Annotated in this window: 38 protein-coding genes, 2 pseudogenes and 1 riboswitch; of the genes and pseudogenes, 8 read left to right on the top strand and 32 right to left on the bottom strand. The window is 72.4% G+C overall.

Features of this window, described 5'->3' with window-relative positions; translation table 11 throughout:
• The 7 genes and pseudogenes from B0E54_RS24305 to B0E54_RS24275 all read right to left on the bottom strand — a co-directional run.
• Nucleotides 1-247: pseudogene (locus tag B0E54_RS24305) on the bottom strand (hypothetical protein); the annotation flags it as partial.
• Nucleotides 248-266: 19 nt separating this feature from the next.
• Nucleotides 267-1,139, bottom strand: a complete 873-nt coding sequence (locus tag B0E54_RS24300) for a PspA/IM30 family protein (protein WP_234588301.1) — start codon at nucleotides 1,137-1,139, stop codon at nucleotides 267-269.
• Nucleotides 1,140-1,340: 201 nt separating this feature from the next.
• Complete coding sequence (locus tag B0E54_RS24295; RefSeq protein ID WP_234588300.1) at nucleotides 1,341-1,802, bottom strand: helix-turn-helix domain-containing protein; 462 nt, start codon at nucleotides 1,800-1,802, stop codon at nucleotides 1,341-1,343.
• Between the two features lie 220 nt (nucleotides 1,803-2,022).
• Nucleotides 2,023-2,538 (bottom strand): annotated as a pseudogene (locus tag B0E54_RS24290) (CinA family protein); the annotation flags it as partial.
• 127 nt (nucleotides 2,539-2,665) lie between these two features.
• The gene (gene pgsA / locus B0E54_RS24285) at nucleotides 2,666-3,262 is read right to left on the bottom strand and encodes a CDP-diacylglycerol--glycerol-3-phosphate 3-phosphatidyltransferase (RefSeq protein ID WP_234588299.1); all 597 of its coding nucleotides are present in this window, start codon (nucleotides 3,260-3,262) and stop codon (nucleotides 2,666-2,668) included.
• 77 nt (nucleotides 3,263-3,339) lie between these two features.
• Nucleotides 3,340-4,848 carry a 30S ribosomal protein S12 methylthiotransferase RimO gene (rimO, locus tag B0E54_RS24280; RefSeq protein WP_234588298.1) on the bottom strand — a complete coding sequence of 503 codons (1,509 nt, stop codon included), beginning with the start codon at nucleotides 4,846-4,848 and terminating at the stop codon, nucleotides 3,340-3,342.
• Nucleotides 4,849-4,942: 94 nt separating this feature from the next.
• Complete coding sequence (locus B0E54_RS24275; RefSeq protein WP_234588297.1) at nucleotides 4,943-5,866, bottom strand: ornithine cyclodeaminase family protein; 924 nt, start codon at nucleotides 5,864-5,866, stop codon at nucleotides 4,943-4,945.
• Between the two features lie 93 nt (nucleotides 5,867-5,959).
• Nucleotides 5,960-6,030: riboswitch (guanidine-III (ykkC-III) riboswitch) on the top strand.
• Nucleotides 6,031-6,085: 55 nt separating this feature from the next.
• Here B0E54_RS24275 and B0E54_RS24270 point away from each other — a divergent pair.
• Nucleotides 6,086-6,400 carry a multidrug efflux SMR transporter gene (locus B0E54_RS24270; protein WP_234588296.1) on the top strand — a complete coding sequence of 105 codons (315 nt, stop codon included), beginning with the start codon at nucleotides 6,086-6,088 and terminating at the stop codon, nucleotides 6,398-6,400.
• A 76-nt stretch (nucleotides 6,401-6,476) separates the two neighbouring features.
• Nucleotides 6,477-6,722: a hypothetical protein gene (locus B0E54_RS24265; RefSeq protein WP_234588295.1), complete on the top strand. Its 246-nt coding sequence runs from the start codon at nucleotides 6,477-6,479 to the stop codon at nucleotides 6,720-6,722.
• Between the two features lie 65 nt (nucleotides 6,723-6,787).
• Here B0E54_RS24265 and B0E54_RS24260 read toward each other — a convergent pair whose 3' ends face one another.
• Nucleotides 6,788-9,247 (bottom strand): DNA translocase FtsK, encoded by a 2,460-nt coding sequence (locus B0E54_RS24260; RefSeq protein WP_234588293.1) that lies wholly within the window; start codon nucleotides 9,245-9,247, stop codon nucleotides 6,788-6,790.
• A gap of 113 nt (nucleotides 9,248-9,360) precedes the next feature.
• On the opposite strand from B0E54_RS24260, the gene B0E54_RS24255 reads away from it, so the two are divergent.
• From B0E54_RS24255 to B0E54_RS24245, 3 genes are all read left to right on the top strand, one after another.
• Complete coding sequence (locus tag B0E54_RS24255; RefSeq protein ID WP_234588291.1) at nucleotides 9,361-9,831, top strand: YbjN domain-containing protein; 471 nt, start codon at nucleotides 9,361-9,363, stop codon at nucleotides 9,829-9,831.
• Nucleotides 9,828-11,402 carry a YbjN domain-containing protein gene (locus tag B0E54_RS24250; RefSeq protein ID WP_234588288.1) on the top strand — a complete coding sequence of 525 codons (1,575 nt, stop codon included), beginning with the start codon at nucleotides 9,828-9,830 and terminating at the stop codon, nucleotides 11,400-11,402. The genes B0E54_RS24255 and B0E54_RS24250 overlap by 4 nt, the downstream gene beginning before the upstream one ends.
• An 81-nt stretch (nucleotides 11,403-11,483) precedes the next feature.
• Nucleotides 11,484-11,702 (top strand): LPXTG cell wall anchor domain-containing protein, encoded by a 219-nt coding sequence (locus B0E54_RS24245; protein WP_234588287.1) that lies wholly within the window; start codon nucleotides 11,484-11,486, stop codon nucleotides 11,700-11,702.
• Between the two features lie 80 nt (nucleotides 11,703-11,782).
• Here the strand turns inward: B0E54_RS24245 and B0E54_RS24240 are convergent, their stop codons facing one another.
• From B0E54_RS24240 to B0E54_RS24220, 5 genes are all read right to left on the bottom strand, one after another.
• The gene (locus B0E54_RS24240; RefSeq protein WP_124854118.1) at nucleotides 11,783-13,471 is read right to left on the bottom strand and encodes a ribonuclease J; all 1,689 of its coding nucleotides are present in this window, start codon (nucleotides 13,469-13,471) and stop codon (nucleotides 11,783-11,785) included.
• Between the two features lie 52 nt (nucleotides 13,472-13,523).
• Nucleotides 13,524-14,450 (bottom strand): 4-hydroxy-tetrahydrodipicolinate synthase, encoded by a 927-nt coding sequence (gene dapA / locus B0E54_RS24235; RefSeq protein ID WP_234588286.1) that lies wholly within the window; start codon nucleotides 14,448-14,450, stop codon nucleotides 13,524-13,526.
• Between the two features lie 47 nt (nucleotides 14,451-14,497).
• Nucleotides 14,498-15,238 carry an FAD-dependent thymidylate synthase gene (gene thyX, locus B0E54_RS24230; RefSeq protein WP_234588306.1) on the bottom strand — a complete coding sequence of 247 codons (741 nt, stop codon included), beginning with the start codon at nucleotides 15,236-15,238 and terminating at the stop codon, nucleotides 14,498-14,500.
• 387 nt (nucleotides 15,239-15,625) lie between these two features.
• Complete coding sequence (locus B0E54_RS24225; RefSeq protein ID WP_374109311.1) at nucleotides 15,626-16,171, bottom strand: DUF2752 domain-containing protein; 546 nt, start codon at nucleotides 16,169-16,171, stop codon at nucleotides 15,626-15,628.
• A 4-nt stretch (nucleotides 16,172-16,175) separates the two neighbouring features.
• On the bottom strand, nucleotides 16,176-17,405 hold the full coding sequence (locus tag B0E54_RS24220) for a winged helix-turn-helix domain-containing protein (RefSeq protein ID WP_234588285.1): 1,230 nt from the start codon (nucleotides 17,403-17,405) through the stop codon (nucleotides 16,176-16,178).
• 80 nt (nucleotides 17,406-17,485) lie between these two features.
• Here B0E54_RS24220 and B0E54_RS24215 point away from each other — a divergent pair, with 80 nt between their 5' ends.
• Nucleotides 17,486-18,037, top strand: a complete 552-nt coding sequence (locus tag B0E54_RS24215; protein WP_234588284.1) for a GNAT family N-acetyltransferase — start codon at nucleotides 17,486-17,488, stop codon at nucleotides 18,035-18,037.
• On the opposite strand, the gene B0E54_RS24210 is transcribed toward B0E54_RS24215, so the two are convergent.
• Nucleotides 17,936-19,210 (bottom strand): glycosyltransferase family 87 protein, encoded by a 1,275-nt coding sequence (locus tag B0E54_RS24210; RefSeq protein WP_234588282.1) that lies wholly within the window; start codon nucleotides 19,208-19,210, stop codon nucleotides 17,936-17,938. The genes B0E54_RS24215 and B0E54_RS24210 overlap by 102 nt on opposite strands.
• A 36-nt stretch (nucleotides 19,211-19,246) precedes the next feature.
• On the opposite strand from B0E54_RS24210, the gene B0E54_RS24205 reads away from it, so the two are divergent.
• Nucleotides 19,247-19,822, top strand: a complete 576-nt coding sequence (locus B0E54_RS24205; RefSeq protein WP_234588280.1) for a GNAT family N-acetyltransferase — start codon at nucleotides 19,247-19,249, stop codon at nucleotides 19,820-19,822.
• Between the two features lie 46 nt (nucleotides 19,823-19,868).
• Here the strand turns inward: B0E54_RS24205 and B0E54_RS24200 are convergent, their stop codons facing one another.
• From B0E54_RS24200 to B0E54_RS24185, 4 genes are all read right to left on the bottom strand, one after another.
• Nucleotides 19,869-20,756 (bottom strand): carbohydrate ABC transporter permease, encoded by an 888-nt coding sequence (locus B0E54_RS24200; protein WP_234588278.1) that lies wholly within the window; start codon nucleotides 20,754-20,756, stop codon nucleotides 19,869-19,871.
• A gap of 1 nt (nucleotide 20,757) precedes the next feature.
• Nucleotides 20,758-21,879, bottom strand: coding sequence for a carbohydrate ABC transporter permease (locus B0E54_RS24195; RefSeq protein WP_234588276.1), 1,122 nt, complete (start codon nucleotides 21,877-21,879; stop codon nucleotides 20,758-20,760).
• 74 nt (nucleotides 21,880-21,953) lie between these two features.
• Entirely contained in the window at nucleotides 21,954-23,204 is a 1,251-nt protein-coding gene (locus tag B0E54_RS24190) for an extracellular solute-binding protein (protein WP_234588274.1), read from the bottom strand.
• Between the two features lie 24 nt (nucleotides 23,205-23,228).
• A complete protein-coding gene (locus tag B0E54_RS24185) occupies nucleotides 23,229-24,218 on the bottom strand; it encodes a LacI family DNA-binding transcriptional regulator (RefSeq protein WP_234588272.1) in 990 nt (329 codons plus the stop codon).
• Between the two features lie 109 nt (nucleotides 24,219-24,327).
• On the opposite strand from B0E54_RS24185, the gene B0E54_RS24180 reads away from it, so the two are divergent.
• A complete protein-coding gene (locus B0E54_RS24180) occupies nucleotides 24,328-26,472 on the top strand; it encodes a glycogen debranching N-terminal domain-containing protein (protein WP_234588270.1) in 2,145 nt (714 codons plus the stop codon).
• A 178-nt stretch (nucleotides 26,473-26,650) separates the two neighbouring features.
• Here the strand turns inward: B0E54_RS24180 and B0E54_RS24175 are convergent, their stop codons facing one another.
• The 14 genes from B0E54_RS24175 to infB form a co-directional block, all read right to left on the bottom strand.
• Nucleotides 26,651-27,121, bottom strand: coding sequence for a GNAT family N-acetyltransferase (locus B0E54_RS24175; protein WP_234588268.1), 471 nt, complete (start codon nucleotides 27,119-27,121; stop codon nucleotides 26,651-26,653).
• 113 nt (nucleotides 27,122-27,234) lie between these two features.
• Nucleotides 27,235-27,987 (bottom strand): 4-hydroxy-tetrahydrodipicolinate reductase, encoded by a 753-nt coding sequence (gene dapB, locus B0E54_RS24170; RefSeq protein WP_234588266.1) that lies wholly within the window; start codon nucleotides 27,985-27,987, stop codon nucleotides 27,235-27,237.
• A gap of 199 nt (nucleotides 27,988-28,186) precedes the next feature.
• Nucleotides 28,187-29,584 (bottom strand): pitrilysin family protein, encoded by a 1,398-nt coding sequence (locus B0E54_RS24165; RefSeq protein WP_234588264.1) that lies wholly within the window; start codon nucleotides 29,582-29,584, stop codon nucleotides 28,187-28,189.
• Between the two features lie 47 nt (nucleotides 29,585-29,631).
• Nucleotides 29,632-32,025: a polyribonucleotide nucleotidyltransferase gene (locus B0E54_RS24160; RefSeq protein ID WP_234588262.1), complete on the bottom strand. Its 2,394-nt coding sequence runs from the start codon at nucleotides 32,023-32,025 to the stop codon at nucleotides 29,632-29,634.
• A gap of 225 nt (nucleotides 32,026-32,250) precedes the next feature.
• On the bottom strand, nucleotides 32,251-32,520 hold the full coding sequence (gene rpsO / locus B0E54_RS24155; RefSeq protein ID WP_007456699.1) for a 30S ribosomal protein S15: 270 nt from the start codon (nucleotides 32,518-32,520) through the stop codon (nucleotides 32,251-32,253).
• 190 nt (nucleotides 32,521-32,710) lie between these two features.
• Nucleotides 32,711-33,640, bottom strand: a complete 930-nt coding sequence (locus tag B0E54_RS24150; RefSeq protein WP_234588260.1) for a bifunctional riboflavin kinase/FAD synthetase — start codon at nucleotides 33,638-33,640, stop codon at nucleotides 32,711-32,713.
• Nucleotides 33,641-33,717: 77 nt separating this feature from the next.
• Nucleotides 33,718-34,623: a tRNA pseudouridine(55) synthase TruB gene (truB, locus tag B0E54_RS24145; RefSeq protein ID WP_255787578.1), complete on the bottom strand. Its 906-nt coding sequence runs from the start codon at nucleotides 34,621-34,623 to the stop codon at nucleotides 33,718-33,720.
• A gap of 110 nt (nucleotides 34,624-34,733) precedes the next feature.
• Nucleotides 34,734-36,056 carry an MATE family efflux transporter gene (locus tag B0E54_RS24140; protein WP_234588259.1) on the bottom strand — a complete coding sequence of 441 codons (1,323 nt, stop codon included), beginning with the start codon at nucleotides 36,054-36,056 and terminating at the stop codon, nucleotides 34,734-34,736.
• A gap of 450 nt (nucleotides 36,057-36,506) precedes the next feature.
• A complete protein-coding gene (locus B0E54_RS24135; protein WP_234588302.1) occupies nucleotides 36,507-36,716 on the bottom strand; it encodes a DUF6186 family protein in 210 nt (69 codons plus the stop codon).
• Complete coding sequence (locus B0E54_RS24130; RefSeq protein ID WP_234588258.1) at nucleotides 36,716-37,123, bottom strand: hypothetical protein; 408 nt, start codon at nucleotides 37,121-37,123, stop codon at nucleotides 36,716-36,718. The genes B0E54_RS24135 and B0E54_RS24130 overlap by 1 nt, the downstream gene beginning before the upstream one ends.
• A 113-nt stretch (nucleotides 37,124-37,236) precedes the next feature.
• Entirely contained in the window at nucleotides 37,237-38,295 is a 1,059-nt protein-coding gene (locus tag B0E54_RS24125; protein WP_234588257.1) for a bifunctional oligoribonuclease/PAP phosphatase NrnA, read from the bottom strand.
• Nucleotides 38,292-38,789, bottom strand: a complete 498-nt coding sequence (rbfA, locus tag B0E54_RS24120; protein WP_234588256.1) for a 30S ribosome-binding factor RbfA — start codon at nucleotides 38,787-38,789, stop codon at nucleotides 38,292-38,294. The genes B0E54_RS24125 and rbfA overlap by 4 nt, the downstream gene beginning before the upstream one ends.
• A gap of 126 nt (nucleotides 38,790-38,915) precedes the next feature.
• Nucleotides 38,916-39,212, bottom strand: a complete 297-nt coding sequence (locus tag B0E54_RS24115) for a DUF503 domain-containing protein (protein ID WP_234588255.1) — start codon at nucleotides 39,210-39,212, stop codon at nucleotides 38,916-38,918.
• Between the two features lie 90 nt (nucleotides 39,213-39,302).
• On the bottom strand, nucleotides 39,303-41,352 hold a 2,050-nt coding region (gene infB / locus B0E54_RS24110; RefSeq protein WP_234588254.1), incomplete at its 5' end, for a translation initiation factor IF-2.

The raw sequence follows: 41,352 nt of genomic DNA, 5'->3' as shown, positions 1-41,352 counted from the left end.
CGGCCGGATCCAGCGCCGGGGGCGCCGGGCGGGCGGCCAGTGCCCGCAGATCGATCCAGCGCCAGGCGGCCAACGCCACCGCGCTGCCCGCGGCGCCGGCCCAGGCCGCGTCCGGCAGACCGAGGCCGGCGTACGGAGTCAGCACCGCCGCGGCACCGCCGAGCCCACCGGCCAGTACGCTCCACCGCCGGGCGGACCGGCGCAGCCGACCCAGCTGACGGAAGTACCGCGTGCGCTCGTCTGCCACCGAAGCCTCCTCGGACCGTTCAGCCGGCGGCGGTCGGGTCGCCGGTGCCCCGTTCGCGGGCCATGCTGGCGCGCAGCTCGTCCAGCCGGGCGGCGGCGGTCGGGTCGCTGCCCGGACCGGCCTTCTCACCCTGCGGCACCGCCGGGCGCTGCGCCGTGCCGCCGAGCTGCTCCCCCGCCATGCTGGACCGGATCTGCTCCAGCCGGGCCGAGCCCGCCGAGTCGATGGTCGCCTTCTGGATCTCCAGCATCCGGCCCTCGACGGAGTTGCCGGCCAGCTCGGCGCGGCCCATCGCGTTGGCGTACCGCCGCTCGATGCGGTCACGCACCTCGTCCAGCGACGGGGTGGTGCCGGGGGCGGTCATCGACGACATCGACTCCAGTGAGCGGGCCACCGTCTCCTGCATCTTGGCCTGCTCCAGCTGGCTGAGCAGCTTGGTGCGCTCGGCGAGCTTCTGCTGGAGGATCATCGAGTTGTTCTCGACGGCGCGGCGGGCCTGCGCGGCGGCGCCGAGCGCCTGGTCGTGCAGGGTCTTCAGGTCCTCGGTGGCCTGCTCGGCCGAGACCAGCTGGCTGGCCAGGGCCTGGGCGGACTGCTCGAACCGCACCGCCTCGGCCTCGTCGCCCTTGGCGCGGGCCTGGTCGGAGAGCACCAGGGCCTGCCGGGCGTTGCCCTGCAGCCGCTCGACCTCGGACATCTGCCGGGACAGCTTCATCTCCAGCTGACGCTGGTTGCCGATGACCGCCGCGGCCTGCTGGACCAGCGCCTGGTGCTGCCGCTGGGCATCCTCGATGGCCTGCTGGATCTGCACCTTGGGATCGGCGTGCTCATCGATCTTGGCACCGAAGAGCGCCATCAGGTAGTTCCAGCCCTTGACGAACGGGTTCGCCATCTCCGCGGTATCCCCTCAGTAGCGTCGCTCCACCGCGATCGGGCCGGGTTCAGCCGACCGACCGCGGACCGGCCGGTCTCCATCGTCCCAGCCGAACGCCAGCGGGGCATCCGTACCGGGTGCTCGACGGGAACCGTCGGCTCCTGCGGGCAACCCTACGCGGCCGGGGCCACGTCGCCCATGGTCAACGGTTCGACGGGCTCAGGCGGCGCAGACCACATCCCGGTCGCGCTCGGTGGGGCGGACCCGGGTGCTGCGCAGGGTGGCCCGCAGCGGCGAATCCTGCCGGACCGACACGGCGACCTTGCCGTCGGAGGTGACCTGCCGGACGCCCCGGTTGGCGCCCTTGCGCACGGCGGCCGTCGCGCCGACGGGCGCGGCCTCGGCCGGCTCGTCCTGCATGCCGACGAGCACCCCTGCGGGCATCTGCTCGGCGAGGGCCACGGTGTCGCTCACCTCGCGCAACAATTCGGACAGGCGGGCACCGAGGGCGTCGCAGATCGCGGCGAGCAGCTCGCTGGACGGCTCCTTGTGCCCCCGCTCGATCTCCGAGAGGTAGCCGAGGCTGACGTTGGCGGCGGTGGACACCTCACGCAGTGTGCGCTGCTGTCCCTGCCGGCGCGTCCGCAGTGCGTCACCGATCACCCGGCGTAGCAGGACCATCGCACCTCCCCCTGAGGGATACCTCTCGCCCGGCGTCGGGCGGCCGGCCGCGGCGGACCGCGCCGGCTCCGAGCGTCGGAGCCTTCCCGCAACCGTACCCGCTGTGGGGCCCGGCGACATCCCGCCCCGCCCGTCGGTTCGCCCGGGGCGGCTCATCGGCGCCCCACGCCGGCCGTCCCGGAACCGTCGCGGGCGGCCTCCTCGGCCGTCGCCACGCCGTCCCGGGCGGCCTCCTCGGCGGCGTGGATCCCTCGGCGAGCAGCCGCAGCGCCCCGATCACGGCGGCCGAGCGTACGTGGTCCCGCCCGCCGTCCAGGTCGAGCTGGCGGACCTCTCCCCCGGTCGGGCCGGCGACCGCGACGTAGACCAGGCCCACGGGCTTGCCGTCCTGCGGCTCCGGGCCGGCGACCCCGGTGGTGGCGAGCCCCCAGTCGGCGCCGCAGCGCCGCCGGCCGCCCTCGGCGAGCGCAGCCGCCACGTCCGGGTCGACCGGGCCGCGCTCGGCCAGCAGATCGGCCGGTACGCCGGCCAGGGTGGACTTCAGGTCGGTGGCGTAGACGACCAACCCGCCCCGGTAGATCCCACTGACCCCGGCGATCTCCACGATCGACGCGGCCAGCAGCCCGCCGGTGAGCGATTCGACGGTGGCCAGGGTCTCGTGGCGCTGCGACAGACTGTGCACGACACCCGCCGCCGCGCTACCCGTGGCGTTCTCTTCCCGCTCTTCCCGCTGCATGAGCTCGTCCTTCCCCACCCGCCGACCCCCAACCCTCCGGGCCGCACCCGTCGATCATGAAGTTATCGCCCCGCCACGCCGGTCCGGACGGCAACAACTTCATGATCACCGCGGGCGGGGTGGGGGGTCAGGGTTGGTGGGGGCGGCGGAGGCGCAGGGCCTGGGTGATGTAGTCGAAGCCCGTCGCCACCGTGACCAGGACGGCGGCACCCATGATCCAGGGGCCGACGGCGACGAGGGCGGCCGGCATCGGCCAGAGGTACCAGGCGATGGCCAGGATCTGCAGCGCAGTCTTGATCTTGCCGCCGCGGCTGGCCGCGATCACCCCGTGCCGGATCACCCAGAACCGCAGGCCGGTGATGCCCAGCTCACGGACGAGGATCAGCGCCGTCACCCACCAGGGCAACCTGTCGTACCAGGAGAGCAGCACCAGGGCCGCGCCGGTGAGCGCCTTGTCGGCGATCGGGTCGGCCACCTTGCCGACCGAGGTGACCAGACCGAACCGGCGGGCGATCCAACCGTCCACCAGGTCGGTCGCCGAGGCCACCGCGAAGATCAGGCAGGCCGCCATCCGCCAACCCGCGTGGGTCATCCCCGACACGATCACGGACGCGGCGAAGACCGGCACCAGCACCAGCCGCAGCGCGGTCAGGGCGTTTGCCGCGTTGAGCACGGGCACCCGCGCGACCACCCGGGCCGGCGTCGACTCCGTCGCCCCGGTCACCGTCTCGCTCCGCTCGGGTCGCCATGGCGTTTCCGGCACCGCACCACCTGGCTCCCCCGCTCCGTCCGGGCCCGCCGTCACCGTGCCGCGCCGGGCGCCGCCGAGATCATCTCATCCGGCACCGCGAGCAGATCCACCCCTTCGGTGCCGGTCACCGTGGCCCGCACCAGGTCACCCGGGCGCAACGCGGCCAGGTCGACCCCGCCGTCGGCCGGTGCGACAAGGGTGGTGGAACCGTCCACCTCCGGCGCCTGGTGCGCCGCCCGGCCCTCCACCACACCGTCGACGATCGCGTCGACGAGCACCTCGACTGTCGAGCCGAGCCGGTCCTCGGCCCGCTGCGAGCAGAGCTCGTCAGCGAGCGCGCTGAGCCGGTCGTAGCGCCGCTTGATGGTCGCGGCGGAGACCTTGCCGGGCAGGCCGGCCGCCTCGGTGCCGTCCTCGTCGCTGTAGTCGAACATGCCGATCGCGTCGAGGCGGGCCTCGGTCAGGAACCGGGTCAGCTCGTCGATGTCGGCGCGGGTCTCGCCGGGGAAGCCCACGATGAAGTTGCTCCGCGCGCCCGCCTCCGGTGCCAGCGCCCGGGCGCTGGCCAGCAGCTCCAGGAAACGGTCGGTGGAGCCGAAACGGCGCATCCGGCGCAGTACCGGCTCGCTGGAGTGCTGGAACGACAGGTCGAAGTACGGGGCCACCCCCGGAGTGCCGGCGATCGCCTCGACCAGACCGGGCCGGGTCTCGGCCGGCTGGAGGTAGCTCACCCGCACCCGGACGATGCCGGACACCGCGGCGAGCTGCGGCAGCAGCTTCTCCAACGCGCGGGGGTCACCGAGGTCCTTGCCGTACGAGGTGGAGTTCTCGCTGACCAGCACCAGCTCCCGTACGCCGGTCTTGGCCAACCATTCCGCCTCGGCGAGCAGCTCGTCCGGCGTACGCGAGACGAAGGCCCCACGGAACGCGGGGATGGCGCAGAACGCGCAGCGCCGGTCGCAGCCGCTGGCGAGCTTCAGCGAGGCCACCGGGCCGGTGTCCAGTCGGCGGCGCAGCACCTGGCGCAGGTGCGCCGGGGTGTGCTCGTCGGTGTCGACGGTGGCGCGGGCCACGGTGCCGTGCCCGGGCAGGGACACGGTGGCGCTCTGGCGCTGCACCGGGGTCAGCGGCAGCAGCTCGCGGCGGTCCCGGGGAGTGTGCGCGGTGATCTGCTCCCCGGCGACGACGGCGTTCAGCCGGGCGGCGATGTCCGGGTAGTCGTCGAAGCTCAGCACCGCCTGCGCCTCGGGCAGGCTGTCGGCCAGCTCCCGCCCGTAGCGCTCGGCCATGCAGCCGGCGGCCACCACCTTGGCGCCGGTGCCGGCGGCGGCGAGCAGGGTCTGGATGGAGTCCTGCTTGGCCTTCTCCACGAAGCCGCAGGTGTTGACGACCACTACGTCGGCGCCCTCGCCGTCGGTGGTCACCTGCCAGCCGTCGGCGTGCAGCCGGGCGGCCAGCTCCTCCGAGTCGACCTCGTTGCGGGCGCAGCCCAGGGTGAGCAGGGCGACGCGGCGGCCCTCGGCGTTGTCGGAAGGAGAAGGAGAGGTGGCAGACACCATCCGAGGGTACCGGGCCGGTCGCGCAGGCCCGCGCACGCGGGCCGGGGTGGTCGGCCGGCACACACCCCGCGCGTCGTCGCCGGGCGGCGACCGGTCAGCGGGTCGCGGCGCCCACGCGGGTCAGCGCGTCGAGCAGGAAGACCTCCGTGCCGGCCAGGCCGGTGGAGCAGAAGACGGAGATCTGGTCCGCCGTGCTCCGGCCGGGGACCGCGCCAGCCAGGACGCCGCCCAGGTCACGCAACCGTCCGGCGTACGGGGGCAGGGCCGCGAGCATCGGCGGCTGGTAGTCCGCCGCCTGGGCCGGCGAGTCCGTGACCAGCAGGTCGGCGACGTCCAGCAGGTCGGTGCCGAATTCGCTGCGGTCCTGCTGCTTGAAACCGACCGCGTTGACATGCGTGCCGGGGCTCACATCGCCGGACCGCAGCACCGGGGTGCGGCTGGTGGTGGCGAGCACCACGATGTCCCGCCCGGTGACGGCCGCCCCCGGGTCGGCGGCCGCGCGGGCCGGCACGCCCAGTTCGGCGCGCACCCGGGCGGCGAAGGCGTCCCGTCGCGCCGCCGAGCGGCTGTGCACCACCACCTCGCGCAGCGGTCGGACGGCGGCCGCGGCCCACACCTGGGTCCACGCCTGCCGCCCGGAGCCGATCACGCCGAGGGTCACCGCGTCCGGCCGGGCCAGCGCGTCGACCGCCACGCCACCCAGCCCACCGGTACGCCGGGAGCCCAGCTCCTCGCCGACGGCGACCGCCCGCACCGCTCCGGTACGGGCGTCGTGCAGCACCACCAGCTGCTCGCCCTGCGGGTGGCCGAACGTGTCGTACGAGCGGTAGCCGTACCACTCGCCGACGAGGTGCCCGGCGGTGAGCACCATCCGTCCCCCGCCGAGCGGGGCGGCGGCCCGGGGCGGGGCGACCAGCCGCCCCTCGTACGCGGCCACCAGGGCGACCCGCATGGCGTCGACGGTGGTGGTGGCGTCCAGGACGGCGGCGATCTCGGGATCGGCATAGAGCAGGGCCATCTCGCCATACTGCAAGTTGAAGTGAGGTAGAGGTCAACGCGTGGTGGCGGGAGTCACCACCCCGGCCGTCGGGCCGGTGCTAGCGTCGGCCACGGTGGCCCCGGATGCCGGTGACCACTCCGGACGAGCGGTGGGCGTACCCGGTCAGGCCAAGACGCCCCACGTGACGACCCGACTCGTCCGGTGCGGCAGCCCGGGCGCCCTTTCGTGAGGTGGACGATGGCCTGGCTGGTGTTGGTGATCTCTGGACTGTTGGAGACGGTCTGGGCGATCGCCCTGGACCGCAGCGCCGGCTTCAGCCGGCTGCTCCCGTCGGCGGTGTTCGTGCTGGCCCTGGTGCTGAGCATGGGCGGGCTCGCGTACGCGCTGCGCGACATCCCGGTCGGCACCGGCTACGCGGTCTGGGTCGGCATCGGCGCGGTGGGGACGGCGCTGGTCGGGATGCTGGCGCTCGGCGAGTCGGCCAGCCTGCCCCGGATCCTCTGCCTGCTGCTGGTGATCGCCGGCGTGGTCGGGCTGAAGATCTTCCACTGAAGATGTACGCGTGACCAATGTCCACGGTGGGTAGTTGATCGGTCTGGCACGACAGGCTCTCACACCGGAGGAAGACATGGCCGACGTCCCCACCACCGCCCGCCCGCGTAACAACGCCGCCCGCATCCTCACCATCGTGGGCTTCGTCTTCGCCGTGCTCGCCCTGTTGCTCAACCCGATCATCTTCGGCGTGCTCGGCGTGATCGCCGGCGTCGTCGGCGCGGTGCTCGGCGACAAGCCGCTGGGCTGGTACGCCGCCGTGGCCAGCGTCGTCGCCGCGATCATCAGCCTGGTGATCATCGGCGCGCTGATCAACAACTGACCGCACTCCGACACGGGCCCGCCGGCTACCGGCGGGCCCGTCGCGTATCCCGTATCGACCGAGGGTCAGTCCACGTCCCCGCGCAGGCCGGCCAGGACGTCCTCCAGCTCGTCCGGCTTGACCAGCACGTCGCGGGCCTTCGACCCCTCCGACGGGCCGACCACCCCGCGGGTCTCCATGAGGTCCATGAGACGGCCCGCCTTGGCGAAACCGACCCGCAGCTTGCGCTGGAGCATCGAGGTGGAGCCGAACTGCGAGGTGACCACCAGCTCCACCGCCTGCACCAGCAGGTCGAGGTCGTCGCCGATGTCCTCGTCGATCTTCTTCTGGCTGTCCTTGGCGGGGGCCAGCACGTCCGGGCGGAACTCCGGCTCGCGCTGGTCCTTGCAGAACTTCACCACGTCGGCGATCTCGCGCTCGGTGACCCAGGCGCCCTGGATCCGGACCGGCTTCGAGGCCCCCATCGGCAGGAAGAGACCGTCACCGCGGCCGAGCAGCTTCTCCGCGCCGGGCTGGTCCAGGATGACCCGCGAGTCCGCGAGGGACGACGTGGCGAACGCCAGCCGGGACGGCACGTTCGCCTTGATCAGACCGGTCACCACGTCGACCGAGGGGCGCTGGGTCGCCAGCACCAGGTGGATGCCGGCGGCCCGGGCCAGCTGGGTGATCCGGACGACCGAGTCCTCCACGTCGCGCGGCGCGACCATCATCAGGTCCGCCAGCTCGTCCACGATCACCAACAGATACGGATACGGACGCATCTCGCGTTCGCTGCCCGGCGGAGCCTTGATCTCGCCGTTGCGGACCTTGCGGTTGAAGTCGTCGATGTGCCGGACCCCGTTTGCCGCGAGGTCGTCGTAGCGCATGTCCATCTCGCGGACCACCCAGTCCAGCGAGTCGGCCGCCTTCTTGGCATTGGTCACGATCGGGGTGACCAGGTGCGGGATGCCCTCGTACCCGGTCATCTCGACGCGCTTGGGGTCGATCAGCAGCAGCCGCACCTCGTCCGGGGTGGCCCGGGTGAGGATGGACACCAGCAGCGTGTTGAGGCAGCTCGACTTGCCCGCGCCGGTGGCCCCGGCGATGAGGATGTGCGGCATCTTGGCAAGGTTGGCCACCACGTAGCCGCCCTCGATGTCCTTGCCGAGCGCCACCACCATCGGGTGGTGGTCGCTTGTCGCCGCCCGCGAGCGCAGCACGTCACCGAGCGCCACGTTCTCCGGGTCGGTGTTCGGGATCTCCACGCCGACCGCGCTCTTGCCCGGGATCGGGCTGAGGATCCGTACGTCCGGCGACTTCACCGCGTACGCGATGTTGCGGGAGAGCTGGGTGATCCGCTCGACCTTGACCCCGTGCCCCAGCTCCACCTCGTAGCGGGTGACAGTCGGGCCCCGGGTGAACCCGGTGACCGCGGCGTCGACGTCGAACTGGTCGAAGACGCCGGTGAGCGCGGCGATCACCTCGTCGTTCGCCTTGCTGCGGGTCTTCGCGGCGGCACCGGCGCTGAGCATGTTCGCCGGGGGCAGGGTGTAGTCGCCGGCCAGGCCGGTCAACGCGAGCTGCTCGGCGCGGGTGGGCGCGGGCGAGTGCTCCGGCGGCTCGGCCGGCTTGCGGCTGGCCGGCACCTTCGCCGGGGCCTTGCGCGGCAGGACCATGGTCTCCTGGAGGTCGGCGCCCTCCAGGTCCTCGAAGTCGTCCGGGTCCAGCGGTGGCGGCATCCGCTTCGCCGGTCGCTTGCGCGCCGGGCGGAGAACCGTCTCGTCGACCTCCTCGGCGACGTCGGGGTCCGCTGTCGCGACCAGGCTTCCGGCGAGCAGGCCCAGCCGCTCGGGAATCTTGTTGATCGGCGTCGCGGTGACCACGAGCAGGCCGAAGAGCAACAGCAGGACCAGCAAGGGTACGGCCACCCACGCGGTGACCGCCCGCTCCAGCAACCCACCCACGCCGGCGCCGACCAGGCCACCGGCGTAGTCACGCTGCACGGTGTCCGTCGGGTCCTGACCGATCTGGAGCAGCGCGGCGGTCGACACCAGCAGCGAACCCCACCCGATCAACCCGCGACCCCGGTGCTCCGGATCGGCGGGCTGGCGCATCAGCCGCCACGCACCGATCATCAGCAGCACCGGCACCACCACGGAGATCGCGCCCAGGAACAACCGGATCGTGTCGGCCAGACGCGCGCCCACCGGGCCCGCTCCGGAGAACCAGAGCGCGACGGCGCTGAGCAGGGCCAGCCCGAACAGCAGCAGCCCGCCGCCATCGCGACGGTGCTCGGGGTCGAGGTCGCGGGCGGAGGCGGCCTGCCGACCGGCGGCCCGCACGGCCCAACCCATTCCGTGCGCCAGCCCCATCCACAGTGCACCGATCGCGCGGCCAACGTAGACCGCCGGGCCGGGACGGGCGGGTGTGGTGCGTCGCCGTACCGGTGCCCGGGTCTTCTTCGCCGGTTGACGGGCACGGCTGTTGGTGCCACCGCGCGGCGACGCGCCGCGTCGCCGGCTCGCCTGAGAGGTACGGCCCGCCATAGAGTCACGGTAACGGTGGGGCCGGGCAGATCGCCGCTTTTCCGGGTCGTGTCCGCGCGTCGCAGCACGGACCCCACCGCCGGTCGTGATATCCGCCTCAGAAGGGATGCCCGATGGCGTCGCCGGGACTCGAGGACGATCCGCTGGCCGGGCACCCCGGTAGGTTGCGCCCGTTGACCGACGAGCTGCTCGCCGCGGTGCTCGCCGCGCGTGGCCGGTCGGTCGGCCGCGCCGTGAACGGTGACCTCGTGGGTCGCTTCGACGACAACCTGATCTGGTTCCTGCGTCTCGGCGGGGACGGCGAGTTGCTCCAGGTCCGCACGATGGTCACGCCCGCCTTCGGCATCGAACGGGTCCCGGACCTGTACATCTTCTGCAACTCGTGGAACCACGACCGGCTCTGGCCGAAGGCCTTCGTGCACGTCGACGACGGGGGCAGGGCGCGGGTCTACGGTGAGGTGATCACCGACCTGGAACGTGGGGTCACCCCGCACCAGCTCGACCAGTTGCTCGACTGTGGCATCTCGGCCGGCTGCCAACTCGCCGTGGCCGTCGGCCGGCTGCCCGGCGCGGTGCCGGCGTGACCGTACACCGCGATCCGGCGCTGGTGAACGCGCTCACCGACGCACGGGACCTCCCCGACGGGCCGGACCGGCTGCTCGCCCTCGAACGGCTCGCCGAGCGGGCCGACGCGGCCGGGGACCTCCGGTCCGCACTGGACGCCCGGTTCGCGCTGATCGAGGCGTACCTGCTGCACGGCGAACGGTGGCGGCTGGTCGAGCCGGTGCGCCGGTGCCGGGCCGCCGCCGACTACCGGCCCGAGCTGCTCACCGACGATGAGGGCCGACTGCTGCTGCGCCTGCAGCGGTACGCCGTGGAGGCGCTGCTCGGCACCCCCCGGGTGGGGCTGGACCAGACCCGGTCCCTCCTGGACGACCTGGCCCACCGGGTCGCTACGGACGGACCAGACACGCCGACCGTCGCGGAGCTGCGCTGTCGGATCGCCGACCACCTCGGCGACGAGCCCACCGCCCGCCACTGGTACCAGCGGTGGGCGGGCACGGCCGGCGGGCCGTCGGGTGGATGCCCCGGCTGCGCCCCGGCCCGCCGCGCGGACCTGCTCGCCGGCTGGGGAGAGTGGCGGGCCGCGCTGGCCGAGCTGCGGGAGCCGGCTGGCGACGCGGTGGACTGCACCGACCAGCCCGAGCGGGCGCTGGTGGCCAGCCTGCTGCCCGAGCTGCGCACCGGTGAGCCGGAACGGGCCGCGGCGGCGCACGTGCGGTCGTACCGGCGGCACCGACACGAGCGTGCCGCATTCCCGTACCTCGCCGCGCACCTGCGGTTCTGTGCCCTGGGCGGGCACCTGGAACGCGGCCTGACCATCCTGGCCGAACAGCTACCCCGGTTGGACCGGCCCACCGACGACCTCGCGGCGATGGAGTTCGCCGCCGCGGGCGCGCTCGTCTGCGCCCTGGCCGTCGAGGCCGGGCTCGGCGTGCGCACTGTGCCCCGCCCGGCGTACGGGGGGCGGCCGGCCACCGACCTGGACGTCGCCACCCTCGGCGCGCTGCTGCTCGCGGTCGCCAACGAGCTGGCGGGCAGTTTCGACGCCCGCAACGGCACCGGCCACCACTCCGGCCGGATGGCCGGCTGGCTGGCCGAGCGTCCCGTGGCGGCCGCGGTGCCCCTGCCCCCCGACGACGAGCCCGGCGACGGACCCGACCCCGACATCGAGCCCGACGACGAGCGCGAGTTGGCGACGCTGACCATCGACATGATCACCGCGGTGTTGGACCGACGCGGGGACCGGTACGTCGTTGACGAGGGCGCCACTGTGGTCGGCTCGTGGGGCGCCGTGATGATCCAGTTCCGTCGGGCCGGCGAGCGCGGCGAGGTGCTGCACGCCCGCGCCATGGCCGCCCGCCGGCTGCCCGCGACCCGCCGCGCCGAGGTGTACGCCTTCTGCAACGCCTGGAACCACGACCGGCTGCTGCCCAAGGCGTACGCGCACGACCTCGGTGAGGAGCTGGTGCTGGCCGGCGACGTGGCCACGAACCTGGCTCACGGGGTGGCCCCGGCGCAGCTCACGGTGCTGGTGGACGCCGCCATCGCCACCGGAGTCGCCTACGCCGAGGCGGTCGCCGCGCTCCCCTGATGCCGCGGACAGGGCAGTTGGTTGCAGGGCGGGGCGCGACTGTGCGACATCCGACAGCACGCAACCGGAGGCGCCGGGTCGATGTGGTACGGCCATCACCGACCATGCACCGCCACGACCCCGCCACCGGCCGGTCCGACCGCCACCGCGACCCCGTCCGCGCCGAGCACGTCCATCCCCGACGCCGCGCAACTGCCCCGCACCGGGTCGTCCGGCAGCACGTACGCCCTCATCGGCGTGGCGCTGCTGGCCCTCGGCGCCGGGCTGCTGGTGCTGCGCCGCCGGATGTCGCGGGCCTGAGCCGGAGCGCGCCCGCGACACGATCCGGGCCGGTCACCGACATCCACGGGGGATGTCGGCGACCGGCCCGGTCACGCGTGTCAGACCTCGACGACGGTGGGCACGATCATCGGGCGACGACGGTACTTGTCGTTGACCCACCGCCCCACGGTCCGCCGGACGATCTGCTGGAGCTGGTGCGGGTCGGTGATGCCGTCCGCCGCGGCCCGGTTCAGCGCCTCGGTGACCAGCGGGACCACCGGGTTGAACGCCTCCGGGTCCTCGGAGAAGCCCTTCGCGGACAGCGTCGGGCCGGCGACCACCTTGCCGGTGACCGAGTCGACGACCACTGTGGTGGCGATGAAGCCACCGTCGCCGAGGATCCGCCGTTCGGTGAGCAGCGACTCGCTGACGTCGCCGACGGCGAGGCCGTCGACGTAGACGTACCGGCTCTTCACGTGCCCGACCAGGCTGGCGCGGCCCTCGACGAGGTCGACGACGTCGCCGTCCTCGCAGATCACCACCCGGTCGGCGGCCACACCGGACTCGATGCCGAGGCGGGCATGGGCGCGCAGGTGCCGCCACTCGCCGTGCACCGGCATCAGGTTGCTCGGACGGACCACGTTGAGCAGGTAGAGCAGTTCACCGGCCGGGGCGTGCCCGGAGACGTGCACCTTGGCCACGTCCTTGTGCACGACGACCGCGCCGGCCCGGGCGAGCCGGTTGATAACCCGGTAGACCGAGGTCTCGTTGCCCGGCACCAGCGACGACGCCAGCACGACCGTGTCGCCGGGGGCGATGGTGATGTGCCGGTGGTCGCCGCTGGCCATCCGGCCCAGCGCGCTCATCGGCTCACCCTGCGAACCGGTGGACATCAGCACGATCTGCTCGGGAGGCAGCGTGGTCGCCTCCTCGATCCCGATGACCAGGCCGGCCGGGATGTTGAGCAGGCCGAGGTCCCGGGCGATGCCCATGTTGCGGACCATGGACCGGCCGATCAACGCGACCTTGCGACCGTGCTCGGCGGCGGAGTCGAAGACCTGCTGCACCCGGTGCACGTGCGAGGCGAACGAGGCGACGATGATCCGACCCTTGGCCTTCGCGAAGATCGAGTCGAGCACCGGCCCGATCTCCCGCTCCGGGGTGACGAAGCCGGGGATCTCCGCGTTGGTGGAGTCGGACAGCAGCAGGTCGACGCCCTCGGCGCCGAGCCGCGCGAAGCCGGCCAGGTCGGTGATCCGGCCGTCCAGCGGGAGCTGGTCCATCTTGAAGTCGCCGGTGTGCAGCACCAGGCCCGCCGGGGTGCGGATGGCCACGGCGAGCGCGTCGGGGATGGAGTGGTTGACCGCGAAGAACTCGCACTCGAACGGACCGAGCCGCTCCCGGCCGCCCTCGCGCACGGTCAGCGTGTACGGCTGGATGCGCCGCTCGGCCAGCTTCGCCTCGACCAGGGCGAGGGTGAACTGCGAGCCGACCAGCGGGATGTCGGGCTTGTGGGCGAGCAGGTACGGCACCGCGCCGATGTGGTCCTCGTGGCCGTGGGTCAGCACGATCGCCTGGACGTCGGCCAGCCGGTCCAGGATCGGACCGAAGTCGGGCAGGATCAGGTCCACGCCCGGCTGCTCGACGTCGGGGAAGAGCACCCCGCAGTCGACGATCAGCAGTTTGCCGTCGTACTCGAAGACGGTCATGTTCCGACCGATGGCGCCGAGCCCGCCGAGCGGGATGATCCGCAGGCCACCTTCCGGCAGCGGCGGGGGCAGTTCCGCCTCGATGTGCGCCTCGGTCACGCGTCCACCTCATTCTGCGACGCCGTCACTCGGCGCCCATCGTGTCGTTCGATCATTCGGGCAGCTCCAGGCCCGCTGCCGCGAAGTCCGCGCGCAGCTGGGCGATCTCGTCGTCGGTGGCGTCCACGAGCGGGGGTCGCACCGGGCCGGCCGGCAGGCCCAGCGACGCCAGGCCCGCCTTCACCAGGATGGTGCCCTGCGTGCGGAAGATGCCGGTGAACAGCGGCAGCAGCCGCCGGTGCAGGGCAAGCGCGGCCGGCATGTCCCCCGCGTCGTACGCCTCGATCATCTCTGCGGTCAGCGCCCCGGTGAAGTGCGTCGAGGTGCCGACCACGCCCACGCAACCGACGGCCAGCGCCGGCAGGGTGAGCGAGTCCTCGCCGCTGTAGAAGGCGAGGCCGGTCCGGCTGGTCACCCAGCTGGTGGCGGTCAGGTCGCCCTTGGCGTCCTTGACCGCTACGATCCGCGCGTGGTCGGCGAGCCGGACCAGTGTCTCGGTGTCGATCGGCACGCCGGAGCGGTGTGGGATGTCGTACAGCATCACCGGCAGTCCGCTGGCGTCGGCCACGGCGGTGAAGTGCCGCAGCAGGCCGCTCTGCGGCGGCTTGTTGTAGTACGGGGTGACCACGAGCAGGCCGTGCGCGCCGGCCTTCTCGGCGGCCGCCGCCAGCTCGATGGTGTGCCGCGTGTCGTTGGTGCCCACCCCGGCGACGACCCTGGCCCGGTCACCGACGGCCTCCACCACGGCCCGGATCAGGCGTTCCTTCTCCGCGTCGGTGGTGGTCGGCGACTCACCGGTGGTGCCGTTGACCACCAGCGCGTCGTTGCCCTGCTCGTCGACCAGGTGGCTCGCCAGTCGGGCGGCGCCGTCGAGGTCGAGCGAGCCGTCGGGGGTGAACGGGCTCACCATGGCCGTGAGCACCCGGCCGAAGGGGCGGGACGCCGTTCGGGCCGCGGCGTCGGGGTGGTCGTGCGTCATACCCTCCAACCTAGCGGACGACCAGCCGGAGCCCGCCGGGGAAGGGCTCAGGACGCCTCGTGCGGGCTGGCCGCCACCTCGGTGCCGTCCGGGAGCGTCGAGATCACGAAGTCGGCGAAGACGTTCGGCGCGACTCCCTGAAGCTGACGCAGGCACTCCACGGCCAGCTCACGGATCTCCACGTCGGCGTGCTCGGTGGCCCGCATGGCGACGAAGTGCCGCCACGCCCGGTAGTTGCCGCTGACCACGATCCGGGTCTCGGTGGCGTTGGGCAGCACCGCGCGGGCCGCCTGCCGCGCCTGCTTGCGGCGCAGCGTCGGGTTCGGCTCGTCGGAGAACCGCTGCTCAAGACCCTCCAGCAGCTCGGTGTAGGCCCGCACGCTCGCCTCGGCGGCCTCGGTGAACTTCTTGTGCAGCTCCGGGTCGTCGGCGATGACCGCCGGCTCGACCATTGCCGCGTCCCGCTCCGGGACGTACCGCTGCGAGAGCTGGGAGTACGAGAAGTGCCGGTGCCGGATCAACTCGTGGGTGAAGGAGCGCGACACCCCGGTGAAGTAGAAGGTCACCGAGCCGTGCTCCAGCACGCTCAGGTGGCCGACCTCGAGGATGTGCGCGAGGTAGCCGGCGTTGGTCGCGGTCGCCGGGTTCGGCTTCTTCCACGACTGGTAGCAGGCCCGCCCGGCGAACTCGGCGAGCGCCTGGCCGCCCTCGGCGTCGGTCGACCACGGCACGTCGTCCGGGGCCGCGAACTGGGTCCACGCGATCAACTTGACCTGGGGCTGCACCATCTCCGGCATTCCTGGGACTGTAGTGGCCGGCGCTCGCGCGCCCAACTCGGGCTCGCGGTGCAGAAAGCGCCCAGCTACCGCAAAATCACCGGCCCGTGCGCTCCATCGGGGCCGCAGGTGTCCAAGATCTCGACCGGTACGCCGACGCCCTGCCGGGTCCCTGCCACGTCCGCGGTTCCCTGTCGAGCTGCCCCATATCTGGGGCAGGCAGCACGACACCGGGTCCACCACGCCTTGCCCCACGCCCGGGGGCAGACGGCACCACGCCGGGCCCCACCACCGCCATGCCCCACATCTGGGGCAGCTCGACAGGACGCGCAGGAAGGACCCCGCGCAGCCGACCGAGCAAGGCCCCGCCACATCACGCCGGGCGGAGCTGGCGGGCCCTCAGACGTAGAGCGACGTAAACGGCGCCCAGGGCAAATTGCGCAGCACCGAGAAGGCCAGCCACGCGCCAAGGAAACCGACGATCACCTTCGAGCTGATCCGCAGCTCGGGCAGCCGCCAACCGAACGCCTGGTTTCCCGCCCAGGCGACGAAGAGGTACGCCAGGAAGGGCACCGCGAAGACGAACAGGAAGTGGTGCCGGGCGGCGGCCGGCAGGTCGCCGTGCAGCACGTACCAGAGCGCGCGGGTGCCGCCGCAGCCCGGACAGTCGAGCCCCGTGGTCAGCTTGAGCAGGCAGGTCGGCGCGGCGTCCGGGTCGGCGTGGGCCGGGTTGCTCAGCAACGCGTAGGCCATGCCGAGACCGACGCAGCCGACCGCGGCCAGTGGCGCCGCCCAGCGCGGTGACCGCGCGTGCAGGCGCAGCACGAGCCGGGTGAGCCGGTCGGGCTCGGGCGTCGGGTAGCCGTAGTCACCCGACGGGCTCGCCGGCCAACCCGCACCGGGGGTGGGCTGCGGCTGGTCGACCGGTCCGGGAACGCTCGTCACACGCTCACGCTACACCGGACACGCCGGCCAACGCGGCGGTGAGCGGACCGGCCAGGTCGCCGGCCGCGGGCGGCGCCACCGCGTCCAACCCGAGCCAGCCGGCGAGCCGGTACAGCTCGGCGGCGAGGGCCACGGCGGTCTCCCCCGGGTCGGCGCCGGGCTCCATCCAGGCGGCCGGCACCAGGAGCACCCCGGCCCTGCGGTCGGCCTTCAGGTCGACCCGGGCGGTGAACCTGTCGCCCTGCAGGAACGGCAGCACGTAGTAGCCGTAGACCCGCTGCGGCGCCGGCACGTAGATCTCGATCCGGTAGCTGAAGTCGAACAGCCGCTCGGTGCGGGCCCGTTCCCAGACCAGCGGGTCGAACGGGCTGACCAGGGTGTTGGCCCGGATCCACCGGGGCAGCCGGGCGGACGCGTGCAGCCACGCCGGCTGTCGCCAGCCCGCCACGGTGACCGGCACCAGCTCACCGGCCTCGGCCAGCTCGGCGACTGCCTGCCGGGCACCGGCCAGGGGCAGCCGGAAGTAGTCGCGCAGCTCCGGTTCGGCGGCCACCCCGAGCGACCGCGCCGCCAGGGCCACCAGAGCGCGGTACGCCTCGGCGTCGGTCGGGGTGGGCGCGGCCAGCACGGCCGGCGGGAGCACCCGCTCGGGCAGGTCGTAGCGGCGGGCGAAGGACGTGCTGCGCTCGGCGGCGGTCACCTCGCCGGCCCAGAACAGGAACTCCAGAGCCCGCTTCACCGCCGACCAGTTCCACCCCCAGTTGCCGGTCTCCCGAGGGGCGTCGTGCTCGATCTCGGCGGCCGTCAACGGGCCCCGCGCGGCCACCTCGTCCCGGACCCAGGCGACCAGCTCCGGCTGCTCCTGCGCGATGCGCCGCATGCCGCCCCAGGATTCGCTGTGCGCGCGGGCCATCCGCCAGCGCAGCAGCGGGTGCAGCCCCACCGGCACGAGGGACGCCTCGTGGCCCCAGTACTCGAACAGCTCGCGGGGGCGCCGGTAGGCGGCCTGGTCGAGCAGCGTGGTGGGGTACGGTCCGAGCCGGCTGTAGAGCGGCAGGTAGTGCGCCCGTTGCAGCACGTTTACCGAGTCCATCTGGATCAACCCGACCCGGTCGAGGACCCGGCGCAGATGTCGACGCGTGGGCACCCCGACCGGCGGCGGGTCGGCGAAGCCCTGGGCGGCGAGTGCCACCCGGCGGGCCTGGGCGAGTGAGAGTGCTTCCGGCGCGGCCATCGTCGGCGACGATAAATCATCGGTACGACGCCGGTGCGGGAAGCTGGACTCCGACCGCCACGGGGGCATAGAACGGTGCAATGCTGACCATCCGCCGGGAGGAGCCCGACGACGCCGAGGCGGTCGCCCGGGTGCACGTGCACGGCTGGCAGGCGGGTTACGCCGGCTTCATGCCGGACGAGGTGCTCGAACGACTCAACGTGGTGGCCTGGGCACAGCGCCGACGCGACCTGGGCACCGCCGACCCGGAGCACCCGTTCAGCACGCTGCTCAGCGAGGTGGACGGGCTGGTCGTCGGCTTCACCACGTTCGGGCCGTACCGCCGCAACCAGGACCGCGACGATCTGGACCCGACGGTCGGCGAGGTGCTGGCGCTCTACGTCGAGCCGGCGTTCTGGGGCGACGGGACAGCCGCCGCGCTGTTCGCCGCCGCGCGCGCCGGGCTCAGCGAGCGGGGCTGGACCGGCTACCGGCTGTGGGTGCTGGAGGACAACAAGCGGGCCCGCCGGTTCTGCGAACGGGCCGGGCTGTCACCGGACGGTGAGCGATCGACCTACCAGGTGCCGCTCGCCGGCGGGCGCGGGCCGGTCGGGCTTGTCGAGCTGCGGTACTCCGGCCGTCTCGACCACTGACCCACCAGGTGTCAGCCACCGGCGGACCGGCAGGAAGGCCAGCAGGGCGAGGCTGATCCAGACGTACGCGTTGCTGCCGACGAAGCCGTCGACACCTGTGAAGTCCTTCTCCCAGAACCAGACGGTGCGGCTGATCAGCAGCACGTACCCGATGGTCGCGGCGGCCAGCAGGACGCGCCGGCGGCGCCCGGCCGGCGCGGCCATCGCGTTGTCGACAAGCAGGATCAGCCCGGGCAGCAGCCAGACCAGGTGGTGCACCCAGGTGACCGGGCTGACCAGGCACATCACCGCTCCGGTCAGGGCCAGGCCGGTCGCCTCGTCACCGGCGGCGACGGCCGCGCGGGACCGCCAGGCCCAGAGCGCCAGGGCGCCGAGCACCAGCAGCAGCCAGAGCACTGTGCTCGGGTGCTGCGGGTCGAGCCGGGCGACCACCCCGCGCAGTGACTGGTTGGAGACGAATGCCAGCTCGCCGACCCGCCCGGTGTTCCACAGCGCCTCGGTCCAGAACTCGCGGGAGGCGTCCGGGAAGAGCGCGCCGGCCAGCAACGTCACCCCGGCGGTCGTGCCGCTGGCGGTGAGCGCCGCCCGCCACCGCCCGGTGACCAGCAGATAGAGGATGAAGATGCCCGGGGTCAGCTTGATCGCGGTGGCCACGCCGATGCCCACCCCGGCCCACCGGTTGCCGGCCGGCAGCAGCCGCAGCAGGTCCACCGCCACCAGGAAGAGCAGCAGCGTGTTGACCTGGCCGAAGTTCACCGTCTCCCGCATCGGCTCGAAGGCGGCGGCCAGGCAGAGCGCGACGGCGAGCGCGAACCACCGGGTCCAGCCGGCGCGACGGGCGATCGGGTCGACCAGCCACCAGATCAGCACCGTCGTGCTGACCACGCTGGCGAGCACGCTCACCACGATCGCGGCCGACCACGGCAGGTACGCCATCGGCAGCATGACCAGCGCCGCGAACGGCGGGTACGTGAAGCCGTACTGGGTGCCGGGTTTGAGGTAGTCGTAAATCTCGCCGCCGTCGTGCACCCACCACGTCAACGCGCCGTAGTAGACCTTGAGGTCGAAGAATCCGTGCCGGACGGCCGCGACGGCGAGGAACGCGGTGACCGCCGCGGCGAGCACCACCACCCCGACGACCTGCACGGTCGTCCTGTTGGCACCCTGCGCCACCGTCGCCTCCCTGGCCCTTGAGTAGGCTCCCGTCCCATGGCTCTCGGGTACGTCCGCCCGGCGCGTCCCGAGGACGCCGGCGAGATCGCACGCATCCAGCTCGCGACCTGGCGGGTCGCGTACCGCCGGATCCTGCCTCGGCATGTGCTCGACAACCTGGACGAGGCGTTCCTCGCCAGGCGGTGGAGCGCCGCGGTGCTGGAGCCGCCCTCGGGCGCGCACCGGGTGCTGGTCGCCGTCGAACAGGCCGAGCAATCGTATCTGGTGGGGTTCGCCGCCTCCGGTCCGGCCGACGGCGAGGCGCTCGCCCCGGGTGAGCCGGCCGACGCGCTCGGCCCGGACGTGGCGGCGGTGACCGACCTGCTGGTCGAGCCGCGCTGGGGCCGGCGGGGGCACGGCAGCCGGCTGCTCGCCGCCGCCGTCGACCTGTGGCGCGAGGACGGCATGAGCCGGGCGGTGGCCTGGGCGTTCGACGGTGACGAGGCGACCCGCACGTTCCTCACCAGCACCGGTTGGGAGCCCGACGGGGCGGCCCGGGCGCTGGACGTCGACGACATGCTGGTGCCTCAGGTGCGCCTGCACGTGGCCGTTCCGCCGGAGAAGGCCGACTGACCGGCAGCGGCGGCCCCGACGCGAGGCCGCCACTGTCGGTCCGGGGTCAGCCCTTGTCCGCGCCGTCGTTGGCGTCGCGGACGAAGTAGCGCTGGAACACCACGAAGATGATCGCCACCGGGATGGTGGCGAGCAGCGCCGCGCCCAGCTTGAGCGGGTACTGGGTGCCGCTGCCCAGCGAGCCGCTGACCAGGTCGGCAAGGCCGCGCGGCAGGGTGAACAGGTCCGGGTCCTGCACCGACACGAGGCTGTGCGGGAACTCGTTCCAGGAGCCCTGGAACGACAGGATGGTCAGGGTGATCAGCGCCGGCTTCGCCATCGGCAGCACCACCGACCAGAAGGTGCGAAAGATGCTCGCCCCGTCGATGCGGGCGGCCTCCTCCACGCTCACCGGGATCGACTCGAAGAACTGCTTCATGATGAACACTCCGGCTGCATCGGCCAGCAGCGGCACCACGAGGCCGGCGTAGCTGTTGTAGATGCCGAGCTGGTTGAGCACCAGGAACTTCGGGATCAGCAGTACCACGCCGGGCACCGCCATCACCGCGATGACCGCGGCGAACAGCCCGCCTCGACCGGCGAACCGCAGCCGGGCCAACGCGTACCCGGCGAGCGAGTCGAAGAACACCCGGCCGAGGGTCACCAGCACGGTGACCAGCAGCGAGTTGCCCAGCCAGAGCGGAAAGTTGGTGCCGGCGAAGATCCGCTCGAAACCGGCCAGGCTGAGCGGGTCCGGGAACGGCGAGAGCGGGTTCGCCGCCGCGTCGGGCTCGGTCTTGAACGAGCTCGCGATCTGGATGACGAACGGATAGAGGAACACCAGCCCGAAGAAGACAAGCGTGGCGTACCCCAGAAAGCGGGTGGCCAGGGTGCGGGCCGCGCGCTGGTCGCCGCGCGCGGGCGCCGCCGCCGGGCGGTCGGTCGACACGGCCATGTCAGGACCTCTCCGGTACGCGTCGACGCCGCCAGCCGCGGCGCGGCCGGTCGGTGTCCCGCTCGGCGAGCGCCCGGCGCTGGATCAGCGTGAGCACGATGATGATCAGGAACAGCACGAAGGAGATCGCCGCGCCGGAGCCGTAGTCGAAGTCGCGGAACGCGGTCCGGTACGACAGGTACGCCGGGGTGAGGGTGGTCTTGGCCGGGTCGCCCTGGCTCATGACGTACACCTGGTCGAAGACCTGCCAGGAGCCGATCATGCCGAGGGTGAGCACCAGGAACGTGGTCGGCCGGATCATCGGCAGCGTCACGTGGCGGAACCGCTGCCAGGCCGAGGCTCCGTCGAGCGTGCTGGCCTCGTCCAGCGTCACCGGCACGTTCTGCAGGCCGGCCAGGAACATCAGCATGAACGTGCCGGAGGTGGTCCAGACGACCAGCGTGATGATCGAGATCATCGCCACGCTGGGGCCGGCCAGCCAGTCCCACCAGGTCAGCCCGAACGGGCCGCCGTCGGTGAGGGCCGCCGGGGGTGAGTCGACGCCCACCGCGCCGAGGAGCAGGTGCAGCACGCCCCGGGAGTCGGCGAACCACTCCGGCCCGTCGATCCCGAAGAAGCCGAGCAGCGCGTTCACCGCGCCGGAGTTGGCGAAGAGGAACAGGAACACCACGCTGATCGCGACCGAGCTGGTGACCGAGGGGAAGTAGAACGCGCTGCGGAAGAAGCTCTTGCCCTTGAGCATCCGGTTGTTGACCACCAGCGCCAGCCCGAGCGCGAGCACGGTCTGGGCCGGCACCACTATCGCCACGTAGTAGATGTTGTTGCGGATGCTCGTCATGAAATCGCGGCGGGCCAGCCCGTCCTCGGTGAACAACTGGGTGTAGTTGTGCGCGCCGACGAACGGGACGTCGCCGGTGAACGGGCTGCCCTGCCCGTTCCAGTCGATCAGGCTGACCCAGAGCGCCATCAGGATCGGCAGCAGCAGGAACAGCCCCAGGATGACGATCACCGGCGCGACGAAGAGCCAGCCGGCGAGGTTCTCGTTGCCGCGTACGCCTCCGCGCCGTCGCCGAGGGCTCGTCCCGGGCGCGGTGGCCACGGCGGTCAGTGTCTCGGTTGCCATCTCCCCTCCCTCCTTGTCTCGGGCCGAAGGTGCGGACGGGGGCCCCGCTCGTCGTCGGGGCCCCCGCCGTCACCTCAGCTGCCGCCGAGCGCCGCCTTGGCGTTCTTGTCGAAGTTCTGCAGCACGGTCTTCGGGTCGCCGTTGGTCAGGCTCTGCAGACCCGTGTCGAGGTCCTTGAGGACGCTGTCCATCTTCGGCGCGTTCACCGGGCCCTGGGCGTACGCGGCGCCGTCGATGAACACCTTGTCGGCCGGGGAGGCCGCCGTGTACTGGTCGCGCACCGACTGCCGCGACGGCATGACACCTACCGCCTTCGCGAACGTCAGCTGCTGCTCACCGCTGGTCATCGCCTCGACGAACTTGATGGCCTGGTCCTTGTACTTGCTCTTCGCCGCGATGCCCCAGCACTGGGTGAAGGAGAGGGTGCCCTGGCCCTTCGGGCCGGCCGGCAGCGCCACCACCTTGTACTTCACGTTCGGGAAGTCGTTCTGCAGGGCGCCCTTGATCCAGTTGCCCTCGATGGTCATGACGGCCTTGCCCTTGCCGAACGCCTCACCTGACCAGCCCGAGTCGAGCTGCTTCGGGTACTTGGCCAGGCCCGAGGTGAGCAGGGACTTGACGTACTGGAGGGCGGCCAGGTTCTCCGGGGTGTCGGCGGTCGGCTGCTTGCCGTCCTTGCTCAGCAGCCAGCCGCCGTTCTGCACGAGGAAGGCGCCGATGCGGTCCCTGGTGTCGCCGAGGGCCAGGGCGACCTGCCCCTTCGCCTTGATCTTCTGGGCGGTCGCGGTGAGCTGGTCCCAGGTGGTCGGCACGTCGGCGTCGGTCAGCCCGGCCTTCGCCCACAGGTCTGTGTTGATCTGCAGGGCCAGGGTGGAGAAGTCCTTGGGCGCGCAGTAGAGCTTGCCGTCGTACGTGAAGGTGGTGCGCAGGCTCTCGTAGAAGTCGTCCGGGTTGGAGATCTTGTCGCCGTACGGCTCCAACGCGCCGACGCTCGCGTAGTCGGCGAAGCGGGCCGCGTCCACGTAGAAGACGTCCGGCGGGGTGCCACCGGCGAGACCCTGGCCGAGCTGCTGGGTGAGGTCCTGCGCCGGGGTGACCGTGGCGGTGTTGCCGGAGCTGCTGGCCCACTTCGCCGCGGCGTCCTGCACGGCCTTGGTCTCGGCCTCGCCGGAGGATCCGATCAGGATCTGGAGGCTGGCCGGTCCGCTGGACTGGGCGGCGTCGCCGGACGAGTCGTCGAAGCCGCTGCCGCAGGCCGCGGACCCGAGAAGGGCGACGGCGGCGAGGCCGGCCACCGCGGCCCGGGTAAGGGTTCTGGGTGCCATGTTCTCTCCTGGTGGGGGATGGGACTACGCGGTGTGCCGAAGCGCCAGCGAGGGCTGGAGCAGCACGTGGGTGGGGGTCTCGTGGTGGCCGTCGAGGACTCCGGTGAGCAGGTCCACGCAGCGGGCGGCGGCCTCGCCGAGCGGTTGGCTGACGCTGGCCAGCCCCACCGCCGCGGCGACCGGCGTGTCGTCGAAGCCGATCACCGACACCGGTGGGTCGGTGCCCCGGATGGCCTGGAGCGCGCCGAGGGCGAGCGAGTCGCTGGCGCAGACCACCGCGGTCGGCGCGTCGGCGGCCAGCAGGTCCCGCATCAGGTGTTCGCCCTCGGCGATGCCGTCCTCGGTCTCGCGGTGCAGCCCCGCCGGGTCGACACCGGCGGCGCGCAGCGCGTCCTGCCAGCCGGCCCGCCGGTCGTCGCCCACACCGGACCCGAGGGGCCAGCCGATGAACGCGATCCGCCGGTGCCCGGCGTCGAGCAGGTGCCGGGTCGCGGCGGCGGTCCCGGCGGCGCCGTCCACGTCGACCCAGGGGTGCGCGTCGAGCGCGTCCCACGGACGGCCGAAGGTCACGAACGGCACGTCCCGGTCGGCGAGCCAGGCGGTACGCGGGTCGCCGTACTTGGTGCCGACGAGCACGAACGCGTCCAGCTCGTACGTGCCGAGCAGGTCGTCGTAGGTGGCGATCTCCCGATCGTCGTCGGTGGCGGTGTAGAGCAGCACCCGGTAGCCGGCGGCGTCGGCGGTCTCGGTGAGGCCGTGCAGGAAGCGGTCGAGGACGGAGCCGTTGATGCCGTCGCGGGTCGGCTCGATCCGGGCGGCGATGAGGCGGGACCGGCCGGTGCGCATCTGTCGGGCCGCCTGGTTGGCCCGGTAGCCGAGCGCGTTGATCGCGTCCTCGACCCGCTGGCGGGTCTCCTGCCGCACGATGTGCGGCGCGTTGAGCACGTTGGAGACCGTCTGCCGGCTCACTCGGGCGTGCCGGGCCACCGTCGCAATGGTTACCTTCTCGGGCACTTAATCCCTCTCGCCGTCTTGAACGATCCAATTCGGATAGTGCAGGATTAGATCGTTCAAGTTTCTGGAATGTTTCGCACTTTGCACCGCCAGGGGCCGCGTTGTCAAGATGTCCGCCCCGCACCCCGAGATCTGGAGCCGCACCGTGATCGAACGCCAGCTGCAACCCCTCCTGCACGAGTTGGTGGGGGTGGTGCTCGCCCCGACCAGTGCGCTGGGGGACGCGACCGGGCAGATCCGCCCGACCGGTGTCCAGGGCGTCTTCCACGCCGACGCCCGCGTGCTCTCCCGGGCCGAACTGCGCGTCGACGACCAGGAGCTGGAGGGGCTGACTCGCGGCGCGGACGGCCCGCACGGCGTCCGCTTCGTGGCCCTGGCACGCTGGCTCGGCGATCCCACGCCCGACCCCACCGTCCGCGTCGACCGGCTCCGTCGGGCCACTCGCAACGGCCTCACCGAGGAACTGCGGATCGTCTCCACCGCCACCGTCGGCGTACGGGCCACGGTGAGCGTCGACCTCGGCTGCGACCTGGCGCCCATCGAGGTGGTCAAGTCCGGTGGCGCGGCCGTGCCGCTGGAGGCCAAGACCGGCCAGCCGGGCCTGCTCACCTGGTCGGCGGAGGGCATCACCGTCACCGTCACCGCGCCCGACGCCGACGTGCTCACCGCCGACGAACGGGCCACCGCGCCCCGACTGGCCTGGCCGATCGACCTGCCACCCGGGGGCGAGACGGTGCTGCGCTGGCAGGTGACCGTTGACGACCCGCGCGCCGTGGTGATCGCCCCGGGCGGCGAACCGGAGTGGGCCCGACCCGAGGTGACCGCCGACGACCGGCGACTGGTCCGCTTCCTCGACCGCAGCCTGGACGACCTGCGCGGGCTACGCCTGGCCGAGACCGGCGCCCCCGGGGACGTCTTCCTCGGCGCCGGAGTGCCCTGGTTCCTGACCCTGTTCGGCCGGGACAGCCTCTGGGCGGCGCGGATGATGCTGCCGCTCGGCACCGACCTGGCCGCCGGCACCCTGCGCGTCCTCGCCCGTCGCCAGGGCACCCGCGTCGACCCGGCCACCGGGGAGGCCCCCGGCAAGATCCTGCACGAGCTGCGCGGGCAGGAGTTCGCGCTGCCCGGGAACGGGCTGCGCCTCCCGCCTGCCTACTACGGCACCGTCGACGCCACAATGCTCTGGGTCAACCTCCTGCACGACGCGTGGCGCTGGGGCCTGCCGGCCGAGCAGATCGAGCCTCTGCTGCCGCACCTGGAGGCCGCCCTGCGTTGGCTCGGCGAGCACGCCGACCCCGACGGCGACGGCCTCGTCGAGTACGTCGACACCACCGGCCACGGGCTGTCCAACCAGGGCTGGAAGGACTCCGGCGACGCCGTACGGTTCCACGACGGCTCCCTGGCCACCGCGCCCATCGTGCTGGCCGAGGTGCAGGGGTACGCGCACGAGGCGGCGGTGAACGGCGCCGCCCTGCTGGACGCCTTCGGCCGCCCCGATGGGGACCGCTGGCGCGAGCACGCCGCCACGCTGGCCCGCCGGTTCCGGGACAGCTTCTGGGTCGACGGCCGGTACGGCCCGCAGCCCGCCCTGGCCCTCGACCGCGACAAGCGCCCCGTCGACTCACTGACCAGCAACATCGGTCACCTGCTCGGCACCGGCCTGCTCACCGTCGAGGAGGAGGCCCAGGTCGCCCGCCTGCTCACCACCGACACGCTGACCGGCGGCTTCGGACTACGGACGATGTCCACCGACGACGCCGGCTTCAGTCCGCTGTCGTACCACTGCGGTTCGATCTGGACCCACGACACAGCGATCGTGCTCGCCGGGCTGGCTCGCGGCGGGCACCGCGACGCCGCGCTCGGCCTGGCCGAGGGGCTGCTCGCGGCGGCCGAGGCGTTCGACTACCGGATGCCGGAGCTGTACGGCGGCGACGACCGGGCGCTGCTCGACCGCCCGGTGCCGTACCCGGCGGCGTGCCGGCCGCAGGCGTGGGCCGCGGCGGGTGCCGTGCTGCTGCTCCAGGCCGCCACGGGCCTCTACCCCGACGTGCCCGGCGAAACGGTCCGGCTGACCCCGCTGGCCGGCCCCGAACTGGGCGCCGTGCGCGCCGCCAACCTCCGCGTGGCCGGCAGACCGGTGACAGTCACGGTGAACCGCACCGGCGAAGCCACGATGACAGGCCACCCCACCCCCCTGAAGACCTCGAACCTCCCCACCCAACGCCACCCCAGAACCCCATCCAACCCCCGCTAACCCCCACCCCGTCCCCGCCCTCGCCGCCGTCCCCGCCCCGCCGCCGTCCCCGTCGCCGCCGTCCTCGTCGATCATGGAGTCGTGGTGGGCAGCAGCTCCACATGCGTCCCTTTTGCGGGGCACCACAACTCCATGATCGACTCCGGTCAGGCCGGGCCGGTCAGGGCCGGGCCGGGGGTCAGGGGGTTCGTTCGGCGATCAGCTCGTCGTCGTCCACGCCGCCCGTGGGGTGGAAGCCGAGGGAGGCGTAAAGGGCCGCTGCCGGGGTGTTGTCCGGGTGGTACGAGAGGCGGACCGGGGGGTTCCCGTCTCGGGCCGCCAGCCAGGGCGCCAACGTCTGCACGGTGGCCCGGCCGACGCCCCGGCCCTGCTCCGCGGCGTCGATCAGCATTCCGCCGATCCAGTGCGAGCCGTCGTCGTCCACACCCCACATGACGTGGCCGACGACTGTCTCGTCGGCGTACACCGCGAGCGAGGTCCACACCTGCGAGCGGCTACTCAGCAGCAGGTACCGTGCGCCCAGCGCGGCCACGAACCGACGCTGGTCGTCGCGCGGGGCGACGTCCGCGACCGCCCGCCAGTTGTCGTCGTCCACCGGGCGCAGCGTCACTCTCCGCCCGACCCGATCCAGGTGTCCCGCATCGATCATCCGGCGGATGCTACCCGGACCCGCAACGCCTTCAGATCTTGGACAGTTTCCGTCAACGCGGAACGGAAAGTGTCCAAGATCTGCGCCGGCATCGGCGCGGGCGAGCGGCCCGGTCAGTCGAGGAGGGCGTCCAGGCCGACGGTGAGGCCGGGGCGGTTGCGTACCGCGCGGACGGCCAGCAGCACGCCGGGCATGAAGGACACCCGGTCGTACGAGTCGTGGCGGATGGTCAACGTCTCGCCGGTGCCGCCGAACAGCACCTCCTGGTGCGCGACGAGGCCGGTGGCGCGCACCGCGTGGACGCGTACGCCGTCGATGTCGGCGCCCCGCGCGCCTGGCACCTCGTCCTTTGTGGCGTCCGGCGCGGGCCCGAGACCGGCCTCGGCGCGCGCCCGGGCGATCTGCCGGGCGGTGTGCGTGGCGGTGCCGCTCGGGGCGTCCAGCTTGCGCGGGTGGTGCTGCTCGATGATCTCGACGGACTCGAAGTGCCGGGCGGCCCGCGCGGCGAACTGCATCATCAGCACCGCGCCGATGCCGAAGTTCGGGGCGATGACCACGCCCACCCCGGGCTTGTCGGCGAGCCAGCCGCGCACCTGCTCCAGCCGCTGCTCGGTGAAGCCGGTCGTGCCGACGACCGCGCTGATGCCCTGCTCGATGCACCACTTCAGGTTGTCCATGACGACGTCCGGCGTGGTGAAGTCGACGACCACGTGGGCGCCGGAGACGGCGGAACGGCTGTCGCCCTGGTCGATCGACGCCGCCAGTTCGAGGTCGTCGGCGGCGTCGACCGCCTTGCAGACCTCGATGCCCATCCGGCCGCGGGCACCGAACACGCCGACGCGGGTCTTCTCCTGCTCGTCAGTCACGCGGCACAACCTATCCCAATCGGGACGCGCCACCACTGCCGGATCCGGTCCGCTCCACCGACCGGGACGTGCCCGGCCGTATGGACGACCGCCCTACAGACCACGGCTCTGCGGACGACCGCCCTACAGACCACGGCTTTGCGAGCGACCGCCCAACAGACCACGGCACTGCGGGCGACCGCCCTGCGAGCGACGGCCCTCAGGCGGAGAAGTCGCCCTTACCGAACGGGCCGACGACGGCCAGCGACATCGGCCGGCTGAGCAACTCGGCGGCGAGGGTGTTCACGTCCTCGACGCTGACCTCGTCGACCCGGCGGAGCAGCTCGTCCACCGGCATCAGGTCGCTGTAGAGCAGCTCACCCTTGGCGAGCCTGCTCATCCGGGAGCCGGTGTCCTCCAGGCCGAGCACGAACGAGCCCTTGCTCATCCCCTTGCCCCGGGCCACCTCGGCCTCGGTCAACCCGTCGGCGGCCACCCGGGCCAGCTCGGCGCGGGTCAGGGCCAGCACCTCGTCCACCTTGCCCGGCGCGCAGCCGGCGTAGACGGCGAACAGGCCGCTGTCGGCGTACTGGCTGGCGTAGGAGTAGACCGAGTACGCCAGGCCGCGCTGCTCGCGGATCTCCTGGAAGAGGCGGCTGGACATGCCGCCACCGAGGACGTTGTTGAGCACCCCGAGGGCGAAACGCCTGTCGTCGGTGCGGTCGATGCCGGGGCAGCCCAGCAGGACGTGCGCCTGCTCGGTCTCCTTCGGCTCGACCAGGGTGGTGGCCGGCTTGGTGCGTACCGCCGGAGTGGCCGCGCGGTGTGCGGCCGGTGCGGCGGGGTCGCTGTCCAGTGGCGTGCCGCGCACGGCCTGCCGGACCAGCTTGACCACCGCGGCGTGGTCGAGGTTGCCGGCGGCGGCGATGACGATCTGCGGCGCGGTGTAGTGACCCCGGTAGAAGCTCTGGATCTGCCGCCGGGTCATCGGCGTGACGGTCTCCTCGGTGCCGGAGATCAGTCGGCCCAGCGGGTGGTCGCCGTAGACGGCCCGGGCGAAGAGGTCGTGCACCTCGTCACCTGGTTCGTCGTCGTGCATGGCGATCTCCTCCAGGATCACGCCACGCTCGGTCTCCACGTCGGCCGGCTCCAGCAGCGAGTCGGCGACCAGGTCGCACATCACGTCGATCGCCAGCGGCAGGTCCTCGTCCAGCACCCGGGCGTAGTAGCAGGTGTATTCCTTCGTGGTGAAGGCGTTCGTCTCGCCACCCACCGCCTCGATCTGCGAGGAGATCTCCAAGGCAGTGCGCTTGTGGGTGCCCTTGAAGAGCAGGTGCTCCAAGAAGTGCGCGGCACCGGCCTGCGGACGGGTCTCGTCCCGCGAACCGACCGCCACCCAGATGCCGAAGGACACGCTGCGCATCGCCGGGATCGCCTCGGTCAGCACGCGCAGGCCGCTGGGCAGCACGGTACGTCGTACCGTGCCGCCCAGCGGGTCGTCGCTGAGCGTCCGGGTCACCGCACGGGCGGCGCCGCCGGAGCGGCCCACCCCGGTGTCCCGAGACGGGGCCACCCCCCGTCGATCCGGTGGAAACGGCGCACTGAAGGCCCGACTCACGTGTTGCTCCCGGTTCGACGAGGGGTGGGTGTTGCAGGTGCTGGTGGTCAGCTGTGCCGGGTCCGGCGGCGCGGACGCTCGCCGCCCTCGCCACCACCCTCGCCGCCGCCGCCACCCTCGCCACGGTCACCGCGCTCCGGGCCACGCCCGCCCCGGTCGCCGCCACGCTCGCGGTCGCCCCGGTCACGCGGACCCCGGTCACCCCGGTCGCGGCCGGAGGGACGGTCGCCACCGGCGGCCTCACCGGCGGCCGGCGCCTCGGCGCCCTCCGGGCGGACCTTGTCCAGGTAGATCTTGCCGCGGGCGTCGATGTCAGCGATCTCGACCTCGACCCGGTCACCGACGTTGAGGAAGTCCTCCACGCGCTCGACCCGCTTGCCGTCGCCCACCTTGGAGATGTGCAGCAGGCCGTCGCGGCCCGGCAGCAGCGAGATGAACGCGCCGAACGCGGCGGTCTTGACCACCGTGCCGAGGAACCGCTCGCCCTGCTTGGGCAGCGTCGGGTTGGCGATCCCGTTGATCCGGTCGACGGCGGCCTGGGCCGACGGGCCGTTGGTCGCGCCGACGTAGATCGTGCCGTCGTCCTCGATGGAGATCTCGGCGCCGGTCTCGTCCTGGATCGCGTTGATGGTCTGACCCTTCGGGCCGATCACCATGCCGATCTTGTCGACCGGGATCTTGACGGTGGTGACCCGCGGCGCGTAGTCCGACATCTCGGCCGGAGCCTCGATGGCGGCCTTCATGACACCGAGGATGATCTGCCGGGCCTCGTTCGCCTGCTGCAACGCGGCGGCCAGCACGTCCGACGGGATGCCGTTGAGCTTGGTGTCGAGCTGCAGCGCGGTGACGAACTCCGGGGTGCCGGCGACCTTGAAGTCCATGTCACCGAACGCGTCCTCGGCGCCGAGGATGTCGGTAAGCGTGACGTACTGCGTCTTGCCGTCCACCTCGTCGGAGATGAGGCCCATGGCGATGCCGGCGACCGGCGCCTTCAGCGGGACACCCGCGGAGAGCAGGCCCAGCGTCGACGCGCAGACCGAACCCATCGAGGTGGAGCCGTTGGAGCCGAGCGCCTCGGAGACCTGCCGGATGGCGTACGGGAACTCCTCGCGCGACGGCAGCACCGGGATCAGCGCACGCTCGGCGAGAGCGCCGTGGCCGATCTCGCGCCGCTTCGGCGAGCCGACCCGGCCGGTCTCACCCGTCGAGTACGGCGGGAAGTTGTAGTTGTGCATGTAGCGCTTGCGGTTCTCCGGGGACAGCGTGTCCACCATCTGCTCCATGCGGAGCATGTTCAGCGTGGTGACACCCAGGATCTGGGTCTCGCCGCGCTCGAACAACGCCGAACCGTGCACCCGGGGCAGCACGCCGACCTCGGCGGTCAGCGGCCGGATGTCGCGCGGGCCGCGGCCGTCCATGCGGACCTGCTCGCGCAGCACGCGGTTGCGCACCTCGGACTTGGTCAGCGAGCGGAAGGCGGCGCTGAGCTCCTTCTCCCGACCCTCGAACCGAGCGCCCAACTCCTCGGCGACCCGGGCCTTGACGCGGTCCAGGGCTTCCTCGCGGTCCGCCTTGCCGGCGATGGTGATCGCCTCGGCCACGTCGGCGCGGGCCAGGTCGGCGACCGCGTCGTACACGTCGTCCTGGTAGTCCAGGAAGACGGGGAACTCGGTGACCGGCTTGGCGGCGACCTCGGCCAGCTCGCTCTGCGCGCGGCACAGCTCGCGGATCGCCGGCTTGGCGGCCTCCAGGCCGCTGGCGACGATCTCCTCGGTCGGGGCGGTGGCGCCGGCCGAGATGAGGGCGACGGCGTTCGGGGTGGCCTCGGCCTCGACCATCATGATCGCGACGTCGCCGTCATCGAGGGTGCGGCCGGCCACGACCATGTCGAAGGTGGCGCGGGCCAGCTCCTCCAGGGTCGGGAAGGCGACCCACTGGCCGTCGATGTGCGCGACCCGGGTCGCGCCGATCGGGCCGGAGAACGGCAGGCCGGAGAGCTTGGTCGACATCGAGGCCGCGTTGATGGCCACCACGTCGTACGGGTGCTGCGGGTCGAGCGCGAGGATGGTCTCGACGACCTGGACCTCGTTGCGCAGGCCCTTCACGAAGGACGGGCGCAGCGGCCGGTCGATCAGGCGGCAGGTGAGGATCGCGTCCTCGCTTGGCCGACCCTCACGGCGGAAGAACGAGCCGGGGATCCGGCCCGCGGCGTACATCCGCTCCTCGACGTCGACGGTCAGCGGGAAGAAGTCGAACTGCTCCTTCGGGTGCTTACCGGCGGTGGTGGCGGAGAGAACCACCGTCTCGCCCAGCTGGGCGATGACGGAACCGGCGGCCTGGCGAGCCAGCCGACCGGTGGAGAAGGTGATCTCGCGGGTGCCGAAGGACCCGTTGTCGATCACGGCGGTGCGGGATTCGGTGCCGAGTTTGGTCTCGGTCATGTGCTGTCGTGCTCCTTCGCGTCGTGGGCCCGCGACGTCGGGGAGCTGCTCAGCCGGCCGGTCTTCGATCGAAGCGCCCGGGTGCCGGCGTGCTGCCGGGTTCCCGGGGGCCACTACCGGAGACCGGTACGCTGACCGGCTCCCTCTCGGGTTGGTCGCGCGGCCCGTGTTCTTCAGGTGGGACGCCGATCGGGGGAGCGGCCGGTCGGCCACTCCCCCGTCACGTCACCGGCGCAGACCGAGCCGCTCGATGAGCGTCCGGTAGCGGGCAATGTCCTTCTTCTGGACGTAGTTGAGCAGCCGACGGCGACGGCCGACCAGCAGCAGCAGCCCACGGCGGCTGTGGTGGTCGTGCTTGTGCACCTTCAGGTGCTCGGTCAGCTCGGCGATCCGCTTGGTGAGGACCGCGACCTGGACCTCCGGCGAACCGGTGTCGCCCTCGGCGGTCGCGTACTCCGCGCGGATGCTGGCCTTGGCTTCCTGGTCGAGCGCCATGTTCTCCCTGTTTCGATGGGTTGATCAAGTAGGTGTCCGTCGTCCCGATGGACCGGGAACGGACCGGTACCTCGCACCCGCGGCGTCGAGCAGGCACGCGAGGCCCCACGCCGGTCACCCGACGTCCCCGCAAGACTACCAGCACCCACGGGTAACACCCGGCCAAGGGCCTGCGCGGCCCGGTAGATGATCAGCTCAGAGCGCTCCGGGTGCGTGCGACGTCCTGTTCGATCTGGGCGATCAACGGCTCGATCGAGTCGTACCGGACCTGACCGCGCAGGTGCGCCACGAAGTCCAGGGCCAGCCGCTCGCCGTACAGGTCGCCGTCGAAGTCCAGCGCGTACGCCTCCACCCGCCGCTCCCGACCGGAGAAGGTCGGGTTGGTGCCGACCGACACGGCGGACATCAGCGGTTCGGACTGCCCACGACGGATCAGGCGGGCGGCGTACACCCCGTCGGCGGGGACCGCCGCGTACCGGTGGCAGAGCAGGTTCGCGGTGGGGAACCCCAGCACCCGGCCGCGTTGGTCGCCGCGGACCACCACGCCCTCCACCCGGTGCGGGCGGCCCAGCGCGGCCGCCGCTGCGCCCACGTCGCCGGCGTCGACGCAGGAGCGGATGTACGTGGAGGAGAAGACCGTGCCGTCCTGCGCGACCAGCGGGCCGCCCTCCACCCCGAAGCCGAAGGTCTTGCCCAGCCGCTCCAGCAGCGCCACGTCGCCCGCGGCGCGGTGCCCGAAGCGGAAGTTGCCGCCGACCACCACCAGCGCCGCGTGCAGGTGCTCGACCAGGATGTCGTGCACGAACTGCTCGGGCGGCAGCCGGGAGAACTCCGGGGTGAACGGCACCACGCAGAGCACGTCCACGCCGAGCGCCTCGATCAGTTCCGCCTTGCGGGCCGGCTCGGTGAGCACGGCCGGGTGCGAGCCGGGGCGGACCACCTCGGCCGGGTGCGGATCGAACGTGACCACCACCGACTGCACGCCCAGCTCCCGGGCCCGGGCCACGGCGTGCCCGATGGTCGCCTGGTGCCCCTTGTGCACGCCGTCGAAGACGCCGATGGTGACGACCGAGCGTCCCCAGCCGCCGGGCGCCGCGTCGTACCCCCGCCACCGCTGCATGCCGTTCCTCTCCTGCTGTCCCGCCGGTCGGCGGGTCGACACCGCCGGCTGGAAGCCGGCGGACCTGCGTACCGCCGTCAGGCCGGGGCGAGCACGATCTCCGCGCGGGCCCGCCCGTCCCGCTCGCTGACGATAGCGATCAGAGCACCGGTCGGTCCGAAGACGGCGTACGGCCCGGCGATGCCGGCCGGGCCCAGCGGACCGCCGTGGCCGAGCACCTTCGCCTCGTCGGGTGTCGCCTCCCGGCGCGGGAAGAACCGGTCGGCCGCCGCGTCGAGCGGCAGGTTCACCACGGCCGGGGCGCGCTGCTCCAACTCGTCGAGCGTGGCCGCCTCGGTGAGCGTGAAGCCACCCACCGCGGTCCGACGCAACGCGGTCAGGTGCCCACCGACGCCGAGCGCCAGACCCGCGTCCCGGGCGATGGCCCGGATGTACGTCCCCGAGGAGCAGGTGACGTCGACGTCCACGTCCACCACGTCCGGCTCGGTGCGGCGGATCGCCAGCACCTCCAGCCGGGAGATGGTGACCCGCCGCGCCGGCAGCTCGACGCTCTCGCCGTCACGCACCCGCTTGTACGCCCGCTGGCCGTCGATCTTGATGGCGCTGACCGCGCTCGGCACCTGGTCGACCTCGCCGGTCAGGGGCGTCAGCGCGGCCCGGACGGCCTCGTCGGTGACGTGGCCGGCCGGGGTGCTGGCGATCACGTCGCCCTCGGCGTCGTCGGTGACGGTGGCCTGGCCGAGCCGGATCGTGCCGGTGTAGCTCTTGCCCGCGCCGATGACGTAGGTCAGCAGTCGGGTGGCCCGCCCCACACCGATCACCAGGACACCGGTGGCCATCGGGTCGAGGGTGCCGCCGTGCCCGACGCGGCGGGTCTTCGCCAGCCGGCGGATCCGCGCCACCACGTCGTGCGACGTCATGCCGCCGGGCTTGTCGACAACGATCAGACCATCGGGGGTGCTCACGTCGTCCAAGCCTGCCAGACAGCCCAGCGGCGACCGGAGTCGCCCGGCGCCCTCCGGCCCGCCCCCAGGCGTACGCCCCGGGGTGGCGGCCCGGCGACGGCGAGGACTGCCGAGCCGGAGCCGGTCCGTCAGCGGGTCGCGCCGACCACGGCCCAGGCGCCGTTGCGCAGGCGCAGCAGCAGGGCGACCAGCCGGATCGCCACGAAGAGGGTGAGCCCGGCCCAGATGCCGCCCAACCCCAGGTCCAGCCCGTACGCCAGCCAGATGGCCGGCAGGAAACCGCCGAGCGCCGCCACGATGGTGAGGTTGCGCAGGTAGCGCACGTCGCCCGCGCCGATCAGCACGCCGTCGAGCGCGAACACCACCCCGGCCAGGGGCTGCATGGCGACGAACCACGGCCAGGCCACCATGGCCTGCTCGCGTACCTGCTCGTCGGAGCTGAACCAGGACGGCACGACACCGGCCCCGGCGGCGATCAGCAGCGCGAAGGCGACGCCGCAGACGCCGCCGAGCACGCCGATCCGGCGAGCCAGCGCACGGGCGTCCGCCGCGTCGCCGGCGCCCAGCGCGGCGCCGACCAGGGACTGCGCGGCGATGGCGAGGGCGTCGAGCACCAGCGCCGTGAAGAACCAGAGTTGCAGGGCGATCTGGTGCGCGCCGACGGCGGCGGCGCCGAAGCGGGCGGCCACGGCAGTCGCGGAGAGGAAGCTGGCCTGGAACGCCACGCCGCGGATCAGCAGGTCCCGGCTGAGCACGAGTTGCTGGCGGATCACCCGGGGTCGGGGCCGCAGCGACACCCGTTCGGCGACCAGCGCCGCGGCGAAGAGCCCACCGGCGATCGTCTGGGCGACCACGTTGGCGACCGCCGAACCGGTCAGGCCGAGGCCGGCGGGATAGACCAGCAGCGGGCAGAGCAGGGCGGAGAGCAGGTTGGGGCCGAGCACGAAGAACAGCGGCCGCCGGGTGTCCTGCACACCGCGCAGCCAGCCGTTGCCGGCGGCGGCGAGCAGCAGGCCGGGGGCGCCGAGCGCCGCGATCCGCAGCCACGCGGCGGCGGCGTCGGCGACGTCGCCGGGACCTCCGGCGAGGGTACGCGCCAGCGTGCCCCCGCCGATCTGCATGCCGATCGCGACCAGCAGCCCGACGCCGAACGCGAGCCACGACGACTGGACTCCCTCGGCCACGGCGGCCGCCCGGTCGCCGGCGCCGAAGCGGCGGGCCGACCGCCCGGTGGTGCCGTACGCGACGACGGTGCCGAGCCAGGCGGTGAGCGTCATCACCGTGCCGCCGACGGCGAGCGCCGCGAGGGGCACCCGACCGAGGTGACCGACGACTGCCGTGTCGACGAGCACGTAGAGCGGCTCGGCGGCGAGGACGACGAGGGCTGGCAACGCGAGGCCGGCGATGCGGCGCGGCGAGGCGGATCGGTCGGTGGTGGCAGGGTGGCTCATCGCCGCCGATCCTGGCACGACGACGGTAAGGATCGCAATCCCGCCGAGGACTTACTCCAGCGGAGGCGTCACCGCTCGGCGGACTGGCTCACTGGCGGGTGTCCATCGACGTCTGCAGCGCGCGGCGGGCCTGCTCGCGGGCGTCGTCGGTGGTGGTCTCGGGCTTGGGCTTGTTCGGCATGGTGGCGCTCCTTCCAGGGTGCGAGCCACCGGCACGCGGCGGCCCTCACGGGCGGTCGTGCTGAGCGCCCCACGGCGGTCCGGGGTTACCGGAGCAGCCGACTGGGCAGCGTGAGCCCGGGTCGGTCCGACCCTGGAGGGAGGCAGCGCGAGGTGTGGCACCACCGCCCACGACCTGCATCACCACGTGATGCCGGCCGCCTCCCAAGTTATCGTTCAGGTCCACATGCTGCTCTCGGTTCCCGCCATTTGGACGGGCGGCGACCCGGTTCAGCGGGCCAGGAAGTGCCAGCCCAGCCACCACCAGAACCCGAACAGACCGATCCTGCCCACCGGCACCGACCCGACCTCGTAGCGCATCACGTACGCGCAGACCTCGCCCAGGGTCGGTATGCGGGATCCCTCCCGCCGGGCCAGCCACTCGACCCCGACGAACAGGGCCAGCGCGGTGAGGAAACCGCCGATCGCGAGAGCCCGCATCATCGCCGCACCAACCCCCAGAACGCGGCCAGCCAGGCGAACCAGGCCGCCGACCGGGTCAGATGATCCTCCAGCAAGGGGTCGGCCAACCGGGAGAAGGTGGGAAAGTCGTCGCCCACGGCCAACACGAAGGTCGCGCCCTCGAAGACCCCGAAGACCACCACCGGCAGTGCCCACCACGCCGCTCCCGGCCCCAGCCGACGCGGCGCCGGCCGCCGGGGCACCCGGCTGTTCAGACCGAGCCAGATCAACACGCCGCCGGTGCCGAGCGTGTAGAGATTCGCCTCGGTCGAGAACGACGCGAACCGGCCGCCGACGAGGGACAGGCAGAGGAGAACCGGAACGGAGACGGCGGGCCGGTCCCAGGCTCGGGGGGCCTCCACGGTGAGGTCGTGCGGCTGCTCCATCCCGCAATTCTTCCCGTTCTCACACAGCGCGGGAAGACCAACACTCCCCGGAGCTGACCCTGAACTTCCCGCCCCGGATCAGAACGTGGACGGTCGGTGGCGTCGGGCGGCCGTCAGGCGTCGCCGGTGATCAGTGCCCCGGTCAGCTCGCCGCGGATCGCCTCGATGACGTGCTCGGCGGTCCCCCGGCCGGTGAACCCGGCCGCGAACGTGTGGCCACCCCCGCCCAGCGCCACCGCCACGCGACTGACGTTCACCGCGCCCTTGCTCCGCATCGACACGGCCCACTCGTCGGCGGCGGTCTGCTTCAGCACGCAGCTCACGTCCGCCTCGGCGGTGCACCGCACCGAGTCGATCAACGCCTCCAGGACGTACGGCCGCTGATCGTGGCGGGCCAGGTCGTCCAGGGTGGCGAAGGTCCACACCAGCCCCCGGCCGTCGGCCGCGGTCGGCTCCAGCCGAGCACGGCCGAGCACCTCCCCGAACAGGCGGACCGCGCCGAAGGGTCGAGTGTCGAACACCCGCCGGGAGATGTCCCCGGGCGAGATGCCTGTGGACAGCAGCCGGGCGGCGAGCTGGTGCACCGCCGGAGTGGTCGCCTCGAACCGGAACGAGCCGGTGTCCGTGGTCAACGCCACGTACAGGCACTCGGCGATGGCCCGATCCAGCGGTACGCCCAGTCGCGCCAACAGCTGCTCGGCCACCACCGACGTGGCGGCGGCCCGCGGGTCGACCAGGTTGACGGAGCCGAAGCCCGGGTTCGAGGCGTGGTGGTCGAGCACCAGGACGGCAGGAGCCGTCGACAGCCGACCGGCCAGCTCACCGAGGCGCGACTCGCTGGCCGCGTCGAAGCAGATCACCAGATCCGGGGCCGGATCCGCGGCGCCGGCCGGGACCAGCAGCTCCAAGCCGGGCAGCCCCCGGAACGGCTCGGGCACCTCCGGCGGCCCGGGAAAAGTCGCCTGCAACCCGGATACGCCGAGCTGGCGCAGGCCCAGACCGAAACCGAGCATGCTGCCCAGCGCGTCCCCGTCCGGGTTGACGTGGCAGATCAGCAGCACCCGGCTGGTCGGCCCGACGGCACGGATCAGCGCCTCGGCCGCGGCCCAGTCCGCCTCGGCCGGGCCGGTGTCGACCGGCGCGACGAGTTGTGCACCGGCGGCGGCCGTCACCGCGCTGCCCCACCCCGGGGGTTCTCCGGGACGTCGGCGGCCTCGTCGGTCTCGTCGGTCTCGTCGTCGGTCTCGTCGTCGTCGACCCGGTAGGGCTGCGCCTCGCCCGCGTACTCCGCCCGGGCGGCGAGCCGCTGCACCTCCGCGTCGGCGTTGCGGGCGGCGGCGAGCAGATCGTCGATGTGCTTGACCTGGTCCTGCACGTCGTCCAGGACGAAGGTGAGCGTCGGCGAGTGCCGCAACCCGAGCGCCTTGCCGACCGTGCTGCGCAGCAGCCCCTTGGCGCTCTCCAGAGCCGCCGCCGTGTCCGCCTGGGCCACCGCGTCACCGAGCACCGTGTAGAAGACCGTCGCGTCGCGCAGGTCAGCGGTGATCCGGGCATCAGTGATGGTGATCATGCCGAGCCGCGGGTCCTTGATCTGGCTCCGCACCACCGACGCGACCAGCTCACGCACCCGTTCCGCGTGCCGGCGTACCTTGGCCGGATCAGACATCTCGCCACCTCCACGGCGTCCTGCTCCCGGCCGACCCGGCGACCCGGGGCCGCCGGCCGACCGGCCAACATGTCGAACACTACCTTCGCGGCGGCGCCGGTCGCCCGGCACCGCCGGCACCCCGGGTCAGTCGTCGTCCACGCCGTACAGCCGGCGCCGGACCGACAACAACTCGACCTCGGGGCGCGCGGCCACCAGGCGCTCGCACGAGTCGAGCACCTCGCGGACGTGCGCCGCTTCGGCGGCGACCACCGCCACCGCTATCTCCGCTCGACCGTGCAGGTCGAGCGCACCCACCTCGGCGGCCGAGACCTCGAAGCGGCGCAGCGCCGCCACGATCGGCCGTACATATGATCTCTTGGCTTTGAGCGACCGGGAGTCGCCCGGCAGCAGCAGGTCGAAGACCGCGTTTCCGGTGAACATCGCCCAGGACGATACCGGCAACCCGCCCCGCATGATCAAGGGGTTTACGCCGGTTGGCGTAAACCCCTTGATCAGCGTGTCACTGCCGGATCAGGCGCGAGCCTTCTCCCGCATCTCGAAGGTCTCGATGACGTCGCCGACCTGGACGTTGTTGTAACCACCCAGGGTCAGACCACACTCGAAGCCCTCGCGGACCTCCGTGGCGTCGTCCTTGAACCGCTTGAGCGAGGTGATCGTGAGGTTGTCCGCCACGACCGCCCCGTCCCGCAGCAGGCGTGCCTTCGCGTTGCGCCGGATGATGCCCGACCGGACGATACAACCGGAGATGTTGCCGATCTTGGACGAGCGGAAGACGTCGCGGATCTCCGCGGTGCCCAGCTCGACCTCCTCGTACTCCGGCTTGAGCAGGCCCTTGAGCGCTGCCTCGATCTCCTCGATGGCCTGGTAGATGATCGTGTAGTACCGGATCTCCACGCCCTCGCGGTCGGCCATCTCGCGGACCTTGTTCGAGGCCCGCACGTTGAAGCCGATGATCGTGACCGGCTCCGACGAGGCACTCGCGAGCATGACGTTGCTCTCGGTGATCGCGCCGACACCCCGGTCGAGGACCTTGAGCTGGACCTCCTCGGGAATGTCGAGGTTGAACAGCGCGTCCTCCAGAGCCTCCACCGAACCGGAGACATCGCCCTTGAGGATGAGGTTGAGCGACGTCTTCTCGCCCTCCTTGAGCTGCTCCATGAGCGTCTCAAGAGTGGCCCGACCACGGGAGTTGGCGAAGGACGCCGCCCGCCGCCGTGCCTGCCGCTGCTCGGCGATCTGCCGCACCGTACGGTCGTCCGCCGCGGCGAGGAACGTGTCGCCCGCGCCGGGAGGCGCGGTCAGACCCAGCACCATGACCGGACGCGCCGGACCGGCCTCGGTGAGCTGGTTGCCGTTCTCGTCGAGCATGGCCCGGACCCGGCCGTGCGCCCCGCCGGCGACGATCGAGTCGCCCGCCCGCAGGGTGCCCTTCTGCACGAGCACCGTCGCCACCGCACCGCGACCCTTGTCCAGGTGCGCCTCGATCGCCACACCCTGCGCCGGCCCGTCGATCGGAGCGGTCAGCTCCAGCGACGCGTCGGCGGTCAGCAGGACAGCCTCGAGCAGTTCCTCGATGCCGATGCCCGGCTTCGCGGCCACGTTGACGAACATGGTGTCGCCGCCGTACTCCTCAGCGACCAGGCCGTACTCGGTCAGCTGCTGGCGGACCTTGTCCGGGTTGGCCTCCGGCTTGTCGACCTTGTTGACCGCGACCACGATCGGCACGTCGGCCGCCTTGGCGTGGTTCAACGCCTCGATGGTCTGCGGCATCACGCCGTCGTCGGCCGCGACCACCAGGATCACGACGTCCGTCACCTGGGCACCACGGGCACGCATGGCGGTGAACGCCTCGTGACCCGGGGTGTCGATGAAGGTCACCGCGCGGTCCTCGCCCTCGTGCGGGACGTGGACCTGGTAGGCACCGATGTGCTGGGTGATGCCACCGGCCTCGCCGGCCACGACGTTCGCCTTACGGATCGCGTCGAGCAGCTTGGTCTTACCGTGGTCGACGTGACCCATGACGGTCACGACCGGCGCACGACTGACCAGACGCTCCTCGGCCACCTCCGCGTCGAGGTCGATGTTGAACTGCGCGAGCAGCTCGCGGTCCTCGTCCTCCGGGCTGACGATCTGCACCTCGAAGCCGAGGTGCACACCCAGCAGCTGCAGGGTCTCGTCAGAGCAGGACTGGGTCGCGGTGACCATCTCGCCCAGGTTGAACATCTCCTGGACCAGCGAACCCGGGTTGGCGTTGATCTTGTCGGCGAAGTCCGACAGCGAGGCGCCACGGGAGAGCCGGACGACCTGACCCTGACCCCGGGGAGCACCCGAGCTCATGGTCGGAGCCGACAGGTTGTCGAACTCCTGTCTGCGCTGCTTCTTGGACTTGCGGCCACGCGTCGGCCGGCCACCCGGACGCCCGAAGGCACCCGCGGCGCCGCCGCCACGGCCACGACCACCGGCACCCGGACGACCGCCGCCGCCCGAGGGAGCGCCCGGACGGAAACCACCGCCGGGAGCACCGCCACCGCCGCCGGGACCGCCACGGTAGCCACCGCCA

Origin of the sequence: Micromonospora sp. MH99 (genome assembly GCF_021442385.1) — a bacterium.
In the GTDB taxonomy this organism is placed as follows: Bacteria; Actinomycetota; Actinomycetes; order Mycobacteriales; family Micromonosporaceae; genus Micromonospora.
Note: the sequence above shows the minus strand (reverse complement) of the source record. Positions and strands in the feature narration are given on the sequence as shown.

What these genes read in the sequence shown, in the direction of transcription:
- B0E54_RS24295 (WP_234588300.1), bottom strand. Translation starts at nt 1,802, where the DNA reads ATGGTCCTGCTACGCCGGGTGATCGGTGACGCACTGCGGACGCGCCGG.
- rpsO (WP_007456699.1), bottom strand. Translation starts at nt 32,520, where the DNA reads ATGGCGCTCGACCAGGAAGCCAAGGCCAGCATCCGCGCGGAGTACGCG.
- B0E54_RS24215 (WP_234588284.1), top strand. Translation starts at nt 17,486, where the DNA reads ATGCTGACCATCCGCCGGGAGGAGCCCGACGACGCCGAGGCGGTCGCC.
- B0E54_RS24150 (WP_234588260.1), bottom strand. Translation starts at nt 33,640, where the DNA reads ATGCAGCGGTGGCGGGGGTACGACGCGGCGCCCGGCGGCTGGGGACGC.
- B0E54_RS24175 (WP_234588268.1), bottom strand. Translation starts at nt 27,121, where the DNA reads ATGATCGATGCGGGACACCTGGATCGGGTCGGGCGGAGAGTGACGCTG.
- B0E54_RS24190 (WP_234588274.1), bottom strand. Translation starts at nt 23,204, where the DNA reads ATGGCACCCAGAACCCTTACCCGGGCCGCGGTGGCCGGCCTCGCCGCC.
- B0E54_RS24195 (WP_234588276.1), bottom strand. Translation starts at nt 21,879, where the DNA reads ATGGCAACCGAGACACTGACCGCCGTGGCCACCGCGCCCGGGACGAGC.
- rimO (WP_234588298.1), bottom strand. Translation starts at nt 4,848, where the DNA reads ATGGTGTCTGCCACCTCTCCTTCTCCTTCCGACAACGCCGAGGGCCGC.
- B0E54_RS24255 (WP_234588291.1), top strand. Translation starts at nt 9,361, where the DNA reads ATGGCGTCGCCGGGACTCGAGGACGATCCGCTGGCCGGGCACCCCGGT.
- B0E54_RS24300 (WP_234588301.1), bottom strand. Translation starts at nt 1,139, where the DNA reads ATGGCGAACCCGTTCGTCAAGGGCTGGAACTACCTGATGGCGCTCTTC.
- B0E54_RS24205 (WP_234588280.1), top strand. Translation starts at nt 19,247, where the DNA reads ATGGCTCTCGGGTACGTCCGCCCGGCGCGTCCCGAGGACGCCGGCGAG.
- B0E54_RS24220 (WP_234588285.1), bottom strand. Translation starts at nt 17,405, where the DNA reads ATGGCCGCGCCGGAAGCACTCTCACTCGCCCAGGCCCGCCGGGTGGCA.
- B0E54_RS24135 (WP_234588302.1), bottom strand. Translation starts at nt 36,716, where the DNA reads ATGCGGGCTCTCGCGATCGGCGGTTTCCTCACCGCGCTGGCCCTGTTC.
- B0E54_RS24270 (WP_234588296.1), top strand. Translation starts at nt 6,086, where the DNA reads ATGGCCTGGCTGGTGTTGGTGATCTCTGGACTGTTGGAGACGGTCTGG.
- B0E54_RS24260 (WP_234588293.1), bottom strand. Translation starts at nt 9,247, where the DNA reads ATGGCGGGCCGTACCTCTCAGGCGAGCCGGCGACGCGGCGCGTCGCCG.
- B0E54_RS24160 (WP_234588262.1), bottom strand. Translation starts at nt 32,025, where the DNA reads ATGACCGAGACCAAACTCGGCACCGAATCCCGCACCGCCGTGATCGAC.
- B0E54_RS24245 (WP_234588287.1), top strand. Translation starts at nt 11,484, where the DNA reads ATGTGGTACGGCCATCACCGACCATGCACCGCCACGACCCCGCCACCG.
- thyX (WP_234588306.1), bottom strand. Translation starts at nt 15,238, where the DNA reads ATGGTGCAGCCCCAGGTCAAGTTGATCGCGTGGACCCAGTTCGCGGCC.
- B0E54_RS24180 (WP_234588270.1), top strand. Translation starts at nt 24,328, where the DNA reads ATGTCCGCCCCGCACCCCGAGATCTGGAGCCGCACCGTGATCGAACGC.
- B0E54_RS24140 (WP_234588259.1), bottom strand. Translation starts at nt 36,056, where the DNA reads ATGAGCCACCCTGCCACCACCGACCGATCCGCCTCGCCGCGCCGCATC.
- dapA (WP_234588286.1), bottom strand. Translation starts at nt 14,450, where the DNA reads ATGACGCACGACCACCCCGACGCCGCGGCCCGAACGGCGTCCCGCCCC.
- rbfA (WP_234588256.1), bottom strand. Translation starts at nt 38,789, where the DNA reads ATGTCTGATCCGGCCAAGGTACGCCGGCACGCGGAACGGGTGCGTGAG.
- B0E54_RS24115 (WP_234588255.1), bottom strand. Translation starts at nt 39,212, where the DNA reads ATGTTCACCGGAAACGCGGTCTTCGACCTGCTGCTGCCGGGCGACTCC.
- B0E54_RS24130 (WP_234588258.1), bottom strand. Translation starts at nt 37,123, where the DNA reads ATGGAGCAGCCGCACGACCTCACCGTGGAGGCCCCCCGAGCCTGGGAC.
- B0E54_RS24200 (WP_234588278.1), bottom strand. Translation starts at nt 20,756, where the DNA reads ATGGCCGTGTCGACCGACCGCCCGGCGGCGGCGCCCGCGCGCGGCGAC.
- B0E54_RS24265 (WP_234588295.1), top strand. Translation starts at nt 6,477, where the DNA reads ATGGCCGACGTCCCCACCACCGCCCGCCCGCGTAACAACGCCGCCCGC.
- B0E54_RS24275 (WP_234588297.1), bottom strand. Translation starts at nt 5,866, where the DNA reads ATGGCCCTGCTCTATGCCGATCCCGAGATCGCCGCCGTCCTGGACGCC.